The 57,671-nt window shown below is 40.0% G+C and carries 56 protein-coding genes and 2 other annotated features (2 of these 58 cut by a window edge); of the genes, 49 read left to right on the top strand and 7 right to left on the bottom strand.

Going from position 1 to position 57,671, the window contains the following annotated elements; genetic code table 11:
• The 4 genes from clpX to yihA form a co-directional block, all read left to right on the top strand.
• Positions 1 to 327, top strand: the 3' end of a protein-coding gene (gene clpX, locus AC59HZ_RS01085; protein WP_496544073.1) for an ATP-dependent protease ATP-binding subunit ClpX. 933 nt of this gene lie to the left of the window's left edge; the window shows 327 of its 1,260 coding nt (coding positions 934-1,260); its start codon lies off the left edge, out of view; it ends in the stop codon at positions 325 to 327.
• A gap of 273 nt (positions 328 to 600) precedes the next feature.
• Positions 601 to 2,268, top strand: coding sequence for an ATP-dependent protease LonB (gene lonB / locus AC59HZ_RS01090; protein ID WP_496544074.1), 1,668 nt, complete (start codon positions 601 to 603; stop codon positions 2,266 to 2,268).
• A 200-nt stretch (positions 2,269 to 2,468) separates the two neighbouring features.
• A complete protein-coding gene (gene lon, locus AC59HZ_RS01095; RefSeq protein ID WP_496544075.1) occupies positions 2,469 to 4,796 on the top strand; it encodes an endopeptidase La in 2,328 nt (775 codons plus the stop codon).
• Complete coding sequence (gene yihA / locus AC59HZ_RS01100; RefSeq protein ID WP_496544076.1) at positions 4,793 to 5,374, top strand: ribosome biogenesis GTP-binding protein YihA/YsxC; 582 nt, start codon at positions 4,793 to 4,795, stop codon at positions 5,372 to 5,374. The genes lon and yihA overlap by 4 nt, the downstream gene beginning before the upstream one ends.
• A gap of 30 nt (positions 5,375 to 5,404) precedes the next feature.
• Here yihA and AC59HZ_RS01105 read toward each other — a convergent pair whose 3' ends face one another.
• Positions 5,405 to 5,893, bottom strand: a complete 489-nt coding sequence (locus tag AC59HZ_RS01105) for a LiaI-LiaF-like domain-containing protein (protein WP_496544077.1) — start codon at positions 5,891 to 5,893, stop codon at positions 5,405 to 5,407.
• A 203-nt stretch (positions 5,894 to 6,096) separates the two neighbouring features.
• On the opposite strand from AC59HZ_RS01105, the gene hemA reads away from it, so the two are divergent.
• From hemA to ysxE, 9 genes are all read left to right on the top strand, one after another.
• Positions 6,097 to 7,440: a glutamyl-tRNA reductase gene (hemA, locus tag AC59HZ_RS01110; RefSeq protein WP_496544078.1), complete on the top strand. Its 1,344-nt coding sequence runs from the start codon at positions 6,097 to 6,099 to the stop codon at positions 7,438 to 7,440.
• Positions 7,441 to 7,456: 16 nt separating this feature from the next.
• Positions 7,457 to 8,290 (top strand): cytochrome C assembly family protein, encoded by an 834-nt coding sequence (locus AC59HZ_RS01115; protein WP_496544079.1) that lies wholly within the window; start codon positions 7,457 to 7,459, stop codon positions 8,288 to 8,290.
• 9 nt (positions 8,291 to 8,299) lie between these two features.
• The gene (hemC, locus tag AC59HZ_RS01120) at positions 8,300 to 9,238 is read left to right on the top strand and encodes a hydroxymethylbilane synthase (RefSeq protein ID WP_496544080.1); all 939 of its coding nucleotides are present in this window, start codon (positions 8,300 to 8,302) and stop codon (positions 9,236 to 9,238) included.
• Positions 9,232 to 10,008 (top strand): uroporphyrinogen-III synthase, encoded by a 777-nt coding sequence (locus AC59HZ_RS01125; RefSeq protein ID WP_496544081.1) that lies wholly within the window; start codon positions 9,232 to 9,234, stop codon positions 10,006 to 10,008. The genes hemC and AC59HZ_RS01125 overlap by 7 nt, the downstream gene beginning before the upstream one ends.
• A gap of 85 nt (positions 10,009 to 10,093) precedes the next feature.
• The gene (gene hemB / locus AC59HZ_RS01130) at positions 10,094 to 11,074 is read left to right on the top strand and encodes a porphobilinogen synthase (RefSeq protein ID WP_496544082.1); all 981 of its coding nucleotides are present in this window, start codon (positions 10,094 to 10,096) and stop codon (positions 11,072 to 11,074) included.
• Between the two features lie 25 nt (positions 11,075 to 11,099).
• The gene (gene hemL / locus AC59HZ_RS01135) at positions 11,100 to 12,386 is read left to right on the top strand and encodes a glutamate-1-semialdehyde 2,1-aminomutase (protein ID WP_496544083.1); all 1,287 of its coding nucleotides are present in this window, start codon (positions 11,100 to 11,102) and stop codon (positions 12,384 to 12,386) included.
• Between the two features lie 139 nt (positions 12,387 to 12,525).
• Positions 12,526 to 13,692 (top strand): serine hydrolase domain-containing protein, encoded by a 1,167-nt coding sequence (locus tag AC59HZ_RS01140; RefSeq protein WP_496544084.1) that lies wholly within the window; start codon positions 12,526 to 12,528, stop codon positions 13,690 to 13,692.
• A 141-nt stretch (positions 13,693 to 13,833) separates the two neighbouring features.
• Positions 13,834 to 14,940, top strand: coding sequence for a stage VI sporulation protein D (gene spoVID, locus AC59HZ_RS01145; RefSeq protein WP_496544085.1), 1,107 nt, complete (start codon positions 13,834 to 13,836; stop codon positions 14,938 to 14,940).
• Between the two features lie 88 nt (positions 14,941 to 15,028).
• Complete coding sequence (gene ysxE, locus AC59HZ_RS01150) at positions 15,029 to 16,057, top strand: spore coat protein YsxE (protein WP_496544086.1); 1,029 nt, start codon at positions 15,029 to 15,031, stop codon at positions 16,055 to 16,057.
• Between the two features lie 27 nt (positions 16,058 to 16,084).
• Here the strand turns inward: ysxE and AC59HZ_RS01155 are convergent, their stop codons facing one another.
• Positions 16,085 to 16,276, bottom strand: a complete 192-nt coding sequence (locus tag AC59HZ_RS01155; RefSeq protein ID WP_496544087.1) for a YszA family small membrane protein — start codon at positions 16,274 to 16,276, stop codon at positions 16,085 to 16,087.
• A gap of 175 nt (positions 16,277 to 16,451) precedes the next feature.
• Between AC59HZ_RS01155 and AC59HZ_RS01160 the strand changes: the two genes are divergently transcribed.
• The 4 genes from AC59HZ_RS01160 to AC59HZ_RS01175 all read left to right on the top strand — a co-directional run bounded on the left by AC59HZ_RS01160 (position 16,452) and on the right by AC59HZ_RS01175 (position 23,992).
• The gene (locus tag AC59HZ_RS01160; protein WP_496544088.1) at positions 16,452 to 17,771 is read left to right on the top strand and encodes an O-antigen ligase family protein; all 1,320 of its coding nucleotides are present in this window, start codon (positions 16,452 to 16,454) and stop codon (positions 17,769 to 17,771) included.
• A gap of 112 nt (positions 17,772 to 17,883) precedes the next feature.
• Positions 17,884 to 18,117: a binding site (T-box leader), on the top strand.
• Between the two features lie 50 nt (positions 18,118 to 18,167).
• Positions 18,168 to 20,810, top strand: a complete 2,643-nt coding sequence (locus AC59HZ_RS01165; RefSeq protein WP_496544089.1) for a valine--tRNA ligase — start codon at positions 18,168 to 18,170, stop codon at positions 20,808 to 20,810.
• Positions 20,811 to 20,882: 72 nt separating this feature from the next.
• Positions 20,883 to 22,205, top strand: a complete 1,323-nt coding sequence (locus tag AC59HZ_RS01170; RefSeq protein ID WP_496544090.1) for a bifunctional folylpolyglutamate synthase/dihydrofolate synthase — start codon at positions 20,883 to 20,885, stop codon at positions 22,203 to 22,205.
• Between the two features lie 71 nt (positions 22,206 to 22,276).
• The gene (locus AC59HZ_RS01175) at positions 22,277 to 23,992 is read left to right on the top strand and encodes a sensor domain-containing diguanylate cyclase (RefSeq protein WP_496544091.1); all 1,716 of its coding nucleotides are present in this window, start codon (positions 22,277 to 22,279) and stop codon (positions 23,990 to 23,992) included.
• Positions 23,993 to 24,046: 54 nt separating this feature from the next.
• Here the strand turns inward: AC59HZ_RS01175 and AC59HZ_RS01180 are convergent, their stop codons facing one another.
• The 3 genes from AC59HZ_RS01180 to AC59HZ_RS01190 are packed head-to-tail and all read right to left on the bottom strand — an operon-like array spanning position 24,047 to position 26,217.
• Positions 24,047 to 25,279, bottom strand: coding sequence for a hypothetical protein (locus AC59HZ_RS01180; RefSeq protein WP_496544092.1), 1,233 nt, complete (start codon positions 25,277 to 25,279; stop codon positions 24,047 to 24,049).
• Positions 25,276 to 25,740: a PulJ/GspJ family protein gene (locus AC59HZ_RS01185; protein WP_496544093.1), complete on the bottom strand. Its 465-nt coding sequence runs from the start codon at positions 25,738 to 25,740 to the stop codon at positions 25,276 to 25,278. The genes AC59HZ_RS01180 and AC59HZ_RS01185 overlap by 4 nt, the downstream gene beginning before the upstream one ends.
• Before the next feature lie 12 nt (positions 25,741 to 25,752).
• The gene (locus AC59HZ_RS01190; protein WP_496544094.1) at positions 25,753 to 26,217 is read right to left on the bottom strand and encodes a type IV pilus modification PilV family protein; all 465 of its coding nucleotides are present in this window, start codon (positions 26,215 to 26,217) and stop codon (positions 25,753 to 25,755) included.
• A gap of 261 nt (positions 26,218 to 26,478) precedes the next feature.
• Here AC59HZ_RS01190 and AC59HZ_RS01195 point away from each other — a divergent pair, with 261 nt between their 5' ends.
• The 28 genes from AC59HZ_RS01195 (at position 26,479) to pheA (ending at position 51,695) form a co-directional block, all read left to right on the top strand.
• Positions 26,479 to 27,255, top strand: coding sequence for a hypothetical protein (locus tag AC59HZ_RS01195; RefSeq protein ID WP_496544095.1), 777 nt, complete (start codon positions 26,479 to 26,481; stop codon positions 27,253 to 27,255).
• Between the two features lie 23 nt (positions 27,256 to 27,278).
• Positions 27,279 to 28,592 (top strand): G5 domain-containing protein, encoded by a 1,314-nt coding sequence (locus AC59HZ_RS01200; protein WP_496544096.1) that lies wholly within the window; start codon positions 27,279 to 27,281, stop codon positions 28,590 to 28,592.
• Positions 28,576 to 30,270 carry a GspE/PulE family protein gene (locus AC59HZ_RS01205; RefSeq protein ID WP_496544097.1) on the top strand — a complete coding sequence of 565 codons (1,695 nt, stop codon included), beginning with the start codon at positions 28,576 to 28,578 and terminating at the stop codon, positions 30,268 to 30,270. Before AC59HZ_RS01200 ends, AC59HZ_RS01205 begins: the two co-directional genes overlap by 17 nt.
• A gap of 12 nt (positions 30,271 to 30,282) precedes the next feature.
• Positions 30,283 to 31,332 carry a type IV pilus twitching motility protein PilT gene (locus tag AC59HZ_RS01210; protein WP_496544098.1) on the top strand — a complete coding sequence of 350 codons (1,050 nt, stop codon included), beginning with the start codon at positions 30,283 to 30,285 and terminating at the stop codon, positions 31,330 to 31,332.
• On the top strand, positions 31,325 to 32,530 hold the full coding sequence (locus AC59HZ_RS01215; protein WP_496544099.1) for a type II secretion system F family protein: 1,206 nt from the start codon (positions 31,325 to 31,327) through the stop codon (positions 32,528 to 32,530). Before AC59HZ_RS01210 ends, AC59HZ_RS01215 begins: the two co-directional genes overlap by 8 nt.
• A 142-nt stretch (positions 32,531 to 32,672) precedes the next feature.
• Entirely contained in the window at positions 32,673 to 33,086 is a 414-nt protein-coding gene (locus tag AC59HZ_RS01220; protein ID WP_496544100.1) for a type II secretion system protein, read from the top strand.
• On the top strand, positions 33,086 to 33,829 hold the full coding sequence (locus tag AC59HZ_RS01225; RefSeq protein ID WP_496544101.1) for a prepilin peptidase: 744 nt from the start codon (positions 33,086 to 33,088) through the stop codon (positions 33,827 to 33,829). The genes AC59HZ_RS01220 and AC59HZ_RS01225 overlap by 1 nt, the downstream gene beginning before the upstream one ends.
• Before the next feature lie 25 nt (positions 33,830 to 33,854).
• Complete coding sequence (gene pilM / locus AC59HZ_RS01230; RefSeq protein ID WP_496544102.1) at positions 33,855 to 34,850, top strand: type IV pilus biogenesis protein PilM; 996 nt, start codon at positions 33,855 to 33,857, stop codon at positions 34,848 to 34,850.
• A complete protein-coding gene (locus tag AC59HZ_RS01235) occupies positions 34,847 to 35,683 on the top strand; it encodes a PilN domain-containing protein (RefSeq protein ID WP_496544103.1) in 837 nt (278 codons plus the stop codon). The genes pilM and AC59HZ_RS01235 overlap by 4 nt, the downstream gene beginning before the upstream one ends.
• Entirely contained in the window at positions 35,680 to 36,513 is an 834-nt protein-coding gene (locus AC59HZ_RS01240; protein ID WP_496544104.1) for a GspMb/PilO family protein, read from the top strand. Before AC59HZ_RS01235 ends, AC59HZ_RS01240 begins: the two co-directional genes overlap by 4 nt.
• A 134-nt stretch (positions 36,514 to 36,647) precedes the next feature.
• Positions 36,648 to 37,718 carry an SPOR domain-containing protein gene (locus AC59HZ_RS01245; RefSeq protein WP_496544105.1) on the top strand — a complete coding sequence of 357 codons (1,071 nt, stop codon included), beginning with the start codon at positions 36,648 to 36,650 and terminating at the stop codon, positions 37,716 to 37,718.
• Positions 37,719 to 37,946: 228 nt separating this feature from the next.
• Positions 37,947 to 38,519 (top strand): Maf family protein, encoded by a 573-nt coding sequence (locus AC59HZ_RS01250; protein ID WP_496544106.1) that lies wholly within the window; start codon positions 37,947 to 37,949, stop codon positions 38,517 to 38,519.
• Positions 38,520 to 38,564: 45 nt separating this feature from the next.
• The gene (gene radC, locus AC59HZ_RS01255) at positions 38,565 to 39,254 is read left to right on the top strand and encodes a RadC family protein (protein WP_496544107.1); all 690 of its coding nucleotides are present in this window, start codon (positions 38,565 to 38,567) and stop codon (positions 39,252 to 39,254) included.
• A gap of 162 nt (positions 39,255 to 39,416) precedes the next feature.
• Complete coding sequence (locus tag AC59HZ_RS01260) at positions 39,417 to 40,430, top strand: rod shape-determining protein (protein WP_496544108.1); 1,014 nt, start codon at positions 39,417 to 39,419, stop codon at positions 40,428 to 40,430.
• A gap of 25 nt (positions 40,431 to 40,455) precedes the next feature.
• On the top strand, positions 40,456 to 41,337 hold the full coding sequence (gene mreC, locus AC59HZ_RS01265) for a rod shape-determining protein MreC (RefSeq protein ID WP_496544109.1): 882 nt from the start codon (positions 40,456 to 40,458) through the stop codon (positions 41,335 to 41,337).
• A complete protein-coding gene (gene mreD, locus AC59HZ_RS01270) occupies positions 41,334 to 41,849 on the top strand; it encodes a rod shape-determining protein MreD (protein WP_496544110.1) in 516 nt (171 codons plus the stop codon). Before mreC ends, mreD begins: the two co-directional genes overlap by 4 nt.
• A gap of 138 nt (positions 41,850 to 41,987) precedes the next feature.
• Positions 41,988 to 42,668 (top strand): septum site-determining protein MinC, encoded by a 681-nt coding sequence (gene minC / locus AC59HZ_RS01275; protein WP_496544111.1) that lies wholly within the window; start codon positions 41,988 to 41,990, stop codon positions 42,666 to 42,668.
• Position 42,669: 1 nt separating this feature from the next.
• Positions 42,670 to 43,473, top strand: coding sequence for a septum site-determining protein MinD (minD, locus tag AC59HZ_RS01280; protein WP_496544112.1), 804 nt, complete (start codon positions 42,670 to 42,672; stop codon positions 43,471 to 43,473).
• A 104-nt stretch (positions 43,474 to 43,577) separates the two neighbouring features.
• Positions 43,578 to 44,381 (top strand): peptidoglycan DD-metalloendopeptidase family protein, encoded by an 804-nt coding sequence (locus AC59HZ_RS01285; RefSeq protein ID WP_496544113.1) that lies wholly within the window; start codon positions 43,578 to 43,580, stop codon positions 44,379 to 44,381.
• Positions 44,374 to 45,240 carry a M50 family metallopeptidase gene (locus AC59HZ_RS01290; protein WP_496544114.1) on the top strand — a complete coding sequence of 289 codons (867 nt, stop codon included), beginning with the start codon at positions 44,374 to 44,376 and terminating at the stop codon, positions 45,238 to 45,240. The genes AC59HZ_RS01285 and AC59HZ_RS01290 overlap by 8 nt, the downstream gene beginning before the upstream one ends.
• A gap of 401 nt (positions 45,241 to 45,641) precedes the next feature.
• Positions 45,642 to 47,093 carry an Rne/Rng family ribonuclease gene (locus AC59HZ_RS01295; RefSeq protein WP_496544115.1) on the top strand — a complete coding sequence of 484 codons (1,452 nt, stop codon included), beginning with the start codon at positions 45,642 to 45,644 and terminating at the stop codon, positions 47,091 to 47,093.
• A 46-nt stretch (positions 47,094 to 47,139) separates the two neighbouring features.
• Positions 47,140 to 47,224 (top strand) — a sequence feature (ribosomal protein L21 leader region).
• A 13-nt stretch (positions 47,225 to 47,237) separates the two neighbouring features.
• Positions 47,238 to 47,546, top strand: coding sequence for a 50S ribosomal protein L21 (rplU, locus tag AC59HZ_RS01300; RefSeq protein ID WP_223591168.1), 309 nt, complete (start codon positions 47,238 to 47,240; stop codon positions 47,544 to 47,546).
• 15 nt (positions 47,547 to 47,561) lie between these two features.
• The gene (locus AC59HZ_RS01305; protein ID WP_496544116.1) at positions 47,562 to 47,906 is read left to right on the top strand and encodes a ribosomal-processing cysteine protease Prp; all 345 of its coding nucleotides are present in this window, start codon (positions 47,562 to 47,564) and stop codon (positions 47,904 to 47,906) included.
• Positions 47,907 to 48,200, top strand: a complete 294-nt coding sequence (gene rpmA, locus AC59HZ_RS01310; protein ID WP_026572313.1) for a 50S ribosomal protein L27 — start codon at positions 47,907 to 47,909, stop codon at positions 48,198 to 48,200. It begins immediately after the preceding gene.
• A 204-nt stretch (positions 48,201 to 48,404) separates the two neighbouring features.
• Positions 48,405 to 48,938, top strand: a complete 534-nt coding sequence (locus tag AC59HZ_RS01315; protein ID WP_496544117.1) for a Spo0B C-terminal domain-containing protein — start codon at positions 48,405 to 48,407, stop codon at positions 48,936 to 48,938.
• Between the two features lie 68 nt (positions 48,939 to 49,006).
• Complete coding sequence (obgE, locus tag AC59HZ_RS01320; RefSeq protein ID WP_496544118.1) at positions 49,007 to 50,296, top strand: GTPase ObgE; 1,290 nt, start codon at positions 49,007 to 49,009, stop codon at positions 50,294 to 50,296.
• A 24-nt stretch (positions 50,297 to 50,320) separates the two neighbouring features.
• Positions 50,321 to 50,776 (top strand): ACT domain-containing protein, encoded by a 456-nt coding sequence (locus AC59HZ_RS01325; protein ID WP_496544119.1) that lies wholly within the window; start codon positions 50,321 to 50,323, stop codon positions 50,774 to 50,776.
• A 64-nt stretch (positions 50,777 to 50,840) separates the two neighbouring features.
• Complete coding sequence (gene pheA, locus AC59HZ_RS01330; protein WP_496544120.1) at positions 50,841 to 51,695, top strand: prephenate dehydratase; 855 nt, start codon at positions 50,841 to 50,843, stop codon at positions 51,693 to 51,695.
• 31 nt (positions 51,696 to 51,726) lie between these two features.
• On the opposite strand, the gene AC59HZ_RS01335 is transcribed toward pheA, so the two are convergent.
• Together AC59HZ_RS01335 and AC59HZ_RS01340 are read right to left on the bottom strand one after the other, a co-directional pair.
• A complete protein-coding gene (locus AC59HZ_RS01335) occupies positions 51,727 to 52,266 on the bottom strand; it encodes a transcription repressor NadR (protein ID WP_496544121.1) in 540 nt (179 codons plus the stop codon).
• 48 nt (positions 52,267 to 52,314) lie between these two features.
• A complete protein-coding gene (locus tag AC59HZ_RS01340; protein ID WP_496544122.1) occupies positions 52,315 to 53,448 on the bottom strand; it encodes an IscS subfamily cysteine desulfurase in 1,134 nt (377 codons plus the stop codon).
• 100 nt (positions 53,449 to 53,548) lie between these two features.
• On the opposite strand from AC59HZ_RS01340, the gene nadB reads away from it, so the two are divergent.
• From nadB to safA, 4 genes are all read left to right on the top strand, one after another.
• Positions 53,549 to 55,123: an L-aspartate oxidase gene (gene nadB / locus AC59HZ_RS01345; protein WP_496544123.1), complete on the top strand. Its 1,575-nt coding sequence runs from the start codon at positions 53,549 to 53,551 to the stop codon at positions 55,121 to 55,123.
• Positions 55,092 to 55,940, top strand: a complete 849-nt coding sequence (nadC, locus tag AC59HZ_RS01350; protein ID WP_496544124.1) for a carboxylating nicotinate-nucleotide diphosphorylase — start codon at positions 55,092 to 55,094, stop codon at positions 55,938 to 55,940. The genes nadB and nadC overlap by 32 nt, the downstream gene beginning before the upstream one ends.
• Before the next feature lies 1 nt (position 55,941).
• Positions 55,942 to 57,039, top strand: a complete 1,098-nt coding sequence (gene nadA, locus AC59HZ_RS01355; protein ID WP_496544125.1) for a quinolinate synthase NadA — start codon at positions 55,942 to 55,944, stop codon at positions 57,037 to 57,039.
• A gap of 274 nt (positions 57,040 to 57,313) precedes the next feature.
• A protein-coding gene (safA, locus tag AC59HZ_RS01360) for a SafA/ExsA family spore coat assembly protein (protein ID WP_496544126.1) crosses the window boundary here: on the top strand, positions 57,314 to 57,671 show its 5' end (the start). 1,235 nt of this gene lie beyond the right edge of the window; the window shows 358 of its 1,593 coding nt (coding positions 1-358); the start codon lies at positions 57,314 to 57,316; the stop codon falls past the right edge of the window.

Consider the following 57,671-nt stretch of genomic DNA (forward strand, 5'->3'; position numbering starts at 1 on the left):
GACGAGGCGGCATTAATTGAAATTTTAACAAAACCAAAGAATGCGCTTGTGAAACAATATCAAAAAATGCTTGAAATTGATGATGTTGAGCTAGAATTTGAAGAAGGCGCATTAACGGAAATCGCGAAAAAAGCGATTGAACGCAAAACGGGTGCTCGTGGATTACGTTCAATCATTGAAGGAATCATGCTCGATGTCATGTTTGACCTTCCTTCCCGCGATGATATTACAAAGTGTATTATTACGAAAGAAACAGTCATCAACAACAGCGTTCCGAAGCTTGTTTTAGAAGACGGGACAGTCGTTGCTGAAGAAAAATCAGCATAAAATAGAGGGACCTAGCGTTTGCTGGGTTCTTTTTTTATGTCTTTATTTACAGAAATTGTTAAAATAGACAAAACCATTGAAAAAATAGACAATGTACTCCAAAAAATAGACAAACCCACGAAAAAAATAGACAAAACCACCAAAAAAATAGACAAACCCATCCCAACACAGATTCCCAGCACATCAGTTTCTTGCATTTTGTGGTTTATTCCACCACTCGGCAGGAAATACTTATTAATATCTATAGAAGTACAAAGTGCTGGAGGGAAAAATATGAGTTGGACGGGGATTGCTTTATTTATACAGCTGTTTTTTGGAATCATCATCGGGCTATACTTTTGGAATTTGCTTAGGAATCAGCGAACTCAAAAGGTTTCCATCGATAGGGAGTCCCGAAAAGAAATGGAACAGCTTAGAAAAATGAGATCGATATCATTAACAGAACCATTATCTGAAAAGGTACGTCCCACAAGCTTTCAAGACATCGTTGGCCAAGGGGATGGTATAAAATCTTTAAAAGCAGCATTATGCGGACCGAATCCGCAGCATGTCATAATTTACGGACCACCGGGCGTCGGGAAAACAGCAGCAGCCCGTCTTGTATTAGAAGAAGCAAAAAAGAACGCGAAATCACCATTCAAAAAAGAATCCGTTTTTATTGAACTAGATGCTACAACAGCACGATTTGATGAGCGGGGGATTGCTGACCCGTTAATTGGATCCGTACACGACCCGATTTATCAAGGGGCTGGTGCAATGGGCCAGGCTGGGATTCCGCAACCTAAACAAGGGGCCGTAACAAATGCTCATGGCGGTGTCCTTTTTATCGATGAAATTGGCGAACTGCATCCGATTCAAATGAACAAATTGTTAAAGGTTTTAGAGGATCGTAAGGTTTACCTTGAAAGTGCCTATTATCATGAAGAAAATACACAGATTCCAACGCATATCCATGATATTTTTAAAAATGGCCTACCAGCCGATTTCCGCCTCATTGGGGCAACAACGAGAACACCTAGTGAAATTCCCCCGGCAATTCGTTCGCGCTGCATGGAGGTTTTCTTCCGTGACTTAAATCAGGAAGAAATTGTGACAGTAGCAAAAAAAGCAGCGGATAAGGTGAATATGGAAATAAACGATACGGGTGTGAATACACTTTCTACATACGCCCGTAATGGCCGTGAAACGGTCAATATGATTCAAATCGCAGCGGGACTTGCCATTACGGAAGACCGCAATTTTATCAAAGATGAAGATATCGAATGGGTGATCCATTCCAGTCAAATGACTCCGAGAATGGAAAGAAAAATCAATGATATTGCCCATGTTGGTCTTGTCAATGGACTAGCTGTATATGGACCAAATTCCGGTGCGCTTCTCGAAATAGAAGTGACGGTCATTCCGGCAAAAGAAAAAGGAACCATTAATATTACAGGAATCGTCGAAGAGGAAAGCATTGGCGGACAGGGTAAATCGATACGCCGCAAAAGTATGGCACGGGGCTCGATTGAAAATGTCATAACCGTTCTCCGCTCCATGGGTGTCCCGGCAAATGATTACGATATCCATGTGAATTTCCCAGGCGGTATTCCAATTGACGGACCATCAGCAGGAATCGCCATGGCGACAGGTATATATTCAGCAATTTATAAGATTCCGATCGACAACACCGTAGCGATGACGGGTGAAATCAGTATTCATGGAAATGTAAAACCAATTGGCGGCGTTTATCCGAAGGTAAAGGCGGCCAAGAAAGCCGGTGCGAAAACGGTTATTATCCCGGAAGAAAATATGCAAACGATTCTTAATGAAATCGAGGGCATTCAAATCGTTCCAGTCAATCATCTGCATGAGGTATTTGAAGTTGCCTTGAAAAATGATTATCGGAAAAATATCGCCATTCCCGCTTCTATTGAACTATCTAAAAAAGAGTCCATTTAACCAAACACTTCGGTTTGACCTAAAAAGCAAACCGGAGTTTTTTTGTGAGAATGTTGGGGAAAATAATTATATTGCTAAAGAGATGCCTACCCTATCTCTAAAAATAGACACGTAAAACCAAATAAGATAGAATTGTACAACAAAGACTATTCTGCTTTGGCAGTAGTAAAAAAGGATTATGCATGTGGAGGTGCTGTATTTTGGCGAAAAATAATGAATTGCTCGTCCCCCTCCTGCCGCTTCGGGGATTGCTTGTTTATCCAACCATGGTGCTTCATTTAGATGTCGGCCGTGATAGATCAGTGCAGGCCCTCGAAAAAGCAATGGTAGATGACCATTTAATTTTTTTAACCACTCAAAAGGATGTCTCGATCGATGAGCCTTCTGAAGAGGATTTATACAAGGTTGGAACCTTAACGAAAGTTAAACAAATGCTTAAATTGCCAAATGGAACAATCCGAGTATTGGTGGAAGGACTAAGCAGGGCGGAAATTGTTTCTTTTTATGATGAAGAAGATTACTATTCAGTCACCATCACCACCTTCGAGGACTCAGATACGAAAGATGTTGAAGACCAAGCCTTGATGCGGACGATGCTTGATTATTTCGAGCAATACATAAAATTATCCAAAAAAATCTCTGCTGAAACCTATGCGTCTGTCGCAGATATTGAGGAACCTGGGAGAATGGCGGATATCATCTCCTCCCATTTGCCAATCAAGCTGAAGGAAAAACAGGAAATTCTTGAAACGATTGACGTAAAAAAAAGAATGAACATGGTCATTGACACGATTCATAATGAAAAAGAAGTGCTTAATCTTGAAAAGAAAATTGGCCAGCGTGTCAAGCGGTCCATGGAAAGAACCCAAAAAGAATATTATTTACGTGAACAAATGAAGGCGATTCAGAAGGAATTAGGCGATAAAGAAGGCAAAACAGGTGAAATCGCCGAACTTACCAAAAAAATTGAGCAATCGGGAATGCCTGAACATGTCCATCAAGCAGCGCTTAAGGAATTAGACCGCTATGAAAAGGTACCTACAAGCTCAGCGGAAAGTGCGGTCATCCGCAATTATATTGAATGGCTAATTTCCGTTCCATGGTCGAAAAAGACAGAGGATGACATTGATATCCTTCGGGCTGAAAAAATCCTTAATCAAGACCATTATGGCCTTGAAAAAGTGAAGGAACGTGTGCTGGAATATTTAGCGGTTCAAAAGCTGACAAACTCCTTAAAAGGACCGATTCTATGTCTTGCAGGACCTCCTGGGGTCGGGAAGACAAGCTTAGCACGTTCCATCGCAACTTCGCTCAATCGCAACTTCGTCCGTGTATCACTTGGCGGCGTTCGTGATGAATCCGAAATTCGCGGTCATCGCAGAACGTATGTCGGCGCCATGCCAGGCCGAATTATTCAAGGAATGAAAAAAGCGGGCACGATAAACCCTGTCTTTTTATTAGATGAAATCGATAAAATGTCGAGCGATTTCCGCGGCGATCCATCTGCAGCGCTGTTGGAGGTCCTTGATCCAGAGCAAAACCATAATTTCAGCGACCATTATATAGAAGAAACGTACGATTTATCGAAGGTCATGTTTATCGCAACGGCGAACAACCTGTCCACCATCCCGGGGCCATTACTAGACCGAATGGAAATCATCACAATTGCCGGCTACACTGAAATTGAAAAGGTTCATATCACAAGAGATCATTTGCTGCCAAAGCAAATAAAAGAAAATGGCCTTTCAAAAAGCACCTTACAGGTTCGTGATGATGCGATTTTAAAAGTTGTCCGCTATTATACACGCGAAGCAGGGGTTAGAAGTCTTGAACGCCAGATGGCGACAATTTGCCGCAAAACGGCCAAAATCATCGTATCTGGTGAAAAGAAACGCGTCGTTATTACCGATAAAAATGTAGAAGAGTTTTTAGGAAAACCAAGATTCCGGTATGGCCAGGCGGAATCAGAAGACCAAGTGGGCGTGGCAACAGGATTAGCGTACACTACCGTGGGCGGAGATACCTTGCAGATAGAAGTTTCCTTAGCCCCCGGAAAAGGAAAACTGGTTCTCACGGGTAAACTTGGTGATGTCATGAAGGAATCAGCGCAGGCAGCCTTCAGTTATATTCGCTCTAAAGCGAAGGAACTGGGTATTGATGAGAATTTCCATGAAAAATATGATATTCATATTCACGTACCGGAAGGAGCCGTACCAAAGGACGGACCATCTGCCGGGATAACTATGGCAACCGCACTGGTATCTGCCTTAACGGGCAGACCGATCCGCCGCGAAGTCGGCATGACCGGTGAAATTACCTTACGCGGCAGAGTGCTGCCGATTGGCGGCTTAAAAGAAAAAACACTTAGTGCTCATCGAGCAGGCCTCACAAAGGTCATCCTTCCAAAGGATAATGAAAAAGATATCGATGACATTCCTGAAAGTGTTCGAAATGAATTAGAGTTTGTTCCAGTAACACATGTTGATGAAGTATTGAAGCATGCTCTATTGGAAGGCGGAGCAGAATGAAAGTAGTAAGTTCAGATATAGTTATTAGTGCAGTTAAACCTGAGCAGTATCCGGAAACGGATCTGCCTGAATTTGCACTTGCCGGCCGTTCAAATGTCGGCAAATCTTCTTTTATCAATAAGATGCTGAATCGGAAGGGCTTGGCGAGGATTTCTTCCAAGCCTGGAAAGACTCAGACATTAAACTTTTTCCTAATCAATGAAATTCTTCATTTTGTTGACGTTCCTGGATATGGATATGCAAAAGTGTCTAAGACCGAGCGGGCAGCCTGGGGGAAGATGATTGAAACTTATTTTACGACCCGGGAGCAATTAAGAGCGTGTGTGCTAATCGTTGATTTGCGCCATCCGCCAACTTCTGATGATGTCATGATGTATGATTTTTTAAAGCATTATGAAATTCCTTGCGTCGTCATTGCCACTAAAGCGGATAAAATCCCAAGAGGAAAGTGGCAGAAGCACCTAAAAGTGACACGTGAATCGTTAGATCTTGATCCCAACGACCATATCGTCCTGTTCTCCTCTGAAACCGGGGAAGGAAAGGATAAAGCGTGGGCAATTTTACAAAGCTATATGTAAACAAAAACCGCCAGGCGTAATGCCAGGCGGTTATTTTTTCTTTTTTAGTAAAAAATAAATACCAACAACTATTAAGAGAGCGGGCCAAAATTTCCAAACCAAGCTCATTCCGTTTTGTAATAATCCAAGATATCCCGCAATTTTATCATAGAAAAGCAGCATCACTGCTAAAATGAGAAAGAGGAATGCTTGAAATAATCCTGTGTTTGTTTTTTGAAAACGGAGAAAGTATCCGATTGATATAATCAAAATTAACATACCGATCGTGTTAGTTGGCCAAAACGAAACATGGCCGGCGAGATGAAAATGAAGGCCAAATCCAGTCATGATTACGCCTGGAAGAATGGCTTCCTGGTCATTAGCCCAAAACCCTTGACCGAGAAAAGCAATTCCAACAATAATGATTAACGTAGGCCAAGTGAAAAATTGTTGAAAAATAGTTATCCCTGCTTGTTGTAATAAAAAGTAGGCTCCAAAACCAATTAATATAATTCCAGGGAAAATACGCTGGTTTTTCATTGAAATACACCACTTCCAGTAAGGTTCACTTGAATATCATCGATTTTTTTGGTACTGTACATAGGGAAGTAATTTTGCCCATATAATTTTCTATGTTACCACATAGTTTCATTTAATGTTCACATTTTCCGAGCGAAAGTAAAAAATGCTCGTGATATAATCAATCTAGTTATTCATGTTATTAATGGGGGTGTTCTAAACAAATGCATATATTAGTTGTCGGTCTAAACTATAAAACTGCCCCTGTCGAAATCCGTGAGCGGTTAACTTTTAGTGAAACTGATCTTGTGGATGCCATTAAGAAATTAAACACAAAGAAAAGCATCCTAGAAAATATCATCTTGTCTACATGTAATCGTACGGAAATTTACGCGGTTGTCGATCAATTACATACAGGCCGCTATTATATTAAAGAATTTCTCGCTGAATGGTTTGGAATGGAACAAGCAGAATTTTCACCGTTCCTCTTCATATATGAAGAGGATGGTGCGGTCGATCACTTGTTTAATGTAACCTGTGGACTAAATTCAATGGTCTTAGGTGAAACGCAAATTCTAGGACAGGTTCGTACAAGCTTCATGCTGGCCCAAGCAGAGGAAACTACAGGTTCCGTGTTTAACCACTTGTTTAAACAGGCGATTACTCTTGCCAAACGGGCTCATTCAGAAACGGAGATTGGTGCCAATGCTGTTTCAGTCAGCTATGCAGCAGTCGAACTAGCAAAGAAAATTTTCGGGTCGCTTGCAAATAAGCATGTGTTGATTTTCGGCGCAGGCAAAATGGGTGAATTAGCCGCACAAAACCTGCATGGCAACGGCGTCAAAAAAGTGACGGTCATTAACCGGACTTTTGATAAAGCCAAAGTGTTGGCCGGCCGTTTCAGCGGTGAAGCAAAGACGATTTCTGAATTGGAAAAGTCCTTAGTAGATGCAGATATTCTAATCAGTTCAACAGGTGCGAAAGATTTTGTCATTACCAAAGCGATGATGGCAAAAGTTGAAAAAATGCGGAAGGGCAAGCCATTATTTATGGTGGACATTGCCGTACCACGCGACTTAGATCCGGCTATTGCGGAACTGGAAAACGTCTTTTTATATGACATCGATGATTTAGAGGGAATTGTCGAGGCTAACTTGCAAGAACGCAAAAAAGCGGCTGAAAAAATCATGCTTATGATTGAAAAGGAAATCGTCGACTTCAAGCAATGGCTAGGTATGCTTGGTGTGGTTCCTGTCATTTCAGCTCTTCGCGAAAAAGCCCTTGCGATCCAGGCTGAAACAATGGAGAGTTTGGAACGCAAACTTCCTAATTTATCTGATCGTGATATCAAGGTGTTAAATAAACATACCAAGAGTATTATTAACCAAATGTTAAAAGATCCAATTTTACAAGCAAAAGAATTGGCTGCAAAACCTAATGCCGAACAGGCCATGGACTTATTTATGAAAATATTTAATATTGAAGAGCTTGTTCACGAACAACATGCGAAAGCAGCCGAAACCAATAAAATATCGGTTACAGAAGCACAGGCTTCCTTTCAGTCATAAGGGGGCCCCCTGAATTATGTCTGATGTCTTTATGACAAGGCTTCATGAATTTACAGTTGTTCTGTATGCCTTCAGTGTGTTGTTATATTTTTTCGACTTCATTCACCATAACCGGAAGGCAAACCGTACTGCCTTCTGGTTACTTGCATTTGTATGGATTTTACAAACAGTGTTTCTATTTTTCTATATGAATAAAACAGGCAGATTCCCTGTTCTTACTATCTTTGAGGGACTCTATTTTTATTCTTGGGTATTAGTCACATTGTCACTTGGTATAAATCGATTACTTAGAGTGGATTTTATTGTTTTTTTTACAAATATATTAGGCTTTATCGTCATGGTGATTCATACCTTCGCCCCAATGCAATACCATTCACATGTCATGGCCAAACAACTAGTATCTGAACTTTTATTAATTCATATTACGATGGCCATTCTATCATATGGGGCTTTTTCATTATCTTTCGTTTTTTCAGTGCTATACCTGCTTCAATACGATCTATTAAAAAGAAAAAAGTGGGGAACACGTCTCGTCCGGATCGCAGATTTAGAGAAGCTCGAAAGATTATCTTACATATTAGCCGTAATCGGTGTTCCTATGCTGCTGTTAGCCCTCATCTTGGGTTTGCAATGGGCTTTTCTTAAGGTTCCCGGGATGCCTTGGTATGATATGAAAATTATAGGTTCGTTTCTCTTACTAACGGCTTATAGCGTTTTTTTATATCTTCGAATTGCAAAAAATCTATCAGGGAAAAAATTAGCCCTTTGGAATACAGCATCTTTTTTAATCGTATTAATTAACTTTTTCTTATTTGGTCGATTATCATCTTTTCATTTATGGTACTCATAGGAGGCAGTCATGCGAAAAATTATTGTAGGCTCTAGACGCAGCAAGTTAGCTTTAACACAAACAAATTGGGTGATTGAACAGCTAAAAAAAATAGACCCCCGCTTTGAATTCGAAGTAAAAGAAATCGTCACGAAAGGTGATAAAATATTAGATGTCACCCTTTCCAAGGTAGGCGGTAAAGGGTTATTTGTAAAGGAAATTGAGCAAGCCATGCTGAATAAAGACATTGATATGGCGGTTCATAGTATGAAAGACATGCCTGCTGTATTGCCGGAGGGTCTGACTATCGGCTGTGTGCCATTTCGTGAGGATCACCGCGATGCCCTTATTTCTAGAGACCATGTAAAGCTAATGGATTTGAAGCCTGGTGCCATTATTGGTACGAGCAGTCTGCGCCGCAGTGCCCAGCTGTTAGCTCAGCGTCCGGATTTAGAGATTAAGTGGATCCGCGGCAATGTCGATACAAGATTGGAAAAATTAAAGAGTGAAGAATACGATGCCATCATTTTAGCGGCAGCAGGCCTTTCCCGCCTCGGCTGGGCAAGTGACGTCGTGACTGAATTTATTGATGCTGAAATTTGTACCCCTGCCGTTGGACAGGGGGCATTATCGATCGAGTGCCGTGAAGATGATAAAGAGCTTCTTGAGCTGTTTGAAAAATTCACCTGCAAGAAAACGGAAAGAGCCGTTCGCGCAGAGCGTGCCTTCTTGCAAAAAATGGAGGGCGGCTGCCAGGTGCCGATTGCCGGGTTTGCCCGTATCGATGAAAACGATGAAATCGTCTTAAATGTATTAGTGGGATCTCCTGAAGGTCAAGAGATTTTTAAAGAAGAACTTCGCGGACAAAATCCGGAAGAGCTTGGTGTTCAAGCTGCGGATTTATTAACTCAAAAAGGAGCCAAGGACCTGATTGAACGAGTGAAACGTGAGCTCGAAGGTCAATGCTAAACTCCCTGCCTCTCCTTGATAAAAAAGTGCTTGTTCCAAGAGGAAAAGATCAAGCAAAATCTTTTTCGCAGCTTGTCGAACGCTTTGGAGGGATTCCCGTAGAAATCCCTCTAATAGCCTTTCGACCCATAGAATCAAATGAGCGCCTTCAAGACTGTTTGAGGGCTCTTGATACATATGATTGGATTATTTTTACGAGTAATGTTACGGTGGAAACCTTTTTTTCTTTTATAGAAGATGGTATGGAGGTTTTACCGAGGGTCGCGGTCATTGGCAAAAAGACCGAAGAGATTTTAAAGGAAAAAGGGGTTCAAGCTGAGTTTGTTCCTTCGGTTTATGTTGCCGAAGAATTTGTAGAGGAGTTTTTACCGATCCTTGAGCGTGGTTCTAAGGTGCTAATTCCAAAAGGCAATCTTGCCCGTGAATATATCGCAACTGCATTGACAGAGGCTGGCTCTCAGGTTGACGAGGTCGTCATATATGAAACATACCTGCCTGAAGAAAGTCGTTTAAAAGTACGTGGAATGTTGGCTGATGGAGAGATTGATATTTTAACTTTTACGAGTCCATCAACGGTTGATCATTTCATGGAAGTGGTAAAGGAATACGGTTTGTACGAGCAGATGTCAAGCTGCATCATCATCTGCATCGGGCCAGTCACCGAGAAAAAATTACAAGAATACGGCCTTACGGTGCATGCTTCACCAAAGGAGTATACTGTGAAAGACATGATCAATAGCACGATAGATTTTTTAAATAAGCATCGCTAAAATAGGATTCGCCAATAAAAGCTACAGATTCGCAAATAAGCCAGAAAAATTCACAAATAAAGTATTATTTTGGGAGGAAAATACTATGGATCTTCAATTTAAACGCCACCGCCGCCTGCGTTCAAGCGCAAGCATGCGTGCACTTGTTCGAGAAAACCACCTGAAAGCGGAAGATTTCATTTATCCGCTGTTTATTTATGAAGGGGAAAACATTCGCAACGAAGTATCATCTATGCCTGGTGTATTCCAAGTATCCATGGACAATCTGCAAGCCGAAATGGAGGATATTGTGGCCCACGGAATTAAGTCCGTATTGCTATTCGGTATCCCGAAAACAAAAGATGCCTGCGGTGAGCAAGCCTACCATGACCATGGCATTATCCAGGTTGCAACTCGTTTTATAAAAGAAAAATTCCCAGAAATCATCGTTGTCGCTGATACATGCTTGTGTGAATACACCAGCCATGGCCATTGCGGTGTCGTAGAAGGGGAGAAAGTCCTAAACGATGAATCCCTTGAATTGCTTGTAAAAACAGCTGTCGCCCAAGCTGAAGCTGGAGCTGATATCATTGCACCGTCAAACATGATGGACGGCTTTGTAGCGGCAATTCGTGCAGGTTTAGATGAAGCTGGTTTTCAAGAAATTCCAATCATGTCATATGCCGTCAAATATGCTTCCGCCTTCTATGGCCCATTCCGTGAAGCGGCAGAAGGCGCACCGCAGTTTGGCGACCGCAAAACCTATCAGATGGACCCGGCAAACCGCTTGGAAGCCTTTAGGGAAGCAGAATCCGATGTGGCTGAGGGAGCAGATTTCTTAATCATTAAACCTGGAATGCCTTACCTAGATATCGTTCGTGATGTGAAAAATACCTTTAATTTACCTGTTGTCGTATACAACGTAAGCGGAGAATATTCCATGATCAAAGCGGCTGCCTTAAATGGCTGGATTGACGAGAAAAAGACCGTTCTTGAAATGCTCATTGGCATGAAGCGTGCCGGTGCAGATCTTATCATCACCTATGCTGCAAAAGATGCGATTCGCTGGTTAAAGGAAGAAGAATAATCCATTTTTGAAAAGAGGGAAAAAGATGCGTTCGTATACAAAATCGATTGAAGCATTTAAAGAAGCCCAAAAACTTATGCCTGGCGGTGTCAACAGCCCGGTTCGCGCCTTTAAATCAGTGAATATGGATCCGATTTTCATGGAACGAGGCAAAGGCTCCAAAATCTATGATATTGATGGCAATGAATATATTGATTACGTTCTTTCTTGGGGGCCGCTAATCCTCGGCCATACAAACGACCGAGTGGTGGAAGGGCTTAAGAAAGTAGCTGAATTAGGTACAAGCTATGGTGCACCAACCTTAATGGAAAATGAATTGGCGAAGCTTGTCATCGAACGTGTACCATCTATTGAAGTGGTACGGATGGTTTCATCTGGTACGGAAGCAACGATGAGTGCGCTTCGTTTAGCCCGCGGCTACACAGGACGCAACAAGATTTTAAAATTTGAAGGCTGCTATCATGGGCATGGCGATTCCTTATTGATAAAAGCTGGTTCTGGTGTGGCAACACTTGGATTGCCAGACAGCCCAGGGGTGCCTGAAGGGGTAGCCTCCAACACGATTACCGTCGCTTACAATGACCTTGAAGGCGTACGATATGCGTTTGAACAATTCGGTGAGGATATCGCTTGTATCATTGCTGAGCCAGTTGCCGGTAATATGGGACTTGTTCCGCCGCTTCCTGGCTTCTTAGAAGGCCTTCGTGAGATTACCTCGGCGAACGGCTCATTGCTTATTTTTGATGAAGTAATGACTGGCTTCCGTGTGGGTTATAACTGTGCGCAAGGTTATTTTAACATTACACCGGATATTACCTGTTTAGGTAAAGTAATCGGCGGCGGCCTTCCTGTTGGAGCATATGGCGGCAGAGCGGAGATTATGGAGCGGATTGCCCCAGCCGGTCCGATTTACCAAGCTGGAACCTTGTCTGGTAACCCACTTGCAATGACAGCTGGCTTTGAAACATTAAGCCAATTAACACCGGAGCACTATGACGAATTTATTCGCAAGGGTGACCTTCTGGAAAAAGGCTTTAAGGCAGCAGCTGAAAAATATGATATTCCTATTTCATTCAACCGAGCTGGTTCGATGATTGGTTTCTTCTTTACAAATGAAGAAGTTATCAATTATGAAAAAGCAAAGTCCTCTAACTTGGAATTCTTTGCAGCGTATTATCGTGAAATGGCTGATCAGGGCATCTTCCTGCCGCCATCACAATTTGAAGGATTGTTCTTATCAACTGAGCACTCTGATGAAGATATCAAAAAGACGATTCAGGCAGCAGAAGTTGCTTTTTCAAAACTGAAATAAACATAAATGGGACACTCTTATCATATTTGATAAGAGTGTTTTATTTTAAAAAACTATTAATTTTGGACATGTTTTTGCAACATTCTTTTGATAAACTAAGTCAGTTGTAATAGATGATCAGAGGGCAGGGTGCGGAAATGTGAAGAGAAAAGGTCTGGCTTTACTGATGCTAATGTTCGTGGTTTTGATTAATACGACTGGTTGTGAAATGCAGTTTCTTCAAAACAGCAATGCGATGATAAAAAAGCCTGACCAAATACAGGTTAGTAAAACGAGTAATCTGGAAAACACGAACCTAAAGGAAAAAGAAAGTACTTATGAGGATAAAGAACAACTTCAAAAGAATATTAGAGAGCTTTTGTTTTCAAAAAATGTTAGCGGCAGCGTACTAGTAGCTAAAGATAATCAAGTTATTTTTAGTGAGGGGATCGGTTATGCCAATAAAGAGAAAAAATTATTAAATGATGCTTCCACTACTTATCCGATTGGTTCGATTTCCAAATTATTTTTAGCTACCAGCATTATGAAGCTCCAGGAGGAGAAGAAATTAAATATAGAAGACCCTGTCTTGAAATATATCCCAGACTTTCCAAATGGTTCTAAAATAAAACTCTATCATCTCATGACACACACTTCCGGAATCCAAGCACTTCACTGGCATAAGGGAGATGTTACACCCCTGAATCTGATTCAAGAAATTGAGAAAGGTCCTATAAAATTTCAACCCGGGACCAAATGGGATTATCTAGATGCTAATTATATTGTCCTTGGATATATTTTAGAAAAGGTGACTGGTACGTCTTTGCACGATTTTATCCAAAAAAACATCCTGGATCAAGTTCCAATGTTGCACACGGGTTTTATGACTCATGAACATCCTGCCCCATTTACTTCAATTGGGTATATAATGAAAAATGGAGAAGTCGAACCTGTGAAATTCATGAATGTCTATCATTTATTTGCCTGTGGAGATATATACTCGACACCATATGACATGTCTTTATTTGATCGTGCCTTATTAAACGGAAAACTTGTTTCAAAAAGCAGCGTAGAACAAATGCTTACCCCTGGATATAACAGGAAATATGGCCTGGGGCTTTACTATAATAAATCAGCTGCATACAGTTTAGGCGTGGTAGGCGGATGGTACACGATGCATGCCTATTTTAACGATCAAACTTCTGTAGTCGTCTTTTTAAATGAAAAGGACAAAATAACGCAGATTGACTCTGTAGTTTTTCAAATTTATCAAATGGTGAAGGATTATTCCGAACAACAGAAAAAAAATAAAATCGTCCATCATTAAATGTCTAAACACACTCGTCTGAAGAAGACTGGTGTGTTTTTCTTCTTTAAAGATGCTTTTTAATCATAAATAAAAGAGATGCCTCATAGAGTGTAAGTGACATAGTGATTTTGCGTAAAGGAAACGAAAGGAGGAGTCGCTTTGTCCCAGGAGAATCAATCGTGTCTGCGATTTTCCTTGGAGGAGTCGCTGTGGTTTAGAAAAGGACAGGAAGTCGAAGAGCTTATCTCCATTTCTCTAGACCCGGACATCACCATCCAGGAAAACGATCAGTACGTAACCATAAGAGGTTCGCTGGAACTCACCGGCGAATATAAAAGTTACGAAGAAAGCGAAGTAATTGAAGAAGAAGGGTTTACCTCTCAAAAATTTGTCGAGCGAGTGGCAGAACGCGAAGGGGAAGAAATCTGTGAATTTTCACACCGTTTCCCAGTTGATATCACCATTCCTAACAATCGGATTCAAAGTATTTATGATATTGATGTTCTTGTTGAATCATTTGACTACTCCCTCCCAGAGCGCAGCTGCCTAAAGCTCTCTGCTGAGCTGACCATCAGCGGCCTTTACGGAACTGAGCAGCAGGAGGAGGAAGCAGAAGCAGCAGAGCCTGAATTTGAAGTCCTTCACCGCTCCGAAACTGAAGTGGATGAAGTAGAATCCATCCAGGCTGCGTTACAAAGCAATTATCAAGACAGCTTCTTGTTTGAAACAGAGGCAAGAAAGCCGCTTGAAGAAGAAAGTGTTGACGTTTTACCGAAATATCCAAACTTCAATTATCAGCCGCAGCAAAACTTTTATCAAGAAGAGGAAGAAGAAAACTACCAGCCTGCCTGGAGCTTCCAAGAAGCAAGAGGTGATAAGAAAAAGGCGGTTGTAGAAGAAGAGAAAATTGTTGTTGAAAAAGAGCCGGTTCAAAAAGTGGAAGTTAAAGCAGTGGAAGTTTCAGAGCATGAAGAAAGCTCCTCTTCATCCTCTTCATCAGAAGACTTTATCCAAAAGATTAAGAAAAAGCTTCCGATTAAAAAGAAAAGCATGACGCTGACAGAATTTTTTGCCCGGAAAGACGAGGGGGCAGAACAAGCGAGATTAAAGATGTGCATCGTTCAAAAAGGGGATACAGTAGACAGCCTGGCAGAACGTTACGATGTCTCCGTAAACAATCTTCTTCGCGTCAACCAGCTGGAACTGAATCAAGATGTTTATGAAGGCCAGGTATTATATATCCCTGCAACACTAGCAAAAAAATAATTTTTTAAAAGAAGATGAGCGGGTTTTCTGACCTGCTCACCTTCATTTATCAGTGCTTCTGTTTTTCGAAGAAAGAGAGTTGAGTTCTATGAGTGACTCAAGCAGAATTGATGAATTTTCACCAATATTAAATAACTATCTTATTGAACCTTATTTTGTTGAAGATTTCGGACCTGTTCAAAAAGTCTATTCCAATAAAGGCACCTTTGCATTAAAAAAAATCGCCCCTGCAACAGGAACCGATTTCATTCGTCACGTTCATCTACTTTATCAAAAAGGCTTTAATCGTATCGTTCCAATCTATCCGACGATGGATGGCAGGTATGCTGTCCTCCACGAAAATAACCTTTATTATCTAATGCCATGGATGCCGAATGATCACCGAGAAGATCGGCAGCAAAAGAATCACCAGCTTTTCCGTGAACTGGCCAGACTTCACACCCTTTCTGCGAAAGAGATCACGATAAGCAAAGAAGAACGAACTGAACATTATGAAAAGACGATTCAACAATACGAAAAACATCAGGAATTCTTGGATGGCTTCGTGGATGAATGCGAAAAGAAAACCTATATGTCGCCATTCGAATTGCTTTATTGCCTGTACTACAATGAAATAAACCAGGCACTTAGATTTTCGAAAACAAAATTTGAAGAATGGTATGAGGGGACAAAAGAAAACGATAAGGCACGAATGGTGATTACCCATGGGAAATTATCATCCGAACATTTTCTATACGATGAACGGGGCTACGGCTTTTTTATCAACTTTGAAAATGCCCGCTATGGTTCACCGATTCATGATCTTCTGCCTTATTTATCCCGCGCCTTAAATACAAGCCCAAAGCGCAGTGATGATGTCATCGATTGGATTTATCATTATTATAAATATTTTCCGTTCAAAGCAGATGAAAAACAATTATTTTACAGCTATTTGGCTTATCCAACTCCAATTATCCAAATGGCAGAAAAATTTTATCGAAAGCAGCGGCCGAAGAACGAGTTGAAATTCGTCCGTAAGCTGCAGCAACGCTACTGGCATTTGAAAAACTCGGAGTATGTCGTGATGAGAATGTCGGAAATCGAAGCCCAGCAAAAAGCAAAAGAAGGAGCCCAGTAGCAGTGAAAAACCTGCCTCATGGGCTCCTTAAACTATGTCAAAAAAGATGGAAATCGCAATCGCGATAAACACCGCTAATAATAATACGTCAAAGACTGTAGGCAATAACAGCGTTCGAATAAATTGAAATATCACAAAAGGGACAATAAATTGTCCGCATACTCTCCGGCACGTTCTAAACCAGGGTTGGTATTTAATTTTGTTGAAATTCCCTTTCACCTGGAAACCTCCCCTTGCTTTTATGACATTTATTTTATGTATATTCCAAACCCACTACGTATTCCCCTAAAATAAATCATTTTAATGAAAAATTCAGATTGAATAGTTTATTAGGAAATGGAATAATGAGAAAGTAAATAAATTACCAGTTATTTTAAAGGGAGAAAAATAGTAAATGTATTGGTTTATCGTTTTGTTTCCGTTAATGGTTTATCCGTGGGGAATTGATCCATACTACACCACCACTAAGACCAATTACTTGTATCTTTTTGTGGTTGCTGCTTGGCTCTTTATTATTTTTAAACGAAAATATCGTACTTTATTACCTGCAAAAGAGGAATCAAAAGCAATCTATATATTATTAGTTTTCTTATCCTTAGTGGAGCTTTCAACTGCTTTTTCCAATTATACATATAGCTCGGTTTATGGCTCCATCGATCGCAAGGAAGGACTTATTACCTTCTTCTCCTATTGCAGTGTTTTTCTTTTTTCATATAAGTTACTAGATTTAAAGAAGGTAAATAAAGTCTTTCCTGGCATTGCCATTGTTTCAATGATTGTTTCCGTGTATGGAATACTGCAGCATTATTCTTTAGATTTCCTGCCGAGAAACAGCGCAATGCGCGGTTATGCTGGAACCTATACCTTTTTTGATAATCCTAACTTTTTTGGATCGTATCTTGTTTTAATTTTGCTAGTCTCGATGATGGCGTACTTACCGGAAAAAAATAAAAAGTTATTATCGTTATATTTTATTGCGTCAAGTTTAGGCTTTATTGCGCTTATTTTTTCGAGTACAAGAAGCGGCTATGTTGGGGTTTTTTGCGGAACTGTTTTTCTTTCCCTATTTGTTGTCCTAAAAAGAAAATTCCTTTGGAAGAGATGGGCTTCCTTAGTAATTACGATGGCACTTTTACTTTTGGTTATTAATATCACTGAAAAGGGCCAATACTTTAATCGGATCAACTCTGTTGTCACGGATACCTATAGTGTGGCATCCAATCAAAGTACCGGTCATGAGGGTTCATCGCGCTTTTTTATCTGGGAAAAATCGGTGCCGCTTATTCCAAAGTATTTTTGGGTTGGCTCTGGTCCTGATACATTTGAATTTGTATTCAAAGCATCTCCAGAAGAACGGCAAGAATTTTTTGGCGATCCAAACATAACAGTGGATAAAGCCCATAACGAATATTTGCAAATAGCCATTACATTAGGCATACCTGCACTCTTAACTTACTTGCTTTTCATATTTGTCATTTTTAGGAGGGCATTCCAAGCTGTTAGACAAGCACAGTGGAATGAGAAATTAATTCTTTACGGACTAATTGCGACAATCCTAGGGTATTTGGTACAAGCATTTTTTAATATTAGTACGGTTCCGGTTGCACCGATTTTTTGGTCCATCCTAGGCATTACTATGGCTAAATCGGAAAGCATTCTTAAAAATTCCAATGCAGCACAATCATTTGAAGAACTAACTGAAAAAAGTGCATAATAAATACAATCAATTTCGTTTTCCAGTTCATAAAGTATAAATAATAAAAAAATCGGCAATCATGATTGACGTGAAACCCTATTTTTCGGTAGTATAACAATATAATTTAAAAAGTTAAGCTAAGACAGGGAAGAGTACGATGTCAGCCTGCTTAAAGAGAGGGAAATCATTAGCTGGAAGATTTCCTAAGAGGTTCATCAGAAGGTCGCCCAAGAGCTTCTTCTGCGAAAAGGTCATTTGGCCCGAGTAGTTGAAGACGGATGAAATCCGTTATCCAGTTAAGTGCCAATCATGAATTTGATTGGAAAAAAGGTGGTACCGCGAAGCAACTCCATTCGTCCTTTTATGACGAATGGGGTTTTTTGTATTTTCACGGAATATAAAGGAGGCAAAACAATGGAAACAAAAGAATTATCAATGCCAACCAAATACGACCCGCAATCGATTGAAAAAGGTCGTTATGAATGGTGGTTACAAGGAAAGTTTTTTGAAGCATTAAATGATGAAGGCAAACAGCCATATACAATCGTTATCCCGCCGCCAAACGTTACAGGCAGACTTCACCTAGGTCATGCGTGGGATACTACGTTACAAGATATCATTACACGAATGAAAAGAATGCAGGGCTATGACGTTCTTTGGCTCCCTGGAATGGACCACGCCGGAATTGCGACCCAGGCAAAAGTAGAAGAAAAGCTCCGCAGCGAAGGCAAAAGCCGCTATGATTTAGGAAGAGAAAAATTTGTTGAAGAAACCTGGAAATGGAAAGAAGAGTATGCTTCCCATATCCGCCAGCAGTGGGCAAAACTTGGCCTAGGCCTTGATTACTCACGTGAGCGCTTCACCCTTGATGAAGGCTTATCTGCAGCAGTTCGTGAAGTATTTGTTACACTTTATAACAAAGGACTTATTTACCGCGGCGAATACATCATTAACTGGGATCCATCCACGAAAACGGCTTTATCTGATATTGAAGTTATCTACAAGGATGTTCAAGGTGCTTTCTACCACATGAAATATCCGTTGGCAGACGGTTCAGGACATATCGAAGTTGCGACAACCCGTCCTGAAACAATGCTTGGTGATACAGCGGTTGCCGTTCATCCAGAAGACGAGCGCTACAAGCATTTAATCGGAAAAACCGTAATCCTTCCAATCGTTGGTCGTGAAATTCCAATCGTCGGCGATGATTATGTGGATATGGAATTCGGTTCCGGGGCTGTAAAAATTACACCAGCACATGATCCTAATGACTTCGAACTTGGCAACCGTCACAATCTTGAACGTGTCCTGGTTATGAACGAAGACGGCTCGATGAACGAGAAGGCTGGTAAATATCAAGGTTTAGATCGTTTCGAATGCCGTAAGCAAATTGTTAAAGACCTTCAGGAACAAGGCGTATTATTCAAAATTGAAGATCACCTGCATTCCGTTGGCCACTCTGAGCGTAGCGGCGCAGTAGTCGAGCCATACCTTTCAACTCAGTGGTTTGTTAAAATGCAGCCGCTTGCCGATGAAGCGATTGCTCTTCAAAGCAAAGAAAACAAAGTAAATTTCGTTCCAGACCGTTTTGAAAAAACATACCTCCATTGGATGGAAAATATCCGTGATTGGTGTATTTCAAGACAGCTTTGGTGGGGACACCGTATCCCGGCATGGTATCACAAAGAAACTGGAGAAGTTTATGTAGGCCATGAAGCACCAGCTGACAGTGAAAACTGGGAGCAGGATAAAGACGTATTAGATACTTGGTTCAGTTCCGCACTTTGGCCGTTCTCGACAATGGGCTGGCCTGATACGGAAGCGGCTGATTTCAAGCGTTTCTTCCCAACAGACGTTTTAGTAACCGGTTATGATATCATTTTCTTCTGGGTATCTAGAATGATTTTCCAAAGCATCGAATTTACTGGCGAGCGTCCATTTAAAGATGTTCTTATCCACGGTCTCGTTCGTGACGAGCAAGGCCGGAAAATGAGTAAATCTTTAGGTAACGGTGTTGACCCAATGGATGTCATCGATAATTATGGTGCAGATTCCTTACGCTACTTCTTATCAACTGGTACTTCTCCAGGGCAGGATTTACGCTATAGCACTGAAAAGGTTGAAGCGACCTGGAACTTTGCCAATAAAATTTGGAACGCCTCCCGCTTTGCGTTAATGAATATGGACGGCATGACCTATGAGGAAATTGAATTCAGCGGTGAAAAATCAGTTGCCGATAAGTGGATTTTAACTCGTCTAAATGAAACGATTGACCATGTAACTAGACTATCTGATCGCTATGAATTCGGTGAAGTTGGCCGTGCTCTTTACAACTTTATCTGGGATGATTTCTGTGATTGGTATATCGAAATGGCGAAGCTTCCACTATATGGTGATGATGAAGCGGCGAAGAAAACGACTCGTTCCATTCTTGCTTATGTATTAGACAATACGATGCGTTTATTACATCCATTCATGCCGTTTATCACCGAGGAAATTTGGCAAAACCTTCCTCACGCTGGAGAATCGATTACTACAGCGAAATGGCCTGAGGTGAAGCCTGTGCTTTCTGATGAGGAAGCAGCCGGAGAAATGAAGCTGTTAATGGAAATGATCCGCTCTGTACGGAATATCCGTGCCGAAGTAAATACTCCATTAAGCAAGAAAATCAAAATGCTTGTTAAAGCGAAAGATGCAAAGATATTAAAATCCATCGAGAAGAATCGCAGCTACATCGAACGCTTCTGTAATCCGGAAGAATTAACAATGGGCACTGAGGTTCAATCTCCGGAAAAAGCGATGACAGCGGTTATTACAGGTTTAGAAATCATCCTGCCGCTTAAAGGCTTAATCAACATTGACGAAGAAATCGCTCGTCTACAAAAAGAATATGAAAGACTAAATAAAGAAGTAGAACGAGTTCAGAAGAAATTAAGCAATGAAGGCTTTATCAAAAAAGCTCCAGAAAGTGTAATTGCTGAAGAACGTGCCAAGGAAAATGATTATCTTGAAAAGAGAAGCATTGTTGAAGCGCGTATTAAAGAATTAAAAGGTTAAACAATAAAGAGACGAATCCAATTTGGATTCGTCTCGCCTTTATTCCAAGACTAAATAGATGGAGTGTCAAGAATGTTTACTACATACCAGGAAGCATTAGATTGGATTCATGCCAGGTTAAGGCTAGGGATTAAGCCCGGTTTAAAACGGATGGAATGGATGATGGAAAAGCTCGACCACCCTGAAAATAAAATCAAGGCCGTCCATATTGGCGGTACAAATGGAAAGGGTTCAACCGTTACCTTTCTACGTTCGATTCTGGAAGCAGCCGGTTATACGGTTGGTACGTTTACTTCTCCCTATATCGAACAATTTAACGAAAGAATTAGTATGAACGGGAAGCCGATAAGCGATCAAGAAATCCTGGATCTAACCAATATCATTCTCCCTTTATCAGATGAATTAGAGGAAACGGAACTGGGCGGACCAACGGAATTTGAAGTGATTACCGCCATGTCCTTCTATTATTTTGCTAACATGAATAAGGTGGATATTGTTCTTTTTGAAGTAGGTCTTGGTGGACGATTTGATTCGACCAATATTATTCAACCATTAGCTTCAATCATTACAAACATAGGGCTCGACCACACAAATATTCTCGGAAATTCTTATGAAGAAATTGCATTTGAAAAAGCGGGAATTATTAAAGCGAAGACACCAATCTTTACAGCGGTGAAACACCCCGGTGCATTAAAAGTCATCGAAGACCAAGCGGAGAAAAAGGAAGCACCCATTTATCGGTTAAATCAGGAATTTTCCTTAAGCGCTCATACATCGCTCACAAAAGGCGAAGTTTTTAATTTACAATCCCCAACAAGCAACATGGACCAACTCGAAATCAGCATGATTGGTCAGCATCAAACGGAAAATGCTTCACTGGCTGTTTGTGCGGCACAATTTTTGAATCAAGCTAGCTCGTTCAACATTGCTGAGCAAGCTATCAGAAGCGGATTAAAATCAGCCTATTGGCCAGGAAGATTTGAAATCCTTTCAGAAAATCCACACGTGATTATCGATGGTGCCCACAATGATGAAGGAATTACAGCATTAGTTCATGAAATATCTTCAAGATATGCAGATCGAGATATCCATATCATTTTTGCAGCCTTAAAGGATAAGAAGCTCGATAAAATGATTGCCAAGCTCGATACCATAGCGAATCAAATTTCCTTTGTCAGCTTTGATTTCCCGCGGGCCGCTGAAGGGAAGGATTTGCTGAACATCTCCCAATCACAAAACAAAGTGGCCGTTGACAATTGGAAATCTTATATTAAAGAAGAGATACAAAACCTTCAAGAAAATAGCATAATCGTCGTGACAGGGTCGCTTTATTTTATTTCGGAAGCAAAACCATTTATATGTAAAAATTTGAAAAATTTGACGATTTCGTTATGACAAGCCCCCTATTATTTGATAAAATGATTTTATCTTGAATTAATAATATTTGTTCGAAGAGGGGGATGAAGATGCATGTAAACCCACAAATGAAAAGAGCCATTTTTTGGGCGTGGCTCATAATAGTTCCTTTCGGAATGTGGTGTGCATTTGAAACTGATCCTCCTCATATTTCTGGTAAGTGGGTCGACTTGTTAGCTTTTTTATTTTTAACCTTGATTGTTGCAACAATGCCAATTGTCATCAACGACATGTTTATTTTTTTAATACAATGGGTAGCACTGGCCACGTTTTTAAAATATGGCTTATTTGTTGAAATGGTGTTTGCACAGGTTGCTGTCATTGTATTGCTTTTAAAGCTTAAAATTCTTCGAAACGGTCAATTTTTTCGACTACCGTTAAATTTGATTATGTTCTTTTTAGTGTCTTTTATTAGCGGGAGTGTCTATTACTTACTAGGCGGAGAGCCAGAACCAAAATTGGCTGATAATTCAACCGCAATCGGTCTAGCAGTCTTATATGCAATATTAAATTATTTGATAAACCAAGTAATCATATCCTTTAATCTTTATTTTATTTACAAACGCAAAGAGCCTTATTTTGGGAAGGATTTCTTTGTTGAGACCATTACAACATTGATTACCCTACCAATTGGTATTATTTTGTATATCCTCTACTATCAGGTGGGGCTTTTTGCGCTGTTATTTGTAGGTGTACCGTTTGTAAGTTTATCAATCATATTTAACCTTTATTATTCAAGTGAAAAAATTAATGTATATCTGCAAAAGGCAGCCGAAATAGGCCATCAAATGGCAGAACGCCTGCAGGTAATTGATGTTATTGACCTATTTATTCAAAAACTGGGGGAAATGATTCCAGTTGACTATGCCTACATTTTGGAAGCAAAAGAAGATGAACTAATAATAATTCGTCGGATGGAAGCTGGAAAAGTATTATCCAATGATTTGCCAGCCTTGAAAAAAAATGAAGGCATCAGCGGCAGAAGCTGGGCGAACCAAAAGTCCTATCTTTACTCGGCAAGATTTAAATGGCGGGGAATAACAACAGGGTATATACCCGGTGGTGCAGAAAGTATTTTGTCTGTCCCAATCTTTCGAAACAGAAAGGTAATTGGCGTATTGCTTTTGGCTTCAAAGCGGAGACGTGCCTATGAAAAATTTCAACTTATGATCATTGATATTCTTTGTTCCTACTTTGCAGTTGCGATGGAAAATGCAAAGCACTATGAATTGACGAAAATGCAAAGTGAACACTGCTCCTTAACGAAATTATACAATTATCGATATTTTGAGAACCTGCTGAATGAAGAATTTGAAAAATTGACCCGATTCGAACGGAGAACATTATCATTAATTATCCTAGATATAGATCATTTTAAACGAGTTAACGATACCTATGGTCATCAAAGCGGAAATGAAATCCTACGTGAACTTGCTAGCAGAATAAGTAACCTGGTAGGAGTAAGCGGGACTGTTGCCAGATATGGTGGAGAAGAATTTGTAATTTTATTGCCAGATGCCACTAAAGTAGAAGCCTATCAAATGGCCGAGCATATTAGGCAATTGATAGCGGACAGGCCTTTTATCCTTCGGCAGTCTTTAGATTTCAATCAACAGCAAGTAATGATAACTGCTTCTATTGGTGTTGCTACTGCTCCAGAGGATGCTGAGGATCCATTAGCGTTAATTAGGCATGCTGACAGAGCACTATATGTTGGAGCGAAGAGGGCTGGAAGGAATAGGGTAGCGGAGTATTCTTCATGTTAAAAAAAGGTGTGAACGTTAGTAATTCTAACAGTCACACCTTTTTTATATGATTTCTTAATAGTCAACATTACTTATAATTGGGCTGACATTATTGCCCCAATTTATTTGGAATGCTGGAGGGACATAGGTTCCGCATTGTTTTTTGAAATTATCAAAATTCATATTCCCAAATCCTGAAACTTCTTTATAAACATTGCTATTATCCTTCTGATAAACCTTTCCTAAAACTAATAGATTATTTGAATTGTCCACCGTTTTACTGTCGTTAATATACAAATTTCCATAAACACACATTTTTGAGGAAGAAATAGTTAATTTATTTACGGTTGCATTTTCACCTACATATACAAAAGACTTGTTCGAAATGTCAAATTGTTGTGCTACAGATAAACTTTTTTTAACTAACAATTGTGATAATGTATCAATTTTTAAGTTTTGTTGAAAGGTTGCATTTCCGTTCGTTTCAATTAACATATTGGTTTGGCTATTCATATTTTTCCCGACGGTAATATCACCATCAGCATGAATTTTTATAACACTATTATTGTTTTCGTTTCCATTACCTGTAAGCGTTAGAGTACCGGTTGTATAAATTGTTTTGTTGTCAGACAATAAATTATTCCCATTGAATGCTGCATTCCCCTCAATATAGACAGGGTTACAATTTTTATCTAACGTTTCACATACTTTAGTTGGTTTCATTACATTAGAGTAATTTGGTAGTTGATAGTTGTTAGGATCGTCAGTTATAGGTAAATTAATAATAGTATCAAGGTTTAGATACATTTCCGCAAAAAGAGTGGTCTCTTTACCATTTTCGTTTCCAACAATATTAAAGCTGATATTAACTTTATACGAATTGGATGCCGAGTCAGCGGCCACAACAAAATTTTTCAAATAAAAGGATGCATTCGGATGCTCATCAACTCTTATTGGTGCAAGTGAAGTCCCGCTTGGAACCATTGACTGAAGCTCACTAGCCATTTGTAATGTTGCTTCTCTTTTAAAGTCCTTTGTTGTTGTGGCGTTAGGTTGACTCATGATGGTACTGACATAGGAATTGACGGTATTTCTTTTTGATTCGTACATTTGTTGGATGGCAACTTGATAATAGGAGATTCCCATTTCTGCAGCTGAAACAGATTTTGTACTTTTATCAACTACTTGATTTTGTTTTGTACTTGAAAAGGCTTGTCCCATGAAGGAAAGTGTAATAATCATAAAAATAGTTATAATGACTAATATGGTTACAAGTGCATAACCTTCTTCATTCTTAAAATATTTCATTGATATTTAACACCCTTTACTCGATAGAGGTAAGTATCTATCGTCATTTTATTATTGGGATCTTTTTTGTCACTCGTAGTCAGCGTTAACCGAACATCATTGCCAGCTCGGTTAGGAATGACTGAATTAGTGATTCCATTTTTAATATCAAACTTGAAGCAAATATAAGGATGTTTGTATATTTCCGTTCTTGTTGAATTATCTTTATTGGTAATATTAACGGTAATTTCGCAATTCGAGTTCGTGTTAAGTATGTCATACTGTTTAGCTGTTTGGTGAATCTTTAATAAGTTGGTAACTAAAAGGTTTGTTTCTTGTTGCATTTGATTTTTTGAGATTGCTTTTTGAGAAAAATTAAATCCTTGGAAGAAAACACTCCATATAATGACACTAACCATTGAAAAAATTGTTAATGTAGCTAAAACCTCGACCAATGTTAACCCACGCTCATCTTGAGGCAATATCATTCCCTCCTATCTTTTTACATATCCGAAAGTTTCGGCAATAATATTGCCTCTTTTATTTAATAGCTGAACGACCATGGAATGAACGTAAGACACGCTTGAACTTGTATTAGGGGATTTTTTTATTTTGATCCGAACATCATAATTACTCCTCGTAGTTTCAAAATAATAATAGTCAGGATATTTATTATAAGAAAAAAGAGAATAATTAATCATTTCGCTTACATAAGCAGGGGTAAAGCCAGTTATTCGGTCATTTCGCTCAAGAAATGTTTTCACCTCAGGTGATTCCTGCCAATTTATTAGAACTTCTTTCGCCGTATTAATTGCTTGAGTTTTTTCTTGATTTTGCTTATTCACAAATCCCATTTGTGGGAAAAAACTCATAGTTGTCAAAAGAACCATAGATAATATAACAATTGATGTGAGTACCTCAATTAATGTTAATCCTTTTTCATTTTTCGACAATTCCACCTAAATTCCTTCCCTTCTTGGGATAAAAGATTAGTTTAATAGAATCATTTTAACAAATTTATTAGATAAAATTTAACAATAGTCAGTAATTAATACCTATAAAAGTTTTTCGTCTTCTTTTAAACTAGATGAAAATATTATACAATATTTAGTAGGCGATTTTTGTCTATTTTTGTATGAAATTAATAAATCTTAGTTTATTTTGAAAAAAAATGAAGTTTAATAGTATAAAAGTTTGTTGAATAAAAGGGGAGGTACGGGATGGAATCGATAGTTTGGGCCTTTGGAGCTATGTTGTGTATGATGTTGGTTATAGCCTTTTTGCCTATTGGTATTACGTTAAGAGGTAAGATTTATTTGGTTTTTGCTAGTTTTGTATTAGCCCTTGGAGGTATTGGAGCAGTTACTTCTTTCCCGCTATGGCAGTCCGGATTAATGATTTTTTTACTTGTCTTAATTACTGCTTATATAATGAACAGCCGTCTTGCTGCAGTTTTATTTTGTCAAGAAATAGACTCTATTGAAGATGATTACGAGGATGAAAGTCCTGAATCATTTGACCTTGTTACACAATCAGAAAATACTACAGATTTAGACATGATTGATTTAGGAGAAATTGAAATTACTGCCCCATCAACAGAAAATGTCTTAAATATTAATGAAGACTCTCTTGAATTACAACCTCAAATGTTAGAAGAACATGATGAGTTATCAGGAATAGGCGATGATGAAATTTCATTTTTGGATGAGCGGCCTGAAATTCAAGTAGTTGAAACACATGAAGATATTGAACCGGAAGAGGGATATTTAGCGGATATTGAAAGTTTACTCTTTGAAGAAACAATTAAAACGACTGTATCCCAAGAAGATGATTTACTTGTGGAAATAAAAGAGGATAATTCAGAAGAAGAAAACTTCCTTTATGATGAAGAAAACGACTTAGAAGAATTATTTTTTGCAATGAAAGAAACGGCAACCACAATTGATGAAAAACCAGAGGAAAGCCAATTGAAAAAAACTGTTCAATTGCAAAAGTAATTTGGAAGAAAGGGGGAGTAGGGATGAAGAAAAACCAAAAGTTTATCAAACTTTTTATAGTACTTTTTTTCGGTACAGCGTTTATTTTTAGTTTTTCACACTTTGGAGCACAGGCTTTCGAAAAATTAGGAAACGCAGATGGAAAATATTCAGATGGGACGACAATTGGAAGTTTAGATATTTCCGGGAAAACGGATAGTGAAGCGGCTAGTTTGCTGGAAGAAAAATATGTCGAATGGCTGAAAGCTTCAAAGTTTGAATTACAATATAGTGAGCTAAATGTTCCTTTTGACCTTAATCTTTTAAACCTGGATACAAAATCAACGATTAATTCTATTAAGGACGGTCAGAAAAACACAGTTTATATTAGTTTAAACCAATCTGATGTCGAGGATCAGATTCATATTCTTTTCCCGCAGCTCAATAGTAAAGAGATTGACGTAGGTAAGTTGAAAACTAATTTAGAAACAACTGCATCCACGTTTCAGGCAGGCACTTCTTCCTTCAACCTTTATAATGATTATTCCCTTGGAGGTAAAAAAGAATTTATCGTAAGCGAAACAGCTCTTAAAGTAACTGATATTCCTGCAGAACTTCAGACAATCGTGAAGAAAAGTCCTGAAATCAAAGTTGCGGAAGGAGCCACTTTTTCCCTTTTGGATTTTGCTAAGAATCAAAAGATTGAGAAGTCTGATGCGCTTAGTATGCTTGCTACAGGGATATACCAAACAGTTTTACAGACTAACTTTACAGTAGTGGATCGAAATATTAGCAATACAATTCCTGCATATGCAGAACTCGGATTTGAAGCAAGAGTCAGTCCTGCACAGAAGACGGATTTAGTCATTACAAATCCAAATAAATCAGCCTATACCATACAGTTAACATTAGAAAACAATCTATTAAAAGTAAGCCTAAAGGGTGAGAAACTACTTTACAATTATAAAATTTCTAAAAAGGACCAACAGCAATTAAAACCAAAAACAATCGTTCAATACAGTCCGCTTCTTAAGTCTGGTAGAACCATGGTTAAAACTGCAGGGGCTGATGGAATTTCCGTAAAAGTGTACCGGGATATTTACCAAGGTGAACAATACCTAAAAAGTGAACTAATATCTGAGGAATATTACCAGCCAATTTATCGTGTTGAAGTTCATGCTTTAACTGGAACACTTCAAGGGGCATCAACAACTACCACCAGCCAAACTAACAGCACAGTGAATGCTGCAACTCAAACGAATCCTGATGGAAGTCAAACTCCTTCAACATCTGTCACAATACAACAAGATTCTAATGTTGATAACCTTTGGGGGAAGCCGAATGAACAGCCAAAATAGTGTTGAGTTAAATAAAAAGAAACAAACTAGAACACGACTTGGTGATTTATTGTTAGAAGAAGGAATCATCACCGTTGAACAGTTAGAAGCGGCTTTGGATGAAAAAGGGTCAAACCAAAAACTTGGTGAAGTATTGCTGCAAAAGGGATATATTACCGATCAACAATTAGCAGAAGTTCTCGAACGCCAGCTTGGTATTCCACATGTAAACCTTTTTCAATATCCATTTGATACAAATCTCTTCTCGATCATTTCGAAGGATACGGCAAGACGGAATTTAATTGTTCCTCTAAAAAAAGAGGGAAACAAGCTATTTGTGGCAATGGTTAATCCGATGGATTTTATCATTATTGATGATTTACGTTTATCGACCGGATTCCAGATTGAAACTGCGATTGCAACAAAAGATGACATCCTGCGAACTATAAATAAATATTATGACGATGATGAGGGCTTAGAAGAGCTTTTCGATGACTTTTCACCAAGCGAGCGTGGCAGGGATGAAGATGTTACTAACCAAGACTCGCCGATCGTTCGTCTCGTCAATCAAATCCTAACTAATGCCGCCATTCAAAAGGCTAGTGATATTCATATTGACCCGCAGGAAACGAAAATTGTTGTCAGATATAGAGTAGATGGCGTGCTTAGAACTGACCGTGTATTACCACGCCATATGCTAAGTGTGTTAACAGCCAGAATTAAAATTATGTCGAACCTAGATATCACCGAGCACCGGATTCCACAAGACGGACGGATAAAACTTCACCTTGATTTTCATCCGATCGATCTTCGTGTTTCCACGCTGCCAACTGTATTTGGCGAGAAAATTGTTATGCGTCTGTTGGATATGGGCGCTGCGTTAAATGATATAAATAAAATTGGTTTTAATACCCTTAATTTTAAAAGATTCAATGACATGATTGAACAGCCGACGGGGATCGTTCTAATAACTGGACCAACAGGTTCAGGGAAATCATCTACACTTTATGCTGCTCTAAATAAGCTTAATAGTGAAGAAGTAAATATCATTACAATTGAGGACCCCGTCGAATACCAATTGGAAGGCATTAATCAGATTCAGGTTAACACCAATGTTGGGATGACCTTTGCAGCAGGTCTTCGTTCAATCTTACGTCAGGACCCGAATATTATCATGGTCGGTGAGATTCGTGATAAAGAAACAGCGGAAATAGCGATTCGTGCCTCTTTAACTGGGCATTTAGTCTTAAGTACTTTGCACACCAATGATTCATTAGGGACCGTGACACGTCTTATTGATATGGGAGTAGAACCGTTTTTAATTGCTTCCTCACTAAGCGGGATTGTTGCCCAGCGTTTAGTTCGAAAGGTTTGTAAGGATTGTGCCGAAGTTCAGGTACCATCAATGAGAGAAAAAGATATTTTTGCAAGACGCGGGCTGAAGATTGAAAAGGTTATGAGAGGAAAGGGATGTCCTTCTTGTAATATGACTGGCTATAAAGGAAGGGTAGCACTTCATGAAGTGTTAGTGCTTAATGACGACATGCGCCGAGTGATTATGAATGAAAATTCCTTTCAAAAGCTAAAAGAACATGCGATAAAAAATAAAACAATCTTTTTGATTGATGATGGTTTAATAAAAGTGAAACAAGGCTTAACAACAACAGAAGAAGTATTGCGTGTAGCCATTTTGGAGTAGGAGATCGAACAGATGAAAGAAAGAATCGATAATATTTTACGTGCCGCGCTTGAATTTAAGGCTTCCGATATCCATTTAACAGTGGGTGTTCCTCCAGTATTCCGTATCAATGGAGATATTAAACGCTATGGGAAGGATATGTTATTGCCAGCAGATACAGAAGAGATTGCTAAAACAATTGTACCTGAAAACATGTATGACTTGTTTAAGGAAAAGGGAGAGCTGGATTTCTCTTATGGTATTCCCGGAGTATCACGTTTTCGTGTTAATGCCTACCATCAAAGGAAAAGTGTAGCACTTGCTCTTCGTGTAGTTGCATCCAAAACGCCGACAATCGAGGATTTGAATTTGCCGGAAATAATTCCAAAGCTAATGGAGAAGCCACAGGGATTAATTCTTGTTACTGGTCCAACAGGCAGCGGTAAATCAACAACACTTGCGTCAATGATTGATTATATGAACAGGACAATGCGTAAACATATCATTACCCTGGAGGACCCAATTGAGTATCTTCATAAACACGGCAATTCGATAATTGACCAGCGTGAGGTTGGTTTTGATACGAAATCATATGCTAATGGCTTGAAGGGAGCGCTCCGGCAGGACCCTGATGTTATCCTTGTTGGTGAGATGCGAGACCTAGAAACGATTGGAATTGCAATTACCGCTGCGGAAACAGGCCACTTAGTGCTAGGAACCCTACATACATCGAGCGCCCCGTCCACCATTAACCGGATTATCGACGTATTCCCGCCGGCGCAGCAGCCTCAAATTCGGGTTCAGCTGGCATCGGTATTAGTAGGAGTTATTTCACAGCGTCTATTTCCCACTGCCGATAAAAAGGGCCGAAAGGCGGCAACTGAGATTTTAGTTAACAATCCGGCCATTGCCAACCTTATCAGAAGTGAAAAAATTCACCAAATTTCAAGTACAATGCAAACATCTCGTGCCCAGGGAATGCATACACTTGAAATGAGTATCCGAGACTTGCTTGACCGCAATTTGATTGAAAAAGAAGCTGCAACAAAATACTTACACGAAAAGATGATGCAGGATGCCTAGGTTTAAATATTCCGGTCGTGACAAGCGTGGGAAAAAGCAGGGCACAGTAACAGCAGCTTCCAGACGGGAAGCAATGATGAAGCTAAAAGAAGATGGCGTTCGGGTTGTTGAAATGAAGGAAGTCCCGGAAACCCTTATGACTATGGAACTAACAATTGGAAATCCAGTTAAGCTTCAGGATTTTGTTATTTACATTAGACAATTTGCCACATTGTTGAAGGCAGGAGTTACCATTGTTGAAGCAACATCTGTACTTGCTGCCCAAACAGAAAGTAAAGCATTAAAAAGGATTTTACTAGATGTGGAGCAAGAACTACGTGAAGGAAACCCATTTTCGGAGGCTGTTTCCAAGCATAAGAAGGTATTTAACTCTATGTTTGTTAATATGGTTAAGGCTGGAGAAGTGAGTGGTAATATGGATGAGACACTTGAGCGCCTTGCTGAAGATTTTGAAAAACAGCATCACACAAGGCAAAAGGTTGTCTCAGCACTTACTTACCCGCTTGTAATTGGTATTATTGCCATCATGGCAGTTATCTTCTTATTAGTTGGGGTAGTCCCCAAATTTGTTACGATGTTTAAAGACATGAATGCTGAGTTGCCAGCAATAACGAAGTTTGTCTTATCATCCAGCGAATTTATGAAATCATTTTGGTGGATTGTTTTACTATTATTTATTGCTATTTATCTTGCTTTTACATTCATGAAAAAAAATAAACAGACAAAATACTATCTAGATTATGCACTCTTAAGGATGCCTATATTCGGTAAAATGATGCAAAAAGCACAACTAGCCAGAATGATGAGAACACTTAGCACGTTATTTTCAAGTTCAGTTCCAATCTTGCAATCGATGGCTATTGTAGAAAAAGTGGTTGAAAATGAAGTGATTTCAAAAGTTATACGTCAATCTAGGGATTCTCTTGAAAAAGGAAGATCGATGACAGAGCCGATGAATGATCATTGGGCCTTTCCTCCTCTAGTAACGCAAATGATCTCAATTGGTGAGAATACCGGGGCTTTAGACGCAATGCTTTCAAAGATTGCTGAATTCTATGAAAAAGAGGTCGAAGCAGGAACGGATAGGCTAAAGTCCCTAATTGAGCCAATCATGATTGTCTTTTTAGCAGGGATTGTAGGTGTAATAGTCCTATCCATAATGATGCCAATGTTTTCGATGTTCGACCAAATGAGCTAAGAAATACAAATTTTCACATAATAAATGCAAAAATCCAAATTTTGAGACAAAAAATGATAAAAAACTCTTTTCCAACACTGTCATTTATTGTATACTCATAGAGAAATAATACTAGGTTCATAGAACCAGAAGGAGCGGGAAAATGGTACAAGCTTTAAAACAAAAAATGAAGGAACAAAAAGGTTTTACCCTAATTGAATTACTTGCAGTAATCGTTATTTTAGGGATAATTGCTGCGATTGCAATTCCAGCGATTGGAAATGTTATTAACAAATCAGATGCAAAGGCACAAGCTCAAACAGGTTTACAAATTATCAATGCTGCGAAATTGTATGTAGCTGACCATAATGATGTTAAAGATAAAGATGTTTTATCTGATGCGGATTTAAAAGATTACTTAGATAGTGCGAAAGATAAAAATGGTGATGACTTAACAGGTTTTTCAGTTACAGTTGATGCTGTTGGAACTAGTGGCAAATTCTCATATACTCTTAATGGTTATCCAGGTAAAGACGATTCTAAAACTGAAGCAAAACTTATTGAAGAAGCAAATTAATGTTTTTATTTTTACTTTTTTATGGGTTAATTCTGGGTTCTTTTTACAATGTTGTAGGACTAAGGGTACCTCTAAAGAAATCAATAGTAACACCAAGATCAGCATGTCCCAACTGTGGACATCAGCTTACACCATTAGAACTAATTCCGGTTTTATCATATATGCTTCAAAAGGGGAAATGCCGCGGCTGTCAGTCGCGGATTTCTCCTATCTATCCATTATTTGAACTGCTGACAGGAATCTTGTTTGCAGCGGCACCATACTTGGTTGGATGGTCTGGAGAATTATTCGTTGCCTTAACGTTAATTTCAATGTTTATGATTATCATCGTATCCGATATTCATTATATGATCATCCCTGATAAAATTTTAATTTGGTTTGCAGGGATTTTTTTATTGGAACGAATTATTATACCTTTAGACCCATGGTGGAATAGCGCTTTAGGTGCAGTCACAGGGTTTTTACTGCTGTTTATCATTATGATCGTCAGCAAAGGCGGTATGGGCTTTGGTGATGTGAAACTATATGCCCTGCTTGGTCTTGTTCTAGGGCTTAAACTGGTCTTATTATCTTTTTTCCTTTCAACACTGTACGGTGCTGTAATCGGCGGATTAGCCCAGCTATTTAAAATCGTAAAAAAACGCGAACCGATTCCATTCGGCCCATTCATTGCAGCTGGTACATTGACAGCTTATTTTTGGGGTTTGGATTTAATTGATTTATACTTTCAAATTCTTTTATAAGAATTTTTTATAAGGGGTTCATGATATGGCATTTTCCCTCTTTTCTACTAAAAATCGAATAATCAACCTAGTAATAAATGACCACTCGATTCGCTTTCTTGAGTTGAAACAAGCGAATCCCCCTACACCGCAAAGGTGGAATGAGCGCTTTTTGCCTCCTGGAATCATTACGGATGGAAAAATCGTTGACATTGATTCACTCTCAAGTATTCTTGAGGAATGTATTGACGAATGGAAAATTCGCCGACGTGCAATTCGTTTTAATGTACCAGATCCTTTGGTTATTATACGGAAAGTCTCGATTCCAGCAGATGTGCAAGAAGATGAGATTAAGGGGTATCTTTATTTAGAGCTGGGTTCTAGTATACATTTACCATTTGAGGAACCGGTATTTGATTATTACTCACTACCGGATAACGGCAAAACAAAGGATTTATTATTATTTGCTGCTCCAGAGCAAAATGTGATGGAGTATGTTGATTTACTCAACAGTCTCAAATTAAATCCGGTTGCGGCTGATATCTCTCCGCTCTCCTTATATCGTTTGTATTACCATTTAGGGCAGGCAAGCGAGAGTGAGGTCCTATTCACAGTCCAATTTGATTTGACAAGCGTCAATTTATGCATCTTTGATGAGACAGTGCCATTAGTCATGCGACATTTCGCTTTACCCTTTGATTTTGACAAATGGGAAATCACCCGTGATACGTTAGGATTAATGGTATGTAAATATAAAGGGGAACCGGAAGAATTGGTTGTCCAATTTGAAGACATTTTTAAAGAAATAAATAAGTTATTGGATTTTTATAGATATTCACTTAATAATGAAAAGCAGGATGTTACCAAGTTTTTATTATATGGCGACCATCCAATGCTTATGGCTATATTTGATGAAATGCGAGAAAGATTTGAAATTCCTGTTGAATTAATCAATTTCGAAAAGGAAGCAAACAGTAAACCGGTTAGTGTACCGAATAATTTATTACTGCCTTTAGGTCTTGCTTTAAAAGAGGTGCAATGATGCTAGTAGAAATTAACCTGCTTCCTCAAAAAGAGCCCAAAAAATTCAATATTATCTATTTGACATCCATCGTTGCGGCATTAGTTCTTATTGGCGGGGTTTACTTTTGGCAGATTCAATCCGTCAAAAGTGATGTGGAAGCTGTTGATAGCCAAATTGCATCGGCAAAGCAACTTGCTGAAAAGCAACAGCAAAATGCCAATCAAGCACAAGTAGCATCTTCAGCTGGATTACTAAAATCTGCCGTTGAATGGGTGAAAAACTACCCAATTCAAACCATCCCGGTAATGAGACATCTGACATCTCTATTACCAGAGCGCGGGTTTATCCAATCCTTTGCCTATACTGAGGCGGGGACGGTAACACTTAGTGTGCAGTTTGACAGCGCAAGAGAGGCAGCTTATTTTCTGGAGAACTTAAAGGAATCTAAGTGGATTGCTGATGCCAGCCTTAACTCACTGAGTGCTGTCGAGGAGAAGGAAACTGCTGCAACACCGGCACAAACAACTAATCAAAATACTGCGACTAATACTAGCAGCCAAAACAAAGGTACAACCACAACAACTGCTACTCAAAATACAACGAATACAAGCACTGCAGCTACTACTAATCAGAGTACAGCTGCTGCCGGTCAAACTAGTACAACAAGTTCAAATACTAATACAACAACGAATACTGCAAACAATTCAGTGGCTGCTGCCACTGGCACAACTGCCCAACCTGATAAATATATTCTTCCAAGGTATCTTGGACAATTTGAAATTAAGTTTAATAAAGATGTTATAAAAACGGATTTGAGCAAGAAGAAGGCTGAAGGGGGGACAGGCACATGAAGTCCCGCCTATCAAAACTAGACAAAATAATTGTGGGTGGCGGCTCCCTATTAATCATACTGGTATTCGTCTATGCCCAGTTCCTTTCGCTCTCACCTTTGAAATCAGATTTATCATTAAAGCAGCAAGAACTACAGATTGAGAAAAAACTGTCAGATATGATGACGAAGAAAAAGTCTGACTCCCAAAAGACTGAACCTGAAAATACTAGTGAACTGCAAAAGCAGCTTCCTGTTATGCCGCTTCAGGAACAAGTTCTTTTGGATTTAGAAAAGGCTGAAACAGTTTCTAATAGTCAAATTAAAAGCATGAGTTTCACGAAGGATGCAGATGTGACGCCGCCAGCTGCTGAGGCTGCAGCAGCAAATACTGGCACAACTCAAACAGCTGCACAAAATCAGACTGCCACAAATCAGGGTACTCAAAATCAGGCGTCGGCCCAAAATCAAACGACAACTGCTCAGGGGTCTGGCAATCAAGCTGCAACTCAACAGACGGCTGCAGCCACTGCCCCAAACGGTCTCAAAAAGATTACCGTTCAGCTTCAGGTTGAATCTCAAACCTATGCAGAATTAGAAAAATTCATCGAAACTTTGGAATCGTTGCCGCGAATTGTGGTAGTGGAGGCAATCAATTATACCGGCGGGGAAGAGGCCACGAGTCTTGATCAAGAAGATAAACCGTTAACCTATTCGCTTACCGTCTCTGCCTTCTACATGCCAACATTAACCGACCTTGCAGCCCAACTGCCAAAAATCGATGCACCTGCACCGGCGGGTAAAGATAATCCATTAAGCGAGTTTCCTGCTACAGCAACCACTCAGCCTTAATGAACAAATTAGCGAACGAACAATAAATTTGGCGAAACTCTACGATAACAAGACGACAAAAGTCTTGTTATTTTTTTTTTTTCCTGTGATAGGATGAAACTAATTATCTGTCGGAAGAGAGAGGAGAGCGTAGAGTGGACAAGCCTAAAAAAGGCAATACGATCACGATAAAATTAAATGGAGAGAACCAGTCCTATCAAGAAGAACCCCCAAAACAAGATTTGGAAGCCAACATTGAACCCTATGCCAAAGTAATAAAAATAAATAAAGACCTGCCGGAATCAGAAGGGATTTTTGAAACTGCTGCCGCACAGGAGTCGGTTGATGAGAGCTTTGACTGGATTATTCCTGAATCGGATGAAAATGATATTGAGGAATTCAAATTTACAAATAATACAAACCCTAAAACAACCAGCCATAAAATGCTAACATCTTTTACGACTAACTCTAAGAAGAAAAATGGGCGGCCTTTAGGTTCCATATTAATCTCTGCATTTTTCGCGGTTCTGATTGGCACCACAATTGGCTTTTTCATGTTGAAGCTTGTCATTTCAGAGCAGGGGAATAAGGCGCCGGTGAGTCAGACAATCGTAAAGGAAACAGGAACAGAAAAAACGGCAACTGAAGGTAAAGCTTTATCAGCGACTATTGATCAATTAACAACATATGTGGTTCAAGGAGGAGTATTTTCTTCTAAAGAGGGCACCCAAGAAATCGCAAAAGAATTAAAACAGAAAGGTGTACCATCGCAAACGGTTGAATTAAATGGTAAGTTCTATCTCCTTTTAGGCTTAGCAGATTCAATCGAAACGGCTAAAGCTCTAGGAAACCAGTATAAAGAAAATGGAGTAGATGAAATATTTTCAAAGCCGTTATTACTAGATGAAAAGAAAGTTTCTAACGTAACGGATAAAGAAAAGTCTTTTATTGAAGAACTTCCAACCATCTATCAAACTTTGGCAGGAGCAACATCGAGTGCTCTCGTCTCAAAAACGATTCCAGCAGAGTCCGCGAAATCTCTAGCTGGCATTGAAGAAACATTAAAAGCCAGCGGCATTAAAAATGAGAAAATAAAAAACCTAAAGACGGAATTAACCAGTGCGGATGAAAAGATAAAAGCTTATCAAAAGTCTAAAGATGCAAAAAGTTTAACCGAAGCACAGCAGCATCTATTAAACTTCATATCTCAATACAATGCCATGTGAGTCAGCATCTGACAAACTTCGGTATTTTCCGGGAAATGAATAATATTATTTAGCCTGCTCAACTAGGGCAGGCTTTTTATTGTACACAGTTCTTCCATAAATTGATTATTTCTGCATAATTTTACAAAATTCATCAAACTTTAAGGATATTAAAATTGTTTGCTTATACAATTTCTGATACGATTAACTTGTATCTCCCTATACAAATGCAAAAGGTAAGGTGATGAAATGCAAAACCTCATTTTAGCCTCTTCTTCTCCACGGCGAAAAGAACTTCTAGAAACTCTCCAGTTAACATTCGCGATCTCAAGCAGTGAAGTAGATGAAAGCTTTGATCCATCTCTCTCCCCAGAGGAAGTCGTGATGGAGTTAGCCGAACGAAAGGCCCAGGTCATTTTTAAAGAGAATCCTGATTCTTTTGTAATTGGCTCAGACACGATTGTGGTCGCGGATAATCGAATCTTAGGTAAGCCCGCTGATGAAGCAGAAGCCATTAGTATGTTACAAAGCCTTTCAGGAAGGCAGCATGAAGTATTTACAGGGGTATCGATTGTGTCTCCAACAAGTTCAACCCGTTTTTACGAAAAAACAGAAGTTTGGTTTTGGGAGTTAACGGATGAAGAGATACGGTCATATGTGAAAACTGGTGAACCGCTTGATAAAGCAGGAGCATATGGCATTCAGCAACTTGGAAGTATGCTTGTCAAAAAAATACATGGAGACTATTTTGCGGTTGTCGGTCTGCCCGTTGCAAGAACGGTAAGGGAATTGCAGCAGTTAGGCTACCAGTTGCCGTATTAACTTTTTAAAAGTTCATTAACTCCCGATCATAAGGGAGGAAAAAAAGTGTCCACAAATACATTAATGATCCGTGATTTCCCTCAAGACGAAAGGCCGAGAGAGCGTTTTATCAATCATGGCCCGCAAAGCTTATCGAATCATGAATTGATTGCCATCCTACTTCGAACCGGGACAAAGGATGAATCCGTGCTGCAATTATCGAATCGCCTGCTGACCCATTTCGAGGGACTAAGATTGTTAAAATCTGCCACTTTAGAAGAAATCACCGAAATCAAAGGAATTGGTTCAGCCAAGGCGATTCAAATTTTGGCTGCTGTAGAGATTGGCAGAAGAATTGCCAATCTGTCCTTTAGTGATCGATACGTCATTCGGTCCCCTGAGGACGGAGCAAAGTATGTCATGAACGATATGCGCTTTTTGTCACAGGAGCATTTTGTCTGCCTCTATTTAAATACCAAAAACCAGGTTATTCATAAACAAACGATTTTTATTGGGAGCTTGAATGCTAGCATAGTCCATCCAAGGGAGGTCTTTCGCGAAGCATTAAAGCGGTCAGCAGCCTCCGTTATTGCGCTGCATAATCATCCCTCCGGAGACCCCACTCCTAGCCGAGAGGACATAGAGGTCACGAAAAGACTGGTGGAATGTGGAAAAATTCTAGGCATCGACCTCCTCGATCACCTCATCATTGGTGAAAATAAGTTTGTCAGCTTGAAGGAAAAAGGATATTTATAACACTATGTTTTTATTTGACGTCAGGCTATAATATTAGTTATGATTTTTTAGGACTGCTTTTGACCTAGCAATATAAAAAATAAGAAAAAAGACATGATATAAAAGGTGATTGCCTGCCTAGGGAATTTTTGCATTTCGTATCAGAAAGGGAGCTACATAATTATGTTTGGAATTGGAACAAGAGATTTAGGAATTGATTTGGGGACTGCCAATACCCTCGTCTATGTAAAAGGAAAAGGAATTGTCCTACGTGAGCCATCGGTTGTGGCCTTGCAGACAGATACAAAAAGCATCGTTGCCGTTGGGAATGACGCGAAGAATATGATTGGACGGACACCTGGTAATGTCGTCGCGACAAGACCAATGAAGGACGGAGTCATTGCGGACTTTGAAACGACTGCAACGATGATGAAATACCACATCCGTCAGGCTCAAAAAAGTAAAAGTGTTTTCTCTGGTAAGCCTTATGTCATGGTATGTGTACCGTCTGGAATCACTGCAGTAGAAGAAAGAGCGGTAATCGATGCTACAAGACAAGCTGGTGCGAAAGACGCCTACACAATTGAAGAGCCTTTTGCCGCAGCGATAGGTGCCAATCTTCCTGTTTGGGAGCCAACCGGCAGCATGGTTGTCGATATCGGCGGTGGCACAACAGAAGTTGCGATTATTTCCTTAGGTGGTATTGTAACAAGCCAATCAATCCGCATTGCCGGCGATGAAATGGACGATGCGATTATCTCCTATATTCGCAAAAATTATAATTTAATGATTGGGGAGCGTACTGCGGAAACGATCAAAATGGAAATCGGCTCTGCGGGCATCCCTGAAGGCATTGATAATATGGAAATTCGCGGCCGCGATTTATTAACAGGCCTGCCAAAAACGATCGAAATTACCGCAAAAGAGATTTCAACAGCCCTAAATGATACGGTTTTTGCGATTGTTGAAGCGGTGAAAAATACACTTGAAAAAACTCCGCCGGAGCTTGCAGCAGACATTATGGACCGGGGAATTGTCCTTACGGGCGGCGGTGCCTTGCTTCGTAATTTGGACCGAGTCATCAGTGAAGAAACAAAAATGCCGGTGTTAATTGCTGAAAATCCGCTTGATTGCGTGGCAATCGGTACAGGAAAAGCATTAGACCATATTCACTTATTTAAAAATAAAGCGAAATAATCTAGATAAATAGAGGTGTATAGTCATGCCACAGTTCTTTTTAAATAAACGACTGATCATTTTGCTTGTCAGCATCATTGTTCTCGTGGCATTGATTGGGTTTTCTTTAAGGGAGAGAAGTAAACTATCCTGGCCGGAACAATTTGTGAAGGACACAACCGGCTGGGTTCAATCCCTGGTTTCAAAGCCTGCCAATTTCGTTGCAGGCTTTTTTGAAAATCTCCAGGACCTGCAAAATACATATGAAGAGAATAAAGAACTTAAATCGCGGACTGAAGATCTTGTCAGCCTTGAAGCAGAAAATCAAGAGCTGAAAAAAGACAATAAGGAATTGCGTGAAATTCTCGGTGAAAAAAGGACTCTGAGAGATTTTAAACCATTACCAGCTACTGTTATTGGCAGAAACCCTGATCGTTGGCATGAAATGATTATTATCGATAAAGGAAATCTCAACGGCATCAAAAAAAATATGGCGGTCGTTACGGCCAAAGGTCTGATTGGCAAAGTGAAGACGGTCAACCAATTCAGCTCCACTGTGCAGCTATTGAGTGCGATGGATCCTAAGAACCGGATTTCCGTAACCATTCAAGGTGAAACAAGTATTTACGGATTTGTTCAAGGCTTTGATGATAAAAAGAAATTACTGTTAGTGAAAAGCATTCCTGCTGGAGTTAAAGTGGAAAAAGGCCAAAATGTGATTACCTCAGGTAAGGGCGGGGTTTTTCCCGAAGGTTTGGTCGTTGGGAAGGTTGTCGAGGTTAAACCTGATCAGTATGGACTAAATCAAACGGCATTAATAAAACCCGGAGCGGACTTTTATGATATTGAAAACGTCATTGTCATTAAACGATTGATGACACAGCCTGAAATAACCGATATGGAAAACGAGAAGGAGAAGGATCTATGAAAAAATTCCTTCTTCCTCTTTTGTTTTTGTTTCTTTTTCTAGTTGAAAGTCTTTTTGTTCAATTTTTTCCTGGCAACCTTTTCGGAGGCAAGGTCATCGTCCCCCATTTTTTATTTGCGGCTCTTGTTTTTTTAACGATTTTTACAGGCAAAAAACAAGGTATCATCTATGCCGCCATTTTTGGGATGATATTTGATATTGTTTATGTTGAAATTATTGGGATATACTTTTTTCTTTTTCCCTTTATCTGTTACATTGTTACGAAAATTATGCATATCATGCAGTCTAATATCATTATTGCCTTCCTTGTTTCGCTTTTTGCCATTGCATTATTGGAGATTGGGGTATATGAAATGAACTTCCTCATTCATGTAACCGATCTCGATTTTATGGGCTTTTTGAATTTGCGATTTTATCCAACGCTAATCTTAAATGCGGTTTTTGTGTTGATTTTTGGATATCCATTAAAGAGACGCTTTGAAAAGTATGCCGATGCATTAAGAGATGAATGATTTTTTTAAAAAAGAGGAGAATAGACGCATCGTGTCGAATTTTATAAAGAAGAGTCTGCACTTTGATTCGGAATAGGTCATTTTCCTTATTTGCCTATTCCGAAATTGTTTTTTTAATTATGAGGTGAAAAAATCTCCATGAAAAATCGGCAAAATGTTACAATAAAAGGTACAAAGGATGGACTTGTCCTGCATCTTGATGACAGCTGTTCCTATGAGGAGCTAAAAAAAGAATTAGACCAAAAGCTTTCTGCCAATTCCCAGACACAGGATGAGCGGCATTTAATATCTGTTAAAGTGGAAATCGGAAATCGTTATTTAACAGAGGATCAAAAGGAAGAATTAAAAGAGTTAATTCGGCAAAAAAAGAATTTAGTTGTTGATGATATTGAAGCAAATGTAATCACAAAAGAAGAAGCCAATCGCTTAAAGGCGGAAACAGAGGTCGTGACCGTGTCACGCATTATTCGTTCCGGCCAGGTGTTAGAGGTTCCAGGGGATATACTGTTAATTGGTGATGTAAATCCTGGTGGAACGGTGATTGCAGGCGGAAATATATTTATTATGGGTACACTTAAGGGAGTGGCCCATGCCGGTTATTTTGGCAATGATCAAGCTGTCATCGCTGCTTCGAGCATGAAACCTTCACAGCTGAGGATTAGCGATTGTATTGAACGAACTCCGGAATCGGTTCAAAGTATAGAGAAACGCGAAATGGAATGTGCTTACATAGATGATAACCGCCAAATCATTATTGATAGATTGCAAGCTTTAATCCAATTAAGGCCTAATTTAAATAGATTAGAAGGGGGACATTAAAGTGGGAGAAGCAATAGTAATTACATCCGGTAAGGGCGGAGTAGGCAAAACTACAACCTCTGCGAACATTGGTACTGCACTCGCCCTGCAAGGGAAAAAAGTATGCTTAGTGGATACTGACATCGGTCTTCGAAACTTAGATGTCGTAATGGGACTTGAAAACCGAATTATATATGATTTGGTTGATGTTGTAGAAAAAAGATGCAAAATCCATCAAGCTTTAGTGAAGGATAAACGTTTTGATGGGTTATTGTATTTATTGCCTGCAGCTCAAACCGTTGATAAATCGGCTGTTCAGCCAGAGCAAATGAAAGAACTCATCACCGAATTAAAGCAGGATTACGATTATATCATTATTGACTGTCCTGCCGGAATTGAACAAGGCTATAAAAATGCTATTGCTGGCGCGGATAAAGCCATTGTCGTCACGACGCCTGAAGTTTCTGCCGTACGCGATGCCGATCGGATTATTGGCCTCCTTGAAAAAGAAAAGGGGATGGAATCTCCAAGATTAGTTGTGAACCGGATTCGCAATCATATGATGAAGAGCGGTGACATGCTCGATTTAGACGAGGTCACCCAGCATTTATCCATTGAGCTAGTCGGAATTGTCGCGGACGATGAAGAAGTCATTAAAGCTTCAAACCACGGCGAACCGATTGCCTTAAATCCTAACAGCAAGGCATCTATTGCCTACCGGAATATAGCCAGAAGAATCCTAGGGGAATCCATCCCGCTTCAGCCGCTTGAAGAAGCAAACAAGGGCGTCTTTACAAAACTTAAAAAGTTCTTTGGAGTTCGATAATAGTGAAGCCTGTCTAATTAAATATTGACAGGCTTTTTTTGTAGTCATACTCTTTAAATCCTGTTCATAAACTTGTACAAAAAGCGGGAAAAGGGTTGATGGATATGGCTCGGTCTTCAGCGGATGAAATACGGCGGCGAATCGCCAGAAGAAAAAAAGAACAAGGGACTCAAGGGACTCAAGGGACTCAAGGCAAAAGTCCAGAACGACATATTGCTTGGCCTGGTGATGATGATGATAAATACGGATTTAATCAGTTTACCTCTTCAGGGTCGAATGGAGACGACGGGCATCCATTATTTAAGAAGGAAGTCTTTTTCTTTAAAATCTTAGCGTCTATTCTTTTGTTTTTAGTGGTAGCTATCCTGTTTCGCAATCAAACAGCCTCACTGGAACCAGCAAGGGATGCGATTGTCAAAACAATGGACAAGGACTTTAAGTTTGCCACTGTATCAAAGTGGTACGAGGATAAGTTTGGCAAACCTCTTGCCCTGCTGCCTTTTACCAAGGACGATAAAGCCAGCAAAAAAGAGGTCGTCCAAAATAAATCCGCCGTGGAGGTTTCCGGACGACTCCTTGAGAATTTTAAGAAAAATGGCCAAGGCATCATGATCGAGACGCAAAAAGGCGCAGGGGTTCAAGCGATTAATGATGGCTTCGTCCGCTTTACTGGGGTGAAAGATGGGCTGGGGAATACAGTCATCATCCAGCACTCAGACGGTTCTGAAACCTGGTATGGCAATTTGGACACGATTAAGGTTAATTTATATGACTTTGTTGAAAAAAGAACGGTGGTTGGCTCCGTATCCTCCTCCACTGGCGAAGATAAATCAAAAGGAAAATATTATTTTGCGATAAAAAAAGGCGATGATTTCATCGACCCAATTCAGGTGATTCGATTTGAATAGAGCGATATATTTACTTCGTCATGTTCATATCCATCCATTGTTGTGGATTGTGATTGCACTTTCGATTGCTACAGCGCATTTCCTAGAAGTTTGTTTACTCCTTGGGATTATTTTCATTCACGAAATGGGGCATGCTGCTGCAGCTTCTTTTTTTTCATGGAGGATCAAAAAAATAACCCTTCTGCCTTTTGGCGGGGTGGCTGAGATGGATGAGCATGGCAACCGGCCGTTAAAAGAGGAGGCCATTGTGGTCATTGCCGGGCCTCTCCAGCATGTTTGGATGGTTGGATTGGCATACGGTTTATTATCCTTTCATCTCATTTCAGAAGAGTTATTTAGCCTCTTTTTGAGTTATAATCTGATGATTTTTCTGTTTAATCTATTTCCAGTCTGGCCGCTTGATGGCGGCAAGCTGGTATTCCTGCTGCTATCATTAAAAAATTCATTTCCGAACGCCCATCGTATTACGCTTTTGCTATCGTTTGGCAGCTTACTTCTATTTTCCATCGCAATCTTAGCAGCGGCTCCCACACATCTCAATGTTTGGATCATAGTTGCATTCTTATTTTTCTCGCTATACCACGAATGGAAGCAGCGGCGCTATATTTTTATGCGATTTTTATTAGAGCGCCATTACGGAAAAAAATCCGGCCTGCACAATTTGAAGCCTATCCAAGCGGATGAAGAGGAATTACTCATTCATGTTTTAGAAAAATTTCAACGCGGCTGCAAGCACCCGATCATAGTGGAAGTGGATGGCCGGGAAAAAGGTAGATTGGATGAAAATGAACTATTGCATGCTTACTTCACAGAAAAACGGTTGACCGATAAAATCAGCGACCTTTTATTTTCATACTAAAAGGGTATAATTGAAATATAAAGTGGAGCGCTCGAGGTTCGAGCGCTTCTACAATTATAAAGTAAACTATAAGAGAAAATTTGGTAAAATATCGGAAATTTTGTCCTCAATAAGGGCTATTGGAGACATTTTAGGCGAAAAAGCCACTCATTTTGTCCTCAATAAGGGCTATTGGAGACATTTTAGGCGAAAAAGCTACTCATTTTGTCCTCAATAAGGGCTATTGAAGACATTTTAGGTGAAAAATACCACTAGTTTTGTCCTCAATAAGGGCTATTGGAGACATTTTAGGCGAAAAGCCACTCATTTTGTCCTCAATAAGGGTTATTGGAGACATTTTTAGGAAATTTCCATCGTAATTGTTCTCTAATGGTATTTTTATATAAAGCGAGGAAACACGGTTGGAAAAGTTAATTATTAATTACTTTGGGCGTGAAAAGCGGTATGCAGTTTTGCGTGACAAACAAGTTGAAAAAATTATTATCGACCGACCAGAGCACCAATCACTGGTCGGTAATATTTATTTTGGGACAGTGACAAAGGTTTTGCCTGGAATGAATGCAGCCTTCATCGATATAGGAGAAGAAAAAAAAGCCTATTTGCATCGTGACAACCTGCCCTCATACATACTCTCAACAGAAAAGCAGAAGAACATCTCTTCGTTTGTTCATCAGGGTGAAAAGCTCCTCGTTCAGGTGGACAAGGATGCAACCGGATCAAAAGGCCCAAAAGTAACGGGCATTATTGAACTGCAGGGCACCAATCTTATCTACATGCCGAAGGGGCGTTATACTGCGGTTTCTAAAAAAATAGTCGATGAACGGCAAAATGCTGCACTAAGAAGTATAGGAAGCCGCTTGAAATCAGAAGAAGAAGGAATTATTTTTCGTACGTCTAGCACAGACTGCATTGAAGATGAGATTGTCGAAGAGCTGAATTTCCTACGTGGCCAATATCAAGAACTGCTTCAAAAAGCCGCGGCCATAAAAAAGCCAGGGATTATTTTTCAAAAAGATACCTTCTTGGAAATGCTTATGGAGCAAGTCTCAAAGATGACAACAGGTGAAGTTATTATAGATGACCTCACCGTCAAAAAAATGCTGGAACAAAAAAATAATCAAGTTTCATTCACTTACTACAACAGCCTTGAAAATATTTTTTCTGCCAACAAAATAGAGCATGAAATCGAGAAAGCCCTCAAGCGGGTGGTTTGGCTCGATCAAGGTGCCTACCTTATCTTCGATGAAACGGAAGCCCTGACCATTATCGATGTGAATACAGGGAAATTCTCCGGCAAGTCCGATTATCAGGATACCGTTCTCAAAACTAATCAACATGCGGCCAAAGAAATCGTTAGACAGCTCCGCCTGCGGGACATCGGCGGCATCGTTCTGATTGATTTTATCGATATGAAACGCGAAAAAGACAAGCAAGCGATTCTGGATCTTTTCGAAAAAGAACTTGCCAAAGATGAAAAAAGAACGAGACTGATTGGATTTACGCCGCTTGGGATTCTGCAGCTGACAAGAAAAAAAACCAGGGTTGCCCTTTCAGAAGCACTAAAGGAAAAATGTCCAGTTTGCGATGGGACAGGCCGTATCTTAAGTGCGGAAACAATCGCCTTTCGTCTTGAGCGAGAGCTTCTCGAGCATCGCAATTCTGAATTTGAAGCAGTCTTAATAGAAACGACAGCAGAAGTCAAAGAGCTTATGCAGACTCACCTTGAAATATTGGAAGAATTGCTTGGTTTTAAAGTGTTTTTTACAATTCAGCCTTCTCCGAATCATCATTACGTTTTGAAGCAATTCGGCACTACGGACGAGATATCCCAAAAAGCTTTCGATTTCTATTGACACTTTCACTAAAATTATGTATGATTTTAATGTTATGTTTGTAGCACCCGTGCTACAACCGCACAGAACAGGTAGTAAGATTTCTGCGTAATTCGTGGGAACGCCTGTGTATGGCGAGTCTGAGTTTATAAGGAGGTGCAGTTCATGTACGCAATTATCGAAACTGGCGGTAAGCAACTTAAAGTCGAAGAAGGCCAAGCTATCTACATTGAAAAATTAAATGTTGAAGCTGGTGAAACAGTTACTTTTGACAAGGTTCTTTTCGTTGGCGGTGAAACTGTAAAAGTTGGAAGCCCTGTTGTTGCAGGCGCTACTGTTACAGCTAAAGTTGAAAAACAAGGCCGTGCGAAGAAAATCATTGTTTTCAAGTACAAAGCGAAGAAAAACAACCGTAAGAAGCAAGGTCATCGTCAACCTTACACTAAAGTAATCATCGAAAAAATCAACGCGTAAGGTGTTGGAAAATAGATGATTGGAATTACGATTACTCGTACTGAGTCCGGTGCGATTCAATCCTTTGAAATAAGTGGTCATGCTTTGTTTGCTGATCGGGGCAAAGATATTGTCTGTGCAGGCGTATCTGCCGTGTCTGTTGGTGCTATCAATGCGGTGCACGAACTAACTAATGTCACACCCGACCTAGAACATCGAGCAGACGGACTTCTCCGCTGTGTTCTTCCGGAGGATCTTCCTTCTGATACACAAGAGAAAGTTCAGCTTCTTCTTGAGGGCATGATTGTTTCATTACGATCGATTGAAGAAACGTACGGAGAGCACATAAAAATTACCTTCAAAAAGCAGGAGGTGGAATAAATGTTATTAAAATTAGATCTTCAGTTGTTTGCATCTAAAAAGGGAGTAGGTTCTACAAAGAACGGACGTGACTCTATCGCAAAGCGCCTTGGTGCTAAGCGTGCAGATGGTCAATTCGTAACTGGTGGTTCAATCCTTTACCGTCAACGCGGTACAAAGATTTACCCAGGTGAAAACGTAGGCCGCGGTGGTGACGACACTCTTTTTGCAAAAATCGACGGCGTTGTAAAATTCGAACGTTTAGGTCGTGACCGTAAAAAAGTGAGCGTTTATCCAGTAGCTCAAGAAGCGTAATGCTTTTATTGGAAACTCTAACCTGACCGGTTAGAGTTTTCTTTTTGCTCTGATAAATATCATATTAAGGGTATTTCCTCGTATTGTGCTTCTTTTTTTTACCACTTTAGGAAACCTTTCGTATAAAAAAGCTTACTCATGGTTACTTTTTTGATATACTAACAACAAACAGTGTGTTCCGACACTTAATGTGGGAGTGTGGGTATGGAGAAAGAATGGGGAATCGTCGAGGTGCTGCGGCACTCGCGTCATGATTGGTTGAATAAGCTTCAGTTGATAAAAGGGAACATCGATTTAAATCGAATTGACCGGGCTAAAGAGGTCATTGATGAAATTGTGATTGAAGCCCAGCATGAGACAAAGCTTTCAAATTTAAATATGCCTTTATTTGCCTCTCTTCTATTCACCTCTAATTGGGAGAATCCTTTTTTTAGACTCGAATATGAGGTATTTGAGGATGCAGAACCATTAAAAATGAACGATTCTGTCCTGACAAATTGGACAAGTTCCTTTTTTTCATGCTTAAATAATGCAATCGAAGCATTTCAAGAAAACCATTTATCGATTACAATTGAGCCGCAATCAGAAGGAATTCGTTTCTTTTTCGATTTTAGCGGGATAATAATAAAAAGTGAACTGATTGAAAAATTCCTTGGAGAGTCCGAAACATTGGACTTAGAGGTCAAGGAATTCTCGGAAAGCGAACTCGCACTGGAAGTTTTTATACCTAAACTTTAAACGGTATAAAACACAGGGCTTCTCGTCGCAATCATCAGTTGATTTATTTGTGCGACAGGAGGAAAAAAATGTTTGTCGATCAAGTCAAGATATATGTAAAAGGTGGAGACGGTGGAAACGGAATGGTCGCGTTTCGCCGTGAAAAATATGTACCAAAGGGCGGTCCGGCCGGCGGTGATGGCGGGAAGGGCGCCAATGTAGTTTTTCGAGTAGAAGAAGGCTTGCGTACTCTAATGGATTTCCGTTATCAGCGCCATTTTAAAGCACAACGTGGCGAGCATGGTATGTCCAAGAATCAGCATGGTCGTAATTCCAAGGATATGATTGTTAAGGTACCGCCTGGGACCGTTGTTACTGATGCTGAGACAAATGAAGTCATTGCTGATTTAGTTGAGCATGGACAACAGGCAGTAATTGCAAAAGGAGGACGCGGCGGCCGGGGGAATTCCCGTTTTGCCACTCCAGCCAATCCGGCACCGGAGCTTGCTGAAAATGGTGAGCCAGGCCAAGAACGTGACGTCATACTAGAGCTTAAGCTGCTTGCTGATGTTGGGCTAGTTGGTTTCCCTAGCGTTGGGAAATCAACGCTATTGTCCGTTGTTTCTTCAGCGAAGCCAAAAATCGCCGAGTACCATTTTACTACGATTGTTCCAAATCTGGGGATGGTGGAAACAGAGGACAGCCGAAGCTTTGTCATGGCTGATCTTCCTGGGCTTATTGAAGGGGCACATGCCGGTGTAGGTCTTGGACATCAGTTTTTACGTCATATCGAGCGGACGAGAGTTATTGTTCATGTCATTGATATGGCGGCAACGGAAGGCAGAGACCCATTTGAGGATTACCTGACGATTAATAAAGAATTACAAGAATATAATCTGCGTTTAACAGAGCGTCCGCAAATTATTGTAGCCAATAAAATGGATATGCCTGGTGCGGAGGAGAATTTAGAAACCTTTAAAGAGCAGCTCGAAGAGGATTATCCAATTTTCCCTATTTCGGCCATTACACGAAAGGGATTGCGCGAGCTATTGTTTGCTGTTGCTGATAAAATTGAGGAAACACCGGAATTCCCGCTTGAGCATGAAGAAGAGGATACTGGCGTCCATCGTGTTCTTTACAAGCACGAGAAGGATCCGGATGCCTTCCACATTTCAAGAGAATCAGATGGATCGTTTGTGGTTTCAGGTGAAAAAATTGAAAAGCTCTTTAAGATGACTAATTTTTCAACAGAAGAATCTGTTCGCCGCTTCTCACGCCAGCTTCGCGGTCTAGGGGTCGATGAGGCTTTAAGACAACGCGGGGCAAAAGATGGGGATGTCGTTAAGTTATTAGATTTCGAATTTGAGTTTATTGATTAGGGTTTCAGGTAAAGAGGTAATGAAATGAAAATGGATAACATAGATAAAAAATTTTATTTAATCCGTGAAGACGTTTTGCCAGAAGCGATGAAAAAAACGATTGAAGTGAAAGAAATGCTTGATAGAGGCAAGGCGGATTCGATTGCGGAAGCTGTCCAGCGTGTTGACTTAAGCAGGAGCGCCTTTTATAAATATAGGGATACAGTGTTTCCTTTTTCAACCATTAAACAGGAGCGCTTAGTCTCGTTATTCTTTCATTTAGAGGATCGCTCCGGTACATTGTCAAAGTTATTAAGTGTTGTTGCCTCTTATGGTGGTAATGTTCTAACCATCCACCAAACGATTCCCCTTCAGGGCAGGGCGAACGTAACTCTTTCCTTAAACACGGCAAATATGACAAATGAAATTGATGAATTATTATCCGAACTTAGAAAACTCGAATTTGTAGAGAAAGTAGAAGTGCTGGGAACAGGTGCATAGCGGACAAAAGTCTGCTGAGAAACCAGTTCTCAGCTTTCTTTTTAAAAATAGGGAGTGGAATGCAATGAAAATTGGTTATTTAGGGCCTAAGGCAACCTTTACGGAACTTGCAGTCACAAAGGTTTTCCCAGGCTTCGAGCTAGAGCCTTTTCGGACGATACCAGAATGTATGGATGCCGTAGTGGACAAAAAAGTGGGGCTCGCGGTTGCTCCGATTGAAAATGCGCTTGAGGGATCCGTTAATATTACGCTTGATTATTTAACACAGTTTGCTCAAATCCCCATCGTCGGAGAAATTACTCTTCCAATTAAGCAGCATTTGATGGTCCATCCTGCGAATGCAGAAAAATGGGAGAATGTCAGCAAAATTTATAGCCATTCGCATGCCATCGCGCAGTGCCATAAATTCTTACATAATCAATTTAAAGGCGTTCCATTTGAATATGTATCTTCTACTGCGGCTGCGGCGAAATTGGTGATGGATGAGCCTGAACATAATACGGCTGCTATTGCCAATGAATTGGCTGCCAAAGAATATGGGTTATCGATTGTTCAAAGGAATATTCACGATTTTGACTATAACCATACCCGCTTTGTGGTCTTATCTAAAGACGAATTTGATTTTCAGGCAATTTGTGGCTCAACCCATTACAAAACAACGTTAATGGTAACTTTACCATCAGACCGTGCCGGGGCACTGCACCAAGTTTTATCAGCCTTTGCCTGGAGAAAAATAAACCTCTCCAAAATTGAATCAAGACCAATGAAAACTGGGATTGGCAATTACTTCTTCATTATCGATTTAGAAATGAAGCTTGATGAGGTGTTAATACCAGGGGCAATGGCGGAGCTAGAGGCACTAGGATGCGGAGTTACACTAATGGGAAGCTATCCGTCAACATTAGTAGAATTAAATTAGGAAAGGACCTGGGACTAATCCCGGGTCCTTTTTATGATTCCATTATAAATCCCTCCGCCTTTAAGGCGGCCTCTGCTTTATCAAGAATTTTTTCGCTTGAAGCAGAAATGGTATGAAGATGAATGCCATCTGTCAGCTCCGACAATAACGCGGCATTCGTTGTTTGCAGGTTACTCAAAAACTGTTTCACTTCTTGACGGTTTGACACCATGATAGAGGCAGTTAAATCACCATAGACAGCATGCTCAATTTTTACATCCTTCACTAAAACCCCATGGTCCACCATTAAATTTAATTCCCTTTCCGTGTCTTTAGGTGCATGCTTGCAGGCAATCGTTCTTTCATATATCCTGGTACCAGCATTCTGTTTTAAATATACATACCCCTGGCTTGTTGCCATAATCGGTTCATTTTTTGCCTTTAGCAGGGTAATGTCTCCCACAATGACTTGCCGGCTAACATTCGTTCTTGCAGCAAGTTCACTTCCCGTCAATGGTTCGGAACTGTCTTTTAGCAGTTGAAGAATCAAGGACCTCCTTTCTTCTCCTAATATTTTTTTCTGCTCAGCCATATTATTCCTCCCAAACATTCTCTGTTTTTATATTCTAGCATAACTTATTTAAAATTCCTGGACAATTTTAACAATGCTTTCCGCAAGCTGTAAAACATCTTCCTTTGTTGTAGATTTGCCAAATGATATACGAATAAACTGTTTGGCCTCTTCTGGATTTAGGCCCAGTGCTTGCGTTACTTTGGCAGGGGATTGCATGCCAATTTGACAGGCGCTTCCTGTTGAAATGGCAAATCCTAAGCGATTGCATTCAAGCATCATCCATTGTCCCTCTATCCCTGAGATTCTAAGCCCTATTATATTTGGAAGTTGTGAATCAACCTCGAGGGCCCCATAAACTATGACTCTATCTTTAATTGGCGTAAGTGCTTCAATAAAGGTGTTTCGTAGTAATGCAAACATATCATGATTCGATGGATTCTGTCCGAGAGTTTTCTGCGCAGCAACGGTCATTGCCGCAATTGCTGGAACATTCAGGGTGCCTGGCCGAAAACCACTTTCATGTGATCCACCTGGAAAAAAGGGATCCCAATGAATGCGCGGATTGATATACACACCGCCAATCCCTTTTGGACCATATATTTTATGCCCGGAAAAAGAAATACTGCTAACAAGCGGTGTTATGCTTTTTAAATCAATTTTTCCAAACGACTGGACACAGTCGCTGTGGAAATGAATCTGATGAGCCCTGCAAAATTCCGCAATGGCCTCGACTGGCTGGATTGTTCCGATTTCTGAATTTACATGCTGGACGGCAACTAATATGGTTTCTGGTCTAATTTCGCTTGCAAGCTTATCTATATCAATAAGCCCTGATGCATCGAACGGAAGGAACGTGATTTCGTACCCTGCCTTCTCTAATCTCCTAAGTTCTCCGTGAATAGATGAATGCTCTGCCATACCTGCAATTATATGTTTGCCTTTTTTTAAGGGAGCTGATAACAAAGCCTCTATTGCTAAAAAATTACTTTCAGAACCCCCGCTTGTAAAGAACAGTCGCTTTTTATCAACACCCAAAATTTTCGCCAATTCTTCGCGGCAATTGTCTAGCAGGGCAGAGGATTGACCCCCAAAATCATGAAGACTGCTGGCATTGCCAAAGTATTCGGTTGAGACCTTCAGATAAATTTCCGCAGCTTCATGATCTAATGGAGTGGTAGCAGCAAAATCAAAATATATCATAATATATTCTCCAATAACTTTTTAATATAATACTTGTTTTTAGTTTAAATCTGTGTAAATATATATGTCAAGACACCTGTTAATCAGGGGGGGTCAACCTATGATGAAAGATGATGTTGTAATTATTGGAAGCGGGGTAGCAGCTTTACAGCTTGCTGTCCAGTTAGGAAATGAAAAGAATGTGAGAATTCTCACAAAGTCAAAAATTAGAACGGCAAATTCCTATCTTGCTCAAGGCGGGATCGCCGCGGCTATTGGCGCACATGATCATCCATCCAAACATTTGGAAGATACTTTAGAAGCAGGAAGATTCCACAATAATCCTGACACAGTAAGAGAAATCATATATGAAGCACCATCACTTATTGAGGCAATTGCCAGGCAGGGAGATGTTTTCGATCGAAATCATCAAGGGGAATTGCTCCTTGGCATGGAAGGAGCCCACAGCAAGCATCGCATTGTCCATGGCGGCGGGGACGCTACTGGTAAAAACGTAATCGAGCACTTGATTAGCCAGCTTTCCGACAATGTGTTGGTAGAAGAAGATGTATTTGCTTATGAATTGGTTTTGAACGAGCAAAAAAATCGCTGCATTGGGGTAAAAACAAAACGGACGGATGGCAGTGTTCATATTTATTTCGGTAAGCACATCATAATCGCTACTGGCGGCTGCGGGCAATTGTACAGCTTTACGTCAAATGCCAGGACGGTTGGCGGCGATGGAATTGCGCTTGCATACTTGGCTGGTGCCGAGATTGTCGATATGGAATTTATTCAATTCCATCCAACTCTTTTGTATCTTAATGGTGAAACAAAAGGCTTGGTTTCCGAAGCCGTAAGGGGCGATGGAGCTATCCTTGTTACAGATGATGGAACTCCGATTATGGAGGGAGTCCATCCCTATAAAGACCTTGCTCCACGTCATGTGGTTTCGCAAACGATCTATGAATATTTGAAAAATGACCAAAACGTATATTTGGATATTAGTAGAATAAAAGATTTTCAGAAACGTTTCCCTTCGATCACGGCTCTATGCGAGCAAAATGGCATTGACCTATTAGCAGGAAAAATTCCCGTTGCTCCTGGATGCCATTTTTTAATGGGCGGCATTAAAACGGATTTAATCGGCCGAACCTCTATTGATGGACTTTATGCCATCGGCGAAGCGGCATGTACAGGCTTGCACGGGGCCAACCGCTTAGCAAGCAATTCCCTTTTAGAAGGATTGTATCAAGGGAAAAAATTATCAGAATGGATTCAAGCTTATCAGGGTGATGCACCAGAATTAGAACAGCCTAAATTATTTTTTACCAAGCAAAAAATCAATTTACCTACAGAGCAGCAAATCAAGGATTACATGATGGAGCGGGTAGGAATCGTTCGCAATGAAGTGGACCTTAGGAAGCAAAGAAAATGGCTTCAACAATTTAAGGTTCATGAATTAAATGAACTTGATTCGTTTTCTGCTCAAGACTTAACAAAGATTTTCATGGTACTGACGGCAAAACTGATTACGGATTCAGCTTTAAAACGGAAAGAAAGCCGCGGCGGCCACTTTAGAAGTGATTATCCACATGAGGATGACACGAATTGGCTAAGAAAATCGCTCATTCATAAAAATAAACGGGAAGTGAAAAAGGATCATGAACACACTAAAACTGCGCTCACAACTTGAGAATTTTTTTATCGAAGATATAGGCGAACAGGATATTACCACTGATTTAATTTTTGCGAATGAAACGAATGGTGAAATTGTTTTTCTCGCCAAGGATGAAGGAATTTTTTGCGGTGAAGATGTGATTAAAACAGGTTTCAAGCTGTTAAATAACGATATTAACGTGGAGTTACTTGTAAAAGATGGAGACCAAATTGAATATGGTCAGCAGCTCGCACTTGTATCTGGAAAAATTTCTGATCTTTTAAAAGGAGAAAGAGTGGTTCTTAATCTTATTCAAAGAATGAGTGGAATTGCCACTCTCACAAATAAAGCGGTTCATAAGTTAAATAGTAATTTTACGAAAATCTGCGACACTCGAAAAACCACGCCTGGACTAAGGATGTTTGAAAAATATGCTGTCCTTACTGGTGGCGGCTTTAATCACCGCTTTGGGTTATATGACGGTGTCATGATTAAGGATAATCATATTTCTTTTGCAGGTTCGATTGAAATGGCTGTTGCAACCGTCCGGAAAAAAGCCGGTCATATGGTGAAGGTCGAAGTAGAAGTTGAGACAGAAGAACAAGTGGTGGAAGCGGTGAATGCTGGTGCCGATGTAATTATGTTCGATAATCGCACCCCTGACGAAATCAAGGAATTAATTAAATTGGTTCCGGCCGGAATTATTACCGAAGCATCAGGCGGTATCCAGTTGAGCAACCTGGCTGGCTATGGCGATACAGGTGTTCATTATATTTCCCTTGGATTTTTGACCCATTCTTATAAAGCGTTGGATATTAGCGTAAAAGTAAAATGGAATAAAGGAGTAGAATAGGATGAACATTTTAGCCTCACTACAAACCAATAAAATGATTCCTGAAAAATATAAGCAGATGTCACGGGAGGAATTAGAGGCCCGGGTGATCGAGGTGAAAAACAAACTCGGCTCTCGCTTATTCATCCCAGGACACCATTATCAAAAGGATGAAGTGATTCAGTTCGCTGATGCGACAGGGGATTCCCTAAAGCTAGCACAATTATCGGCAGAAAATACAGAAGCGGAATTCATCGTTTTCTGTGGAGTTCATTTTATGGCAGAAACGGCTGATATTTTAACGACTGAAGACCAAAAGGTCATCCTGCCTGATATGCGCGCGGGCTGCTCGATGGCTGATATGGCGGATTTAGGGCAAACGGAGAAAGCCTGGGAGAAGCTGCAGGCAATGTTCGGAGATACAATTCTTCCATTAACTTATGTCAATTCAACGGCTGCTATTAAGTCATTCGTTGGTGCTAATGGCGGGGCAACGGTAACCTCTTCGAATGCCGAGACAATGGTGAAATGGGCATTCGAACAGAAGGAGCGGATTTTATTTTTGCCAGATCAGCATTTAGGTCGTAATACGGCAGCTGATTTAGGCATCGCCCTAGGCGAAATGGCCATTTGGAATCCTATTAACGATACATTAGAATACGATGGTGAAGTTTCCCAAGTAAAGGTAATCCTTTGGAAAGGGCATTGCTCTGTCCATGAAAACTTTACTGTTCAAAATGTGATTGATACACGTTATAAGTATCCGGACATGAAAATTATCGTCCATCCCGAATGCCGCCGCGAAGTCGTCGAATTATCAGATATGGCGGGTTCCACGAGCTATATCATCAATGCAATTGAAAATGCCGAGCCTGGGTCTGCATGGGCCATTGGTACAGAAATGAACTTGGTTAACCGTCTGATTAAAGATCATCCGGATAAACAGATTATTTCTCTAAATCCTCATATGTGTCCTTGTTTGACGATGAACAGAATTGACCTGCCACACCTGGTATGGAGCTTAGATACATTAGAGGATACGACTAATGTCATTAAAGTTAGTCCTGAAATTGCCGAAAACGCTAAATTTGCGCTGGAACGGATGCTAAAAAATTCATAATATATAAAAAAGATGCAATTATAGCTGATTGCATCTTTTTTATTGGTCTTTATCAGAGCAAAAAAAATTTATCTGCCGGACAAGAATAGTTTATTTGCGAATTTGAGCCATTTATTTCGAATCTAAGCCTTTTATTTGCGAATGTAACGAACTCCAATAATCCGGGACTTATTCATATTTTTAAAAAAACTAGCATAAGTTTTTTTGAAGAATGTTAGCACTTTGCCCATCTTCACATACACTATATGGACTTATGCCATAGGAGGGAATCAGAGTGAAGATCCATATCGTACAGAAAGGGGATACTCTTTGGAAGATCGCCAAGAAGTACGGCGTGAATTTTGAAGAGCTGAAAAAGATGAATTCACAGCTCAGCAACCCTGATATGATTATGCCCGGAATGAAAGTAAAGGTCCCAACTTCAGGTGGAACGATAAAAAAAGGAGCACCTGCAGGACACAATCCAGGTACGACAATCAATATGGGAGCAAAAAAGGAAATGCCGATTGCCAAAGAGAAACCATTAAAAGAATCACTGATTAAGGAGGCACCGATTAAAGAAGCTCCAATCAAAGCAGCTCCAATCAAAGAAGTACCAATTGCGAAAGAGAAGCCGATCATTAAAGAAGCAC

It is taken from the genome of Neobacillus sp. DZ-9, assembly GCF_059587065.1.

What these genes read in the sequence shown, in the direction of transcription:
- AC59HZ_RS01105 (WP_496544077.1), bottom strand. Translation starts at nt 5,893, where the DNA reads ATGAAAAACCAGCGTATTTTCCCTGGAATTATATTAATTGGTTTTGGA.
- AC59HZ_RS01335 (WP_496544121.1), bottom strand. Translation starts at nt 52,266, where the DNA reads ATGGCTGAGCAGAAAAAAATATTAGGAGAAGAAAGGAGGTCCTTGATT.
- AC59HZ_RS01175 (WP_496544091.1), top strand. Translation starts at nt 22,277, where the DNA reads ATGCATGTAAACCCACAAATGAAAAGAGCCATTTTTTGGGCGTGGCTC.
- AC59HZ_RS01340 (WP_496544122.1), bottom strand. Translation starts at nt 53,448, where the DNA reads ATGATATATTTTGATTTTGCTGCTACCACTCCATTAGATCATGAAGCT.
- mreC (WP_496544109.1), top strand. Translation starts at nt 40,456, where the DNA reads ATGCCACAGTTCTTTTTAAATAAACGACTGATCATTTTGCTTGTCAGC.
- AC59HZ_RS01210 (WP_496544098.1), top strand. Translation starts at nt 30,283, where the DNA reads ATGAAAGAAAGAATCGATAATATTTTACGTGCCGCGCTTGAATTTAAG.
- pheA (WP_496544120.1), top strand. Translation starts at nt 50,841, where the DNA reads ATGAAAATTGGTTATTTAGGGCCTAAGGCAACCTTTACGGAACTTGCA.
- hemB (WP_496544082.1), top strand. Translation starts at nt 10,094, where the DNA reads ATGGATCTTCAATTTAAACGCCACCGCCGCCTGCGTTCAAGCGCAAGC.
- AC59HZ_RS01225 (WP_496544101.1), top strand. Translation starts at nt 33,086, where the DNA reads ATGTTTTTATTTTTACTTTTTTATGGGTTAATTCTGGGTTCTTTTTAC.
- nadA (WP_496544125.1), top strand. Translation starts at nt 55,942, where the DNA reads ATGAACATTTTAGCCTCACTACAAACCAATAAAATGATTCCTGAAAAA.
- hemC (WP_496544080.1), top strand. Translation starts at nt 8,300, where the DNA reads ATGCGAAAAATTATTGTAGGCTCTAGACGCAGCAAGTTAGCTTTAACA.
- hemL (WP_496544083.1), top strand. Translation starts at nt 11,100, where the DNA reads ATGCGTTCGTATACAAAATCGATTGAAGCATTTAAAGAAGCCCAAAAA.
- AC59HZ_RS01205 (WP_496544097.1), top strand. Translation starts at nt 28,576, where the DNA reads ATGAACAGCCAAAATAGTGTTGAGTTAAATAAAAAGAAACAAACTAGA.
- mreD (WP_496544110.1), top strand. Translation starts at nt 41,334, where the DNA reads ATGAAAAAATTCCTTCTTCCTCTTTTGTTTTTGTTTCTTTTTCTAGTT.
- AC59HZ_RS01250 (WP_496544106.1), top strand. Translation starts at nt 37,947, where the DNA reads ATGCAAAACCTCATTTTAGCCTCTTCTTCTCCACGGCGAAAAGAACTT.
- obgE (WP_496544118.1), top strand. Translation starts at nt 49,007, where the DNA reads ATGTTTGTCGATCAAGTCAAGATATATGTAAAAGGTGGAGACGGTGGA.
- minC (WP_496544111.1), top strand. Translation starts at nt 41,988, where the DNA reads ATGAAAAATCGGCAAAATGTTACAATAAAAGGTACAAAGGATGGACTT.
- AC59HZ_RS01180 (WP_496544092.1), bottom strand. Translation starts at nt 25,279, where the DNA reads ATGAAATATTTTAAGAATGAAGAAGGTTATGCACTTGTAACCATATTA.
- lonB (WP_496544074.1), top strand. Translation starts at nt 601, where the DNA reads ATGAGTTGGACGGGGATTGCTTTATTTATACAGCTGTTTTTTGGAATC.
- AC59HZ_RS01170 (WP_496544090.1), top strand. Translation starts at nt 20,883, where the DNA reads ATGTTTACTACATACCAGGAAGCATTAGATTGGATTCATGCCAGGTTA.
- AC59HZ_RS01305 (WP_496544116.1), top strand. Translation starts at nt 47,562, where the DNA reads ATGATTGGAATTACGATTACTCGTACTGAGTCCGGTGCGATTCAATCC.
- AC59HZ_RS01260 (WP_496544108.1), top strand. Translation starts at nt 39,417, where the DNA reads ATGTTTGGAATTGGAACAAGAGATTTAGGAATTGATTTGGGGACTGCC.
- hemA (WP_496544078.1), top strand. Translation starts at nt 6,097, where the DNA reads ATGCATATATTAGTTGTCGGTCTAAACTATAAAACTGCCCCTGTCGAA.
- nadB (WP_496544123.1), top strand. Translation starts at nt 53,549, where the DNA reads ATGATGAAAGATGATGTTGTAATTATTGGAAGCGGGGTAGCAGCTTTA.
- AC59HZ_RS01315 (WP_496544117.1), top strand. Translation starts at nt 48,405, where the DNA reads ATGGAGAAAGAATGGGGAATCGTCGAGGTGCTGCGGCACTCGCGTCAT.
- pilM (WP_496544102.1), top strand. Translation starts at nt 33,855, where the DNA reads ATGGCATTTTCCCTCTTTTCTACTAAAAATCGAATAATCAACCTAGTA.
- yihA (WP_496544076.1), top strand. Translation starts at nt 4,793, where the DNA reads ATGAAAGTAGTAAGTTCAGATATAGTTATTAGTGCAGTTAAACCTGAG.
- AC59HZ_RS01325 (WP_496544119.1), top strand. Translation starts at nt 50,321, where the DNA reads ATGAAAATGGATAACATAGATAAAAAATTTTATTTAATCCGTGAAGAC.
- AC59HZ_RS01240 (WP_496544104.1), top strand. Translation starts at nt 35,680, where the DNA reads ATGAAGTCCCGCCTATCAAAACTAGACAAAATAATTGTGGGTGGCGGC.
- AC59HZ_RS01115 (WP_496544079.1), top strand. Translation starts at nt 7,457, where the DNA reads ATGTCTGATGTCTTTATGACAAGGCTTCATGAATTTACAGTTGTTCTG.
- AC59HZ_RS01215 (WP_496544099.1), top strand. Translation starts at nt 31,325, where the DNA reads ATGCCTAGGTTTAAATATTCCGGTCGTGACAAGCGTGGGAAAAAGCAG.
- AC59HZ_RS01195 (WP_496544095.1), top strand. Translation starts at nt 26,479, where the DNA reads ATGGAATCGATAGTTTGGGCCTTTGGAGCTATGTTGTGTATGATGTTG.
- AC59HZ_RS01200 (WP_496544096.1), top strand. Translation starts at nt 27,279, where the DNA reads ATGAAGAAAAACCAAAAGTTTATCAAACTTTTTATAGTACTTTTTTTC.
- nadC (WP_496544124.1), top strand. Translation starts at nt 55,092, where the DNA reads ATGAACACACTAAAACTGCGCTCACAACTTGAGAATTTTTTTATCGAA.
- AC59HZ_RS01165 (WP_496544089.1), top strand. Translation starts at nt 18,168, where the DNA reads ATGGAAACAAAAGAATTATCAATGCCAACCAAATACGACCCGCAATCG.
- AC59HZ_RS01235 (WP_496544103.1), top strand. Translation starts at nt 34,847, where the DNA reads ATGATGCTAGTAGAAATTAACCTGCTTCCTCAAAAAGAGCCCAAAAAA.
- rplU (WP_223591168.1), top strand. Translation starts at nt 47,238, where the DNA reads ATGTACGCAATTATCGAAACTGGCGGTAAGCAACTTAAAGTCGAAGAA.
- AC59HZ_RS01220 (WP_496544100.1), top strand. Translation starts at nt 32,673, where the DNA reads ATGGTACAAGCTTTAAAACAAAAAATGAAGGAACAAAAAGGTTTTACC.
- AC59HZ_RS01160 (WP_496544088.1), top strand. Translation starts at nt 16,452, where the DNA reads ATGTATTGGTTTATCGTTTTGTTTCCGTTAATGGTTTATCCGTGGGGA.
- rpmA (WP_026572313.1), top strand. Translation starts at nt 47,907, where the DNA reads ATGTTATTAAAATTAGATCTTCAGTTGTTTGCATCTAAAAAGGGAGTA.
- AC59HZ_RS01285 (WP_496544113.1), top strand. Translation starts at nt 43,578, where the DNA reads ATGGCTCGGTCTTCAGCGGATGAAATACGGCGGCGAATCGCCAGAAGA.
- ysxE (WP_496544086.1), top strand. Translation starts at nt 15,029, where the DNA reads ATGAGTGACTCAAGCAGAATTGATGAATTTTCACCAATATTAAATAAC.
- AC59HZ_RS01125 (WP_496544081.1), top strand. Translation starts at nt 9,232, where the DNA reads ATGCTAAACTCCCTGCCTCTCCTTGATAAAAAAGTGCTTGTTCCAAGA.